The following is a 57,671-nucleotide window of genomic DNA, read 5'->3' on the forward strand; positions in this document are numbered from 1 at the left end:
CCTGCGGCAGCTCCTACAGGGGAAAGCAAAACCTGTAGGAGCCGGCTTGCTGGCGAGGGCGTCAGCGAGATTGCCATCGCGAGCAAGCTTGCTCCTACGAAAATCGGTGTGCCGCTCGATCCGGGCATGACGCAAAACCTGTAGGAGCCGGCTTGCTGGCGATAGCGTCAGCGAGATGCCTTCGCGAGCAAGCTTGCTCCTACGAGACGGTACGCCGCTCGATCCGGGCATGACGCAAAACCTGTAGGAGCCGGCTTGCTGGCGATAGCGGTTTCAAGGACGCCATCGCCAGCAAGCCGGCTCCTGCGAATTAGCGGTCGATCAACCGGCCTAGCCCATCGAGCAAACGCTGCAACGCGCCCTGATTGGCGCGCATCACTTTCAGACCCGCCTCCGCCATCCGCTGCGCATCCCGCGGCAATTCGAACAACCGCTGCACCGCCAACGCCAACCCTTCGGCATCTTCCACTTCCTGCAACGCTCCGGCACCGCGCAACTGCGCGGCGATTTCGAGGAAGTTGAACAGGTGCGGGCCACTCAGCACCGGTTTGGCCAAGGCCGCCGGTTCCAGCAAGTTATGACCGCCGTTCGGTACCAGGCTGCCGCCAACGAACGCACTGTCGGCCAAGGCATAAAGAAACAGCAACTCGCCCATGGTGTCGCCCAACAGCACTGAAGTCGCGGCAGTCACCGGTTCGCCGCTGGAGCGACGGACCGTGGCAAAGCCCTGCTGGCGACACAGGTCGAACATCGGATTGAAGCGCTCCGGATGGCGCGGCACCAGAATCAGCAGGGCATCGGGATGGCCTGCCAGCAACTGACGATGGGCCGCCAGCACCACCTCGTCTTCGCCCTCATGGGTACTGGCGGCGATCCACACCGGGCGCTCCTGCGCCTGCCATTGGCCACGCAGCTCGGCGGCACGCAGCAACAGTTGCGGGTCGATGGTCAGGTCGAACTTGATCGAGCCGGTGACTTCGACGGTTTCCGACCGAGCGCCCAAATCACGAAAACGCTGGGCCTCGGCTTCGGTCTGCACCGCGAACAGGCTCATCTCGGCGAGCATCGGCGCGGTCAGTTTGCGGAAACGGCCATAGCCCCTCGCCGAACGCTCGGACAGTCGCGCATTGGCCAGCGCCACGGGAATCCCGCGTTTGGCACATTGATGGATATGGTTGGGCCAGAGCTCGGTCTCCATGATCACCGCCAGTTTTGGCTGGACCCGGTCAAGAAAGCGCTTGGCAGCGCACGGCAAGTCGTAAGGCAAATAGCAGTGCTGGATGCGCGGTTCGTTGGCGAACAACGCCTGAATGCGCTCCGAACCGGTCGGCGTCATGCACGTCACCGTGATCGGCAGCTGTGGATAACGTTGCAGCAACGCGCGAATCATCGGAGCGGCGGCAATGCTTTCGCCTACGGATACCGCATGCACCCATATTCCACCGGGTTTCATCGTCGGCATGCCGTAGGAGAAACGCTCGCCAATGCGTTTGGCGTAGGCCGGCGCCTTGCGCGCCCGCAGCCACAGCCGAATCGCTACCAATGGCAGCCCCAGGTAAAACAGCGCGGTGTAGAGAGTTCTATTCATGGCGGCGGAGTTTATCGGGTTTTTCACCGATCGCCTGCAGATGCACGGCAAAACGTTCCGCCAGCCAGCGAGCCGCCGGACCGAGCGGTTCATCACGGCGCCAGACCAGTTCCACCACCAGCGCCGGCGGGGTCCATTCGCTGGCCAGTTCGACCATCAAATCCTGATACGCCGGGTACTGCACCACGTGACGCGGCAGCCAGGCCCAGCCGAGGCCGCGCACCAGCCATTCGGCCATCACGTAGAAACTGTCGGCGCGCCAGACCTGCGGGCTGGCCGCTTCGCTTCCGGGGTAGACACTGGACTGCGTGGACATCAGCAACTGACGATGCTGCGCCAGTTCCTGGCAGTTCACTTCAGGATTCGCCGCCAGCGGATGCCCGACGCCGCACACCGTGACCATCTCGACGCTCCCCAGCACACGCCGTTCAAGGGCTTCCGGAATCTGATCGTGATAAAACAGCAAACCCAAATCCGCCCGGCGCTCCACCAGTTTGCGCGCCACATCGCCCTGGGCGGCGCTGGTCAGTTGCACTTCAAGGCTGGGAAATTTTTCCGCCAACGCTTCAAAGCTTTCGATCACGGGTTGGTAAGGCATCGCCTCGTCCTGGGCCAGACGCAGGCGGGCTTCCTGGCCGCGCATCATCGCCAGCGCCCGGCCATTGAGACGCTCGCATTGGCGCAGCACTTCCCGTGCTTCTTCGAGCAAGGCATTGCCAGCCTCAGTGAGTTTCGGCTGGCGTCCGCTGCTGCGATCGAACAGGCTCACACCCAGGTCTTCCTCTAATAGCGCAATCGCACTACTGACCGCCGACTGGGCTTTGCGCTGCTCCCGAGCGACAGCAGAAAACGAACGCTGCTCCGCCACACCGACAAACAAGCGCAGTTGTTCAAGATTCCATTGCATCGGCAAACCCATCTTCAGAGCAGATAGGTAATGACTTTACCGCATCTGGAGAATCCCTAAAATGCCGAACTCAGCAAGCAACACTTCATACGAGGATTGACCCATGACCGCTTACTACTACCTGGCCATCGCCATCTGCGCCGAAGTGATTGCCACTGTTTCGATGAAAGCGGTCAAGGGCTTCAGCACGCCGTTGCCGTTGTTGCTGGTCATCGTCGGGTACGGCATTGCCTTCTGGATGCTCACGCTGGTGGTGCGCAGCGTACCCGTGGGTGTTGCCTACGCGGTGTGGGCCGGCATGGGCATCGTCATGGTCAGCGTGGCGGCGCTGTTTATCTATGGGCAAAAGCTGGATGTGCCGGCGATGTTGGGGATGGCGTTGATTGTGTTGGGTGTCGTGGTGATTCAGCTGTTCTCGAAAACTGCCGGACACTAACTGAAATAACAACATTTTGTGGCGAGGGAGCTTGCTCCCGCTGGGTGGCGAAGCCGCCCTAGGCCCTCAATCCGCATTTATCCTGGCACACCGAGGCAGCCGAATTTGCGACTGCTTCGCAGCCGAGCGGGAGCAAGCTCCCTCGCCACAGTGATCACACACCGCTATCGCTACAGGGGTATGCATTCCAATGTAGTAGCTGCCGAAGGCTGCGATCTTTTTTCCCGTCTCAGCTCTGTATACTGCGCCCTCGTCTTGAACACTGAGGTCGCCGCATGCCATCCGTAATTTCCACCGACGTTCTGATTGTCGGCGCTGGTGTCGCCGGCCTCTGGCTGAATGCGCGCCTGCGTCGCCAGGGTTTTTCGACCGTGCTGGTGGAAAGCGCCAGCCTCGGCGGCGGGCAGAGTGTGAAGTCCCAGGGCATCATCCACGGCGGCGCCAAGTACGCGCTGCATGGCGCCCTGACCGGCGCCTCGGAAGCCATCGCCGACATGCCGCGGCGCTGGCGTGAAGCCCTCGCTGGCGACGGGGAGTTGGACCTGTCCGGCGTACGCCTGTTGTCCGAAGCCCACTACTTGTGGTCCCCGGGCACGATCGCCGGCAACCTCACCAGTTTCTTTGCCAGCAAAGCCGTGCGCGGTCGTGTCGATCAGGTCAAGGGCGATCAACTGCCGCCCGCGCTGCAAGACAAGCGCTTCAAAGGCAAAGTCTATCGCCTCGCGGAACTGGTCATCGATGTGCCGAGCCTGGTTCAGCGCCTGGCCGATCTGGCGGGCGACGGCTTGCTCGCCGGCCAAAAAATCGAACCGTTGCTTGAAGGTGGCGTGTTGGTCGGCCTGAAGGTGGACGAGCGCGAGATCCGCGCTCAACGCATCGTCTTGAGCGCTGGCGCCGGGACAGCGGCGCTGCTCGAAGCGCTGGGCCTGAGCCAGCCCGCCATGCAGCGTCGGCCGCTGCACATGATCATCGCCAAAGGCCCGGGGCTCAAACCGCTGTACGCCCACTGCCTGGGCGGTGGGACCAAACCGCGCATCACCGTGACCACCCACCCGGCCGCTGATGGTCAGTGGGTCTGGTACATGGGCGGCGACATCGCCGAAGCCGAAGGCGTGGCCCGTGAACCTGCCGAGCAAATCGCCACCGCGCAGAAAGAACTCGGCCAGTTGCTGCCCTGGATCGACTTGAGCACGGCGCAATGGGCGACCTTGCGCGTGGACCGCGCCGAGCCGCTGCAATCAGGGCTAACCCGCCCTGACAATGCGTTTGTTGCCGAGGAAGGTCGCCTGCTGGTGGGCTGGCCAACCAAACTGGCGCTGGCACCAGACTTTGCCGACCGCGTAATTGCAAGCCTGGCCCGCGATGGCATTCAACCTGGTCCGCTCACACCGCTACCCGAATTGCCAAAGCCGCCCATGGGCGTCCCGGCCTGGGAGCAACTGCTGCCATGAGCATACCGACCCTGCACGACTTGCATCGCCCGCTGGGCAGCACCGGCCTGCTGGTGTCGCCGCTGGGCCTGGGCACGGTAAAACTCGGCCGCGATCAAGGGGTGAAATACCCCAACGGTTTCCAGATTCCCGATGATGACGAAGCGCGCATGCTGCTCAAACTGGCCCGCGACCTCGGCATCAATCTGATCGACACCGCGCCGGCCTATGGTCGCAGCGAAGAACGCCTCGGCCCGCTGTTGCGCGGTCAGCGCAAGGATTGGGTGATTGTCAGCAAGGTCGGTGAAGAATTTGCCGACGGCCTGTCGCGCCACGATTTCAGCTCCGCCCATACCCGATTCTCGGTGGAACGCAGCCTGCAACGTCTGGAAACGGATTTCATCGACCTGGTGCTGGTGCACTCCGACGGCAACGATTTGGCGATCCTCAACGACTGCGAGGTCTATGCGACGCTCGCCGAACTCAAGGCCGAAGGCAAGATTCGCGGCTTCGGCTTTTCCGGGAAAACCGTCGAAGGCGGTTTGAAGGCTCTGGAGCAAGGCGATTGCGCGATGGTCACCTACAATCTGAACGAGCAAACCGAAAAGGCCGTCATTGACTATGCTGCTGCTCACGGCAAAGCCATTCTGGTCAAAAAAGCCCTCGCCAGCGGTCACGTGTGCCTGAGTCCGGGCGTGGACCCGGTGCGCGCCAGTTTCGAGTTGTTGTTCGAACATCCGGGTGTGGCCAGTGCTATTGTCGGGACCATCAATCCGCTGCACCTCGCCCACAACGTCGCGACCGTTGCCCAGGTCCTACGTAGCAACTGACGCCGCCCACGCGGCCTTAAGCAGGAGCCGACATGCCGCGTACGCTCATAAGAAAGAACCCGAGCAACTTCAAGACCCTGCCGTTATTCGTCGAAGCGACTCCCGAAGGCCTGAGCTATCAGAGCGTCGGGAGACCGCTGAATTTCTCTCAGATCCTGCAACGTCGACGCCCGGTGACCGTCGCCGACTCGAACCGGTTTTCCCTTGAACTGGCCAACCTCGGCGTTTCGGTACGCCTGACGCTGCATTGGCAGAATCGCGATTACTGGGTGCTGGTGCGTCAACGCCGACAAGACCGCGGCGATGTCGTGCTCAAGCTGATTTCCGGCTACGTGCCGGCCCATGAGCTGAACCTGCCGCTGCACACGGCGATCCAGGAGATTGCCGAAGAATGCCTGCTGGAAACCCCGGAAGGCTGGCTCGGCGGGCGCTTCAACGACACTTGGTTGCCGGCGCCCTACTCGTCGGCGCTGCATTACCGCGAGGCGCTGCCGTTTCGCCTGTCCCCGCTGTCCGGCTCAGCACGGCCGGTGCGTTGCGCCAACCTGCAGTTGATCGAGCGCCCGCGCGCCTATGTGCACTTGCCGACCGCCTCGCTGCAATTGATCTACGACTTGCGCCTGGACGTGCCCAAGGAAGCAAAATCCTTGAGCCTGTTCCATGTCGATGAACGGCTGGAAGGTGATCAGCTCGTCGCTCGCCTCGATCGCAAGCGTCCCGACTTGTATCTGATGCCTTTGCAGGACGGCCATCCCATGGCCGAGCTCTACACCTTGAAGAAGGATCAGTTGTACCCGGCGAGCACGCGCGGCTTGTACCTGGCCGAAAGCTTTGCCCGGCAAGAAGGTTGGCTGGTGAGGGATGAGCGGATTCGCTGGAAGGATTGGGTCAGGCAGCAGGGGTTGACGCCGCCGGGGAAAGATTCGGGACTGGCGCGGTTGCGCGGGAAGGCGAAGATGCTGCTGAAGAAGATCGTGCCGCGAAAAGCAGCACGATAAGAATCAGTGGACGTTTGTGGCGAGGGAGCTTGCTCCCGCTCGACTGCGCAGCAGTCGTAAGACCATCGGACACAAACCCACCTGGATAACCGCGGTGTATGGCTTTAGGGCCGCTTCGCGACCCAGCGGGAGCAAGCTCCCTCGCCACAGTGATCGAACGTCACTCGGACTTGCGGATCTTCTCGACGATCGCGGTCGTGGAGCTGTTTTCCACCAACCCCAGGACTTTCACGGTGCCGCCGTAAGCGGTCACGATGTCGGCGCCGACCACTTGGTCGATCCCGTAGTCCCCACCCTTGACCAACACATCCGGCTTGACCTCGCGCAGCAGGTTTTCCGGGGTGCCTTCAGGGAAGCTGATCACCCAATCCACCGCGCCCAGACCCGCCAGCACAGCCATGCGCCGGTCGACGCTGTTGATCGGTCGACCCGGCCCTTTCAGGCGGCTGACCGAGGCATCGTCGTTGACCGCAACGATCAGGCGATCGCCTTGCGCCCGCGCCTGCTCCAGGTACGTCACGTGGCCGGCATGCAGGATGTCGAAGCAGCCGTTGGTGAACACGATCTTCTCTTTATGCGCACGGGCATCGTCGACCGCCAGCAGCAGCTGCTCGAGACCCAACACACCGCGCTCGGAACCCTCTTCACGCTGGATAGCACGACGCAGTTCCGGCGCGCTGATCGCCGCCGTACCGAGCTTGCCGACCACGATGCCCGCCGCCAGGTTGGCCAGGCCGACCGCATGCGGCAGTTCTTCGCCAGCGGCAATCGCCGCCGCCAGGGTGGAAATCACCGTGTCGCCGGCGCCGGTCACGTCGAACACTTCACGGGCGCGGGCCGGCAGGTGCAGCGCCGGATGATCCGGGCGCAGCAGTGTCATGCCGTGCTCGCCACGGGTGACCAGCAAGGCGCCGAGCTCGAGGTCGTGCATCAGCTGCGCGCCCTTGCTCACCAATTCGTGCTCATCGGCGCAACCGCCGACGATGGTTTCGAATTCGCTGAGGTTCGGCGTGATCAGGCTCGCACCACGGTAGATCGAAAAATCCTTGCCCTTGGGGTCGGCCAGCACCGGAATGCCACGGGCACGGGCGGCCTGGATCAACACCTGATGGTTTTTCAGTGCGCCTTTGCCGTAGTCGGACAGGACCAGCACCTTGATGCCTTCGAGCAATTCGTCGACCTGCGCGGACAACGCCAGGGCGTCGGTGGCGAACGGCTCTTCGAAGTCGATGCGCAGCAGTTGCTGGTGACGGCTCATCACCCGCAGCTTGACGATGGTCGGCTGGTGCGCGATGCGCTGGAACAACGCCCGCACGCCTGCACCCTTGAGGCTATTGACCAGGCTGTCGGCGGCTTCATCGTCGCCGGTCACACCGACCAGCGAAGCGGGCGCGCCGAGCGCAGCAATGTTCAACGCAACGTTGGCGGCACCGCCCGGGCGGTCCTCGATGTTCTCGACCTTGACTACCGGTACTGGCGCCTCAGGGGAAATCCGTGAGGTACCACCATGCCAGTAACGGTCGAGCATGACATCGCCGACCACCAAGACAGGGGCTTGATCGAATCGCGGCATGGACAACTTCATGGAGCAACCCACATACAAAATGAACAGGGGCGCGATATTAACACAGGGTGGGCACGGGCTTGTGCGACGGCTGCAACCGGATCGCTGAACAGGGGTTTCTGCTCATTTTTTGAGCAGAAACTCCGACAAACGCCTGCAGGCATCTGACGTTTCCAATACGTGGGTATCAATTTCGTACTCTGCATCAAGGGGTGCCTCGTAGGGACTGTCGATCCCCGTGAAGTCCTTGATACGTCCTTGACGCGCAGCCCGGTATAAACCCTTGGGGTCGCGCTGGGCGCAGACCGCAAACGGCGTACTCACATACACTTCGATGAAGTCGCCCTCGGCGAACAGCCGACGCGCCGCCTCGCGTTCGGCGCGGAACGGCGAGATCGCCGCGACAATCACAATCAGGCCCGCATCGACCATCAGGCGAGCTACCTCGGCCATGCGCCGGATGTTTTCCCGACGACTTTCCGCGTCCATCCCCAAATCGTTACAAAGGCCGGCGCGCAAGTTGTCGCCATCGAGCACAAAGGTGTGCAGGGCGAGTTGGTTGAGCTGCAACTCCAGGCCATTGGCCAACGTTGATTTACCCGCCCCGGACAACCCCGTCAGCCAGATGCAGCGCGGGCGCTGCGATTTGATTGCCGCACGGTCACGGTTCGAGAGCGCTAATGCATAGGGCTTGATTCGGGGAGCCGGGATCGGCAGCGCCTCATTCATAACCGAGCATCTCGTAATCGCGCTGATACACCCGACGAACCAGGCGCCGGGTACGGACCGAGCAGAAATCGCGAGCAAGCCCGAAACGCCGCTGTTGAGAATTATTGATGCGGGGCAACTGTACGCTGTACCCCAGTTGTTCGCATACCCAGCTGAAATCCCGCTCCAGATGCTCCTGATGGCCAATGAAGTCGAGTGCCAGGTGCCCTAGAGAATCGGTGAGGAAGTCTGTCTGTGCAGCGAAATGCAGTTGACGGTGAATGCTCTCGGGGTGCAGCCAACGGGCGACAAAATCGTCGAAGTCGCGGTATTGCTTCACCAGTTTCTGCGCTGAATGATCGCGCGGCCCCAGTTCGTTGCCTCGCAGATACGCGTAAGCCGAGTACGCCCTCTCCAAAGGATCGCGGACAAAGGCAAATTTGAAGCTATTGCCAAACTGTTGCGGGAATTGTTCTTCGTACCAGTACAACGGCAGGTGACCCGGTCTCCAGTTATCAAACAGCGCTTCGCAGACGCTGCTCCCGGCGCATTTGGGTACGTGGATAAACAGACAGGAACGCTGCGCGAAGGGCTGGGGGAAGCCCAGATTGGCCGACATCGACTTGTTCACCACCTGACGGTCCACGACCGACAGACGCCCCAGCAAGAACTGCCGTTGCGACTTGGGCAACAGTTTCCAGAGATAACGCTGCAACATAACCGGCACCCGCGCGAAAGGGATGGCCCTCTCGATTGAAGTCAAAATTCGTTCAGGAACCTTAACAAGCGCGATGCCGAGATTTATTCCGGTTTGGTCAAGAAACGTAAAGGTCTGGATACATATCGCCGGGCGCATTGCGCGCCCGGCGTGTACAAAGGCGAGTCACGCTCCCCCTTGTGCCGTAATCAGGCGATGTCTTGCGCCGGAGCGTCGAGGCCCATCGCATGCAGGCGCGAGTAGTAGCCATTTTGCGCCAGCAGTTGCGAGTGAGTGCCACGCTCGACGATTTGCCCCTGGTCCATCACCAGAATCAGGTCAGCCTTCTCGATGGTCGACAGGCGGTGAGCAATCACCAGAGTGGTACGGCCCTTCATGACGTGATCCAGCGCGGCCTGAATGTGGCGCTCGGATTCGGTATCGAGCGCCGAAGTCGCCTCGTCGAGAATCAGCAGTGGTGCATTCTTCAACAGCGCCCGGGCAATCGCCAGACGCTGGCGCTGTCCGCCGGACAGCAGCACACCGTTTTCACCGACCTGGGTGTCCAGGCCTTCCGGCATCTGCGCGATGAAGTCCATCGCGTAAGCATCCGCGGCAGCCTTTTCAATGTCGGCGCGAGGTGCGCCGGCCAGATCACCGTAGGCAATGTTGTTGGCAATGGTGTCGTTGAACAGGGTCACATGCTGCGTGACCTGAGCAACATGTCGACGCAAATTACGCAGGCGATAGTCTTCGATTTCGACGTCATCGAGCAGGATTTCACCGATGTCATGGTGATAGAAACGCGGAATCAGGCTCGCCAGGGTCGACTTGCCGCTGCCGGAACGGCCAACCAGCGCAATCATTTGCCCCGGCGCCGCACTGAAGCTGATGTTCTTCAACACCTCGCGTTCGGTCCCCGGATACGTGAAACTGAGGTTGCGCACTTCCAGATGACCGTTGACCCGATCACGCTCGACCGTGCCGTTATCCACTTCAGGCTCAACATCCAGTTGCTCGAAGATGCTCTCGGCACCGGCGACACCTTTCTGGATGGTCGAGCTGACTTCCGACAATTGCCGGATCGGCTTGGGCAGCAAGCCTGCGGCAGTGATGTAGGCCACCAGGTCACCGGCCGTGGCGTCGCCACGCAGGAACAGCACCAAGAACATCAGCACCGCCATGGCGGTGTAGATCACCAACTGCAGCATGGGGGTGTAGACCGCACCGGTCTTGGTCATGCGCAATTGTTTGTCGGTGTTGCCCTGGCTGGCGGCGGCAAAGCGCTGCTCTTCGTAACTCTCGCCACCGAAGCTGCGCACCACGCGATAGCCCTGAATGGTTTCGGAAGCCACGTGAGTGACATCGCCCATGGCCACCTGGATTTTCTTGCTCTGCTTGCGGAATTTCTTGCTGGTATTACCCACCATGAATGCAATCAGCGGCAGGATGGCCAGCATCACCAGGGTCAGTTTCCAGTTCATCCACAGCAGATAGGCGAACAGGAAAACCACGGTCAGGCCTTCGCGGATCACCACTTTGATGGCATCCGTGGCGGCACCCGTCACCATGGTCACGTTGAACGTGATGCGCGAAATCAGATGCCCGGAGTTGTGGGTATCGAAGTAGCGGTTGGGCAGCACCAGCAGTTTGTTGAACAACTCGATGCGCAAGTCATGCACCAGCCCCAACGAAACCTTCGCCAGATAATAGTTGCCGAGAAACGAACCCAGCCCCTGCCACGCAGCGATCAGGATGATCAGCAACGGCACGGCCATCAGTAACTGCAGATCCTTCAAATAAGGAACGTTGGGGAAGAGCACCGCTTCCGGGTTACTCAGGCCATCGACGAAATATTTGAGAATTCCCGCAAGCATCGGCTGAGTAGAGGCAAAGATCACGAAGCCCACGATACTCACCAGGAAAAGGCCGATGTAGGGTTTCACATACCCCAACAGCCGAAAATAGATTTTCAGGCTGGAATCCTGTCCCGCTTTGGGCGGTGCGTCACTCATCGTAGAGCTCACTGGTTAGGAAGAACGCGAAATTTTATCACAAGCGTCGGGCTTGGCCCGTGCCCATACCAAAACACTGGCCAGCCCTACGGGCAACCAGCTGATGAACCATTCAGCCCTCGGTGTCCCGGTCAAGCTTGCAGCATCGAATTGCATGGCCAGGGTCGAGAACAACCAGATGCCGATCATTCCCCGGCCATAGAGTGTTTCCCGTACCTTCCAGGCCTCGCGCAGCACCGCGAGCCAAAGCGCACACCACAACAACAACCCTGGCAGCCCGAGCACAATGGTTACATGGGTAAACAGGTTGTGGGCGTGATCAAAATACAATCCCGCTGTGAACACTTTGTAGTCAGCACCGAGACCCAACCCGCGCCACGGGTGTTCAGCGATCATCTGCAAACTGGCCATCAGGATCTGCGGACGGTACGACACCCCACGCGCCACGACCAAAGCCTCGAAAAACCAGAACGCCAACATTGCTACGATCAAAGCGGCCGCCGCGACAATGCGACTGCGTCGGTCACGGCACCAGATCGGCATGGCAAGTATTGTGATGAACATGGCCAGACCGGCACCACGACTCTGACTGAGGAGTACAAACACGCCAAGAAAAGCCAATGCAATCGCACAGACTATCTGCATCCAACCAGTGCGTGGCGCCCAGAGGATCATCCACACTGCTGCCAGACCAATGACATAGCCACCTAAAATCGGATGGGCCAATTCGCCCAGACCCTCAGCGCGCGCGATCAAGGCGTTGCCATCAACTGCATAAAACTTGGTCATGGCCACTACCGCGGTCAACGCCAACCCGATCCCACCCCACTGCATGACGCGAATCACTCGCTCTGGTCGACCGTTGGCAAAAACCGGAAAGAACAGCAGAAACACCAGGATGTATAGCAGGCGCTTGGTTTCGCGACCGATGTCCGGGGCGTTCGTCCATGAAAGGCTGATCAATGCCCAGATCACTAGGCCGAGCATCGGCAGGTAGATCCAGCGCTGCTCCTGGAGCATCACCTTTAGCCGGCTGCGCGTGGCCCAGGAGAATATAATTGCCGGCAACCAGAGCAATACCACCAAACCTTGCTGGTAAACCTTGTTGGAAGGCGCAATGGCGATGGCCAGCAAGAACCACAACAGACCTATCGCCATCCATGCTTGCGCCCAACGTGTTTCCTGCATCAAATTGCTCCTGAGAAAGTTCATCCGCACAACCCGGCGTGGTTAAAGCTGAATTTTTTCGGCATCATTGCCCGCCACAGCGCCCCGTTCTTCCAACAAGGCTTTCTACAATGCAATGTTCACGGCTTCCGCAAGCCGCTCTAAATCAAATGATTGACGGCGCCAAAATACTGGAGGCCGACAGCTACGGGCCGAAAGTCTACCTGTTGCAGGATGGGAATATTCTCAAACTGTTTCGTCGCAAGCGTTTTTTTTCATCCGCATTGATCCGCCCCTATTCGAAACGCTTCATCGACAATGCCTTCAAACTGCAAAAGCTCGGCGTACCTACCTTGCAGGTTCTGCAGTATTACCGACTGGAAGCACCAGGCATGACGGCCGTGCTTTACCAGCCGCTGCCAGGAGAGACCCTGCGTCAGATCTCCAGCAAGGAAGGGTTCAATTGGCCACAGGCGTTGCCAGAACTGGCCGGGTTGATTCGCAGTCTTCATCGATCGGGGATTTATTTTCGGTCGCTGCACCTGGGCAACATCGTGATCACCCCGGACAACCGAATGGGTCTCATTGATGTCGCGGACATGCGCTTCCTGCGCGGGCCGTTGCCGCGGCATTTGATCAAGCGCAATCTGCAGCATTTCGCCCGCTACATTGCCCGCGAGAAGCTGAACGACACCTTTCCGATGCAGGCTCTCGAGCAGGCAGTGCTGCCATCATGAAAGTAATGTTCGGGCGGCCTGGCTGAAGTCCAGCCAGGCTTGATCCGGTGCAAGAGCCTGGTATTGCTCTGCGGCGACCGTCTCGGCAGAAGCGCTGAATGCACGCACGATTGCATCCTTCCAGGCACTGACATCATTGGCCACGGCATACCTGCCAGTATCTGCCAACTGTTCACGAAACACGGGAAGCTCACTGGACAGCACCGGAACACCTGACATGACCGCTTCCTGCATGATCAATCCCAGGCCCTCTTCGAGCGACGGTATCGCAATCCAGTCGAATGCACGGTAGAGCCGCGCCGCGTCATTCAGATGACCCGGCAACAAGACTTTGCCGCGCAAGCCCAGTTCCTCAATCCGCGCTTCCAGGCCAGCACGGTTCGTGCCTTCACCAATAATCACCAATCGCAGATCGGGCCGCTCATGCGTTGCCGCAGAAAACGCGTCGAGCAGGCAGCGAAAACCTTTTTCGGAGACCAGGCGCCCTACTGCACCGAGCACCAGTCCCTCGTCCAGGGGCAGTCCCAATCGGATCCGAGCTTCCTTTCGCGGGAGCAGGGCGGAACGGAACGCGACAGGTTCGAACGCGCTGCGCAACGTCATGACCGGTACTTGCAGGCCCCTGCTCAGCGAGTCTGCGAGGGTGTTCGATACCGCAGCCAATGTCAGCCGGGATGCCGGGATCTGTTGGAAAAGCGATTGATCGCCAGAGTGCAGTCGTGGCGAGCCATGAAAAATCACCACCGCACGGATATGCGGCAATGTTTTAAGTATCGGCAACAACGCTCGCGCTACACCCAATCCATCCAGCATCACCAGATGTGCATCGCTGTCTACAAGCGCGCGCTTGAATCGGGCTCGCATCCAGGGCTTGGTCAGGCGCCAGAAATGTCGCCCTTTCAATCGGGCGGAAGACAGTCCCCACTCCCGCACCTCACCGACGTTCACCCTACATTCGGACGCCACCCCCTGAAGCAACCAGGTTTTGACCGGGGTAGAAGGCTCGGCCTGGGACAAAATCTGCTGATGCACCTTGTGAATGGAGGCAAACGGAGCGCCGCCGGCCCACATGACATTAAGAATATTCATAGGGCGAACAGCCAATGCATGGGTTGAAGATAAGCTGCTGTGTCGTTAGTTGATGAACCAGCCAATGCAGACTCCCAACAACAAAACCAAGGCGAACTTAATCTGTTCGCGCCGACTGCGGCGCGCCTTGCGCTGACGCTCGATAGGTGTTTGCACATGCAAGCCAAAACCGGTGTGCATGACAGCGTCCGCTTCGAGCGTCAGCGCCGTCAAATCCAGCTCTGCGTATCGAAGCGACAGAGCCTTCTCCCCACTGTAGCTGGTAAATGGCGCACACAATCGATAATCCTTGATTCGCCGCAGACCTGGGTTCAGCGAGAAGCCCTGCCATTCCGGTTTGTCAGAGATCAACGGGTAACAGGCCACTCCACCGACGATCTCACGCGCCCCCAGACGAATGTAAGGGCTGTGAACTCGCAGGTCATGATTATAGCTACGCAGCCACACCTGGAGGATTTCCGGGCGCGATTCGAGGATGGTCATGGAGTCTTCGACAAACCCGGGACGATAGAACTCCCAGTCATCCTCACAATGAAAGATGTACGCCGTGTTGACGTGCGAGTAGGCCAGATCAATCGATGCCAACTGGCCCAGTTTTGGCCGGTTGACGAACACCGTGCAGTGATCCTTCCAGCTTTCTGGAATGATCGCGTGCACACCTTCGTCACCCGCATCTTCAGTAATGAAAACTTCGCGAATGGCTGCGGTATTGAATCGATCGAAGCTCTCGAGGGTCATCTTGAGCAGATCGAGCCTGCCGCAGCTGGTGACCACCAATGTGATGTCACTTTCTTTTGAAAATCGCACTGGAATCCCAATCAGGTAAAAGTCGCCAGCAATATCAATGGCCGGCCAACGCTTGTCAAATGCCTAGTTTCAGGCGGATTTTTTCTAATAGTTTCAGAGGCGCACGAGCCCGCAATGGTGGCTCAAGCTCCTCGACGATACGCTGGCCTATGCGTGAAAAACTGAACTGGCTGACGGCCAGCTCGCGGCCATTGCGCGCGATACGCTGCGCCAGCTCCGGGTCGCCTCGCAACAACACCAGTTTTTCCTGAAGCTGCGCAATGCTCTGATAGAACACCACGTTGTGCATATCCTGCAAACCCAGCGCCTGGCTTTCCGCCGCGCCCTGGTCATAGGCCAGCAATACGCAACCGCAGGCCATGGCCTCGAAATTCTTGATCATGAACTCGCCCATGCCAACATCGGCACTGACGAAAAAGCGAATTCGGTTGAGCGTATCGCGGTACTCCTCACCGGACTTGGTGCGCGTCACCACCAGGTTTTCGACTCGCCCCAACTCGTCAAGCAGCGCCTTTCGACCGCTGTACGCGACACTGTTGGTGCTACCGACAAACGCCAGTTCGATATCCCGCTCGCGGCCCTGATCCTCCAGTTGCGTCTGGTCATAGCCCTTGGGAACGAACACCGCATCGAAACCTTCCCCGCGCAAGCGCTCGGTAACGACGAAACCGGAACTGATCACCCGCGCCCACGGCAAACGACGGTAGTGAGCGCTGAACTTTCCGGTGTACTTGCAGGGAATGTAATTCTGGTAAGCGTCGTGCTCGAGAATCACCAGGTTGGGAATCGTGCGAATGAATCCGACTTGACGGATCTCCTGCTTGAAGCGCAGGAAAAACACGATCCGGTCATAGCGCGAGACATCGACTTCACGCCGGAAATAGCGACGCAGGTTGCGCTGTTCATCACTGTTCAGCCAGCGCAAGTCACACTCACAATGCGCCGCCACGCCGTCGTACAAACGGTCAAGAATGGCTCGCTGATCTTTCTGCACCAGAAATAGAACTTTCATCGTCTTCCTTGCCGCAACGGCAAACCGAGCAACACCTGAAACCCTCTGCCTTCAAAGGCAGACGCATTCAGGTCCATGACACCTTACAAACGCCAGAACAATTCATGGCGACGCACAGCCTTGCGAAAAAATTCGTTTTCGCCATAAGGCGATCCGGAACGCCCTGCCAACAGGCGCTGTAACCCACGGCGCAAACGACGTTTGAATGGGGCTGGGGGCTGCAAGTCATGCATCATCCCCAATGCCATGGCCTTGTCACACTGCTGCGCCCGATCAAGCAAGAGGCAGTAGGGGCGGAGTGTCCGGGCCGCATCGAAAACCGGAGGAAGTGCCGTACCGTCTCCTGAGTTGCCCATTGGCCAGCGATCATTGTCGTGCAGGTGGTTGGCGTAACCCAGTAGCGTCGGTTGCCATTCCAGCCCTTTCAATGCTTCGAGTACGGCTTCTTGAGCACAAATATGATCGGGATGAGGATCGAGGGTCGGGTGTGGCAGCACGATCACTTCAGGTTGCGCCCGCAGCAGCAAGGCTCGCAGGTCCGCCAGCAGGTTGTTCCATGTCGGCGCGCCGTCGACATCTCCCGGCAGCGCAAAGGCATTCAACCGGCGAAACAGTCGGGTGTCGCTCAGATCCGCTTCCCGCGAGCCCATTGGCTGAGTCGGCGAGGCCTGCATCGCCGCCAGTTGCAAACAGAAATAACCCAGTTGCACGCAATGGGCTTCGGGTACCCCGGCCCAACGCGGCACGGCAATACTGTCCCAGGCCCGCAACCGGCCCTTCAAACGCGCCGCGTCGACCTTGCTCAGGTTCATCTGCTGATAGTGTTCGGCTTCGATCTCTCCGGCAGTGAGCGTGACGATCCAGGCCTCATCGGCCTGACTGTACAAACCGTAGGCCGCCAACTCCGCGTCATCGGCGTGCGGTGCAATCACCATCACCCGCTGACGGCGATAATCCGGATGTTCAAATGCCCACAACACAGGCTCACCAAGCAACTGGCAGAAGCGCCCGCGCAAGCGCAACTCGCCTCGTGACAACACTTGCGCCTGACCACTCAGATTGAAATACCGCAGCCCGTTCACACCCCGTTCGAAGGTCTGCCGGTCTGGATTCTCGCCACCCAATAATTCAACCACCGGATCGAAAAAGCGCCCCAACCAGGTGCTTTTTACCCGCAGCGCCAGAACAAGGGTAGCGTCATCAACCAGCATGACGCCTTCGTCCAGCCGCAAATGCTCACCGTTCAGATGGACCTTGGGCTGCGGGGTGTACGGCGGGAAGCTGTATTGGTAATCGTCTTGGGGGGAATAGAACAGGTGGTCGGCAAACCAGGCTTCGTGGGCGATCCAGCCTAGGACCGCGAGCATCAGCGGCAACCACCAGGCCACCAGCACGCCCACGACAATCAACAGCACGAGCGCGATCAACAGACCGATACGTTTATTGCGGCGATGGCGCTTGAGCAGTTGTTGTTTGCGACTCATGGGCTGACTCATACGGTGAAGACCGGCACGGGGTTGCACCAGCGATCCTTGTATTCCCGGTCAGCGCGACCAAAGGAAAAACGCAAGGGTTTGTCCAGCGCCCGGGCATGCTCCCAGGCGCTTTGGGTATTGAGAAAACTCAGCACGCTGCCAGGGCTGAATTCGCGGGTTTGCGGGTCGACCCCACCATTGATGTATTCGACGCTGATCCACTTCGGCGTCTCGACGCGGTACACCAGTTGAATCGCAATCGGCGCATCATTGAGGAAAATTACCGAGCCGATCAGCAACTCGCGCAACAACTCGATGACCTCGGCCATACGCTCGGCACCCGTGGCCGGGAAACCCCAGCGGCGCTGGAACAGGTCGCAGTAGATCGCCGCCAGTTCGGCACTGGCAAACTCGACAACCGGTCGCACCACCCCGCCCGCTTCTTCCAGCAACCGCAGTTCGCGGCGCTGGTTGTAACGAAACTTTTTCGAAAGTTCTTCAGGTGTGCGAGCCATGGCCAGTTGCTCGGCTTGCAGCTTGATACCGGTGAAACGGCTTTCATTCAGCGCCGACAGATAGCGGCCACGATGACGAAGCGGCGCCTGTGCATCATCGGCGGCTGGCAGGATGATCTCGGCATTGCCGAGGTCGAACAGGCCTTTTTTGCCGCGGCGTTTGAGCACATCTTTGGACAGTGCGAGATCGCGACCCCAGGTCGGGATCGCCGCTTTGACGTCGCCGCCTTGCTCCCAGGCCAGGTAGCGCACCGGAATGTCGGCCAGATGCGCCAGTCGCTCGACCACCAGCGGATGAGTCGCAACACTGCCGCCAAAACGTTGCCAGGCCTCGGCGTAGGTCGAGGCGTCGGTTACCGACCAGCCACGTTCGCGCCAGCCTTGAAATCGGTTGAGCATCAGCCCCTCGGTGCCAGTTCGATAACGTGTGGCAAATGCCAGAAGGCATCGCGTACCGCGCGGTCGGAGAAGCGTTCATGCAGGCGCTCGAGCATCAGCTCGGCGCATTGCTGACGTTGCTGCTCGTCCATCGCGGCCAGATGCTGCAGCCCTTGAGCCAGGTGCTCGGCATCGCCCAATGGGAACAGAATGCCAACGCCTTCGACCACTTCCTTCGCCCCGCCGCATGCGGTGGCGAGCAACGGCACGCCGGCGGCCATGGCTTCCAGTAGCACCATACCGAACGGTTCGTGATCGGAACTCAGGGCAAACACGTCGAAAGCACGGAAATAACGTCGGGCCTCGGGCACCTGACCAAGGAACAGCACGCGATCGCCGATTCCCAATTCACGGGCCTGGGCCTTGAGGTCTTGCTCAAGACGACCGCTACCCAGAATCACCAGTTGGCTGTTGGCCGGCAACCCAGGCAGCGCCGCAGCAAAACCATCCAGCAACGTCGCCTGATCCTTGTCCGGGTGCAGACGTCCGACGTTGCCGACAATCCAGGCATCCACCGACAGGCCGAGAATCTCCCGAGCCTCACTCGCCGACACCTGACTGTCCTGCAAGGCTTGCACATCGATGCGGTTATAGAGCGTGCGAATGCGTCCCGCCGGCCATTTAGGCAGGCATTGGCGCATGTCGTCGCGCACCGCATCGGACACCCCGAGCAGGCTCAGGCGCTTGCGAAAGATTTGCGCGAAGAGCTTGCGGCTGCCGCGTTTGTAATCGCCAAAGGCGTGATGTACGCCAATCACCGGCAACGAAGTGCCAAGCAAGGCGATGTAGATAGGCTTGAAACGGTGGGCGATACAGAAACTGAAGTTGCGCGAAGCGGCGATCTTGCGCAGATCGCCGATGGCGCCCAGCTTAAGGCCACGAATGGCTCTGGAGCTGTACTCCATGAACAACACTTCATCGGAAGCGCAGGCCGCAGCGACTTCGGCATCGGCAACCCCGGTCAGAAACACCGTGGTCACCCGATAGCCGGTCCCCGCGAACAGGCTGGCGTACTGCCGCGCGCAGTCCAGAAACGGCCCGTCATAGCCGTGGCAGAACTGCAGCACATGGCGTTCAGCCGAGCGTGTCATATGCGTTCGCGCCCTCTTTGACCACCAGAATGTCTTCCATGATCAGGTACTGTAGATCGGAACCGAAGAACATGTTCAGGGCATCGGTCGGCGAGCAGATCATCGGCTCGCCACGACGGTTGAGCGAAGTGTTCAGCGACACGCCGTTACCGGTCAGCACTTCCAGCGCTTTCATCATGTCGTAGTAGCGCGGGTTGTATTCACGCTTGAGCACCTGGGCCCGGGAAGTACCGTCTTCGTGGACGACTTCCGGCACGCGGGTTTTCCACTCTTCAGCCACTTCGAAGGTGAAGGTCATGAACGGCGCCGGGTGATCGATCTTGATCATCTGTGGTGCCACGGTGTCGAGCATCGACGGGCAGAAAGGCCTCCAGCGCTCGCGGAACTTGATCTGGTGGTTGATGCGATCCGCCACACCCGGCACGCTCGGGCAACCGATGATCGAACGACCACCCAGTGCACGCGGACCAAACTCCATGCGCCCCTGGAACCAGGCCACCGGATTGCCGTCGACCATGATCTTGGCGATCTGCTCCGGCATGTTGTCGAGCTTGCGCCACGTCGGCTTGTTCTCGTGACGGGCGCAGGCGGCGATCACGTCTTCGTTGCTGTACGAAGGGCCGAGGTAGACGTGTTCCATCTTCTCGACCGGTACGCCACGGGCGTGGGACACATAGGCTGCGGCGCCGACTGCGGTGCCGGCATCGCCGGACGCCGGCTGTACGAACAGCTCTTTGACGTCGTCGCGGGCGATGATTTTCTGGTTCAGCTTGACGTTCAACGCACAGCCACCGGCGTAGGCCAGTTTGCCGGTTTCCTTGAGCACGTCGCCCAGGTAGTAGTCGATCATCTGCAGCGAAATTTTTTCGAACAGCGCTTGAATGCTGGCAGCGTAGTGGATGTACGGCTCGTCGGCGATGTCGCCTTCGCGCTTCGGACCCAGCCACTCGATCAGCTTCGGCGAGAAGTAGTAACCCTTGCCCTTCTCTTTGTAGCGACGCAGGCCGATGACGTTGGCGTAGTCGGTGTTGATCACCAGTTCGCCGTTTTCAAACGAAGCCAGGCGCGAGAAATCATATTTGCTGGCGTCGCCGTACGGCGCCATGCCCATGACCTTGAACTCACCGTCGAGCATATCGAAACCGAGGAACTCGGTGATCGCGCCGTAGAGGCCGCCGAGGGAGTCGGGATCGAAGAATTCCTTGATCTTGTGAATCTTGCCGTTTTCGCCATAACCGAAGAAGGTCGTGGCGTACTCACCCTTGCCGTCGATCCCGAGGATCGCGGTTTTCTCTTTGAAACCGGAGCAGTGGTAGGCACTGGAGGCGTGAGCCAGGTGGTGTTCGACCGGCTCGATCTTGATCTTCTTCGGATCGAAACCCAGTTGCTCCAGGCACCAGACAATCTTGTTGCGATAGCGCTTGTAGCGACGGTTGCCCATCAGGATCGCGTCGAGTGCGCGGTCCGGGGCGTACCAGTAACGCTTGGCGTACTGCCAGCGGGCCTTGCCGAACAGGCTGATCGGTGCGAATGGAATCGCGACCACATCAACGTCGGAGGGCTTGATACCGGCCTGCTCGAGGCAGAACTTCGCCGATTCGTAGGGCATGCGGTTCTTTGCATGTTTATCGCGTACGAAGCGCTCTTCTTCCGCCGCCGCGACCAGCTTGCCGTCGATATACAGGGCTGCGGAAGGATCATGGCTAAGGGCGCCGGACAGGCCAAGAATCGTCAATGCCACAGGGGTCTAGCCTCTTTAGTCTGCATGCAGGCGCAATGCGCCTCGAAAATTAATGTGCCCTCGCAAGGGGCGAGAGACAGCTAAAGGGCGGGATTATAGCTTAAAAGCAGCTTCAAGCCTCTAGCTGCAAGCGGCAAGAGAAAGCAGTGGTGACGTTGGCATGGGTTATCCGCGCGCGGGCCGCCAGTAAATGCGGATATTGCCATCCACACCCTGCCGGTAAATTGTATAGGGCAAGACCGCGGTATCCAGCGCACCAGACAAGGCCAGATCCAGCAAAACGAGTGGGACGAGCATACCCGTGGGATCGGGCGGTGCATTCAATACGCAAAAATCGTAGGCCAGGCCGCTATAGACCCGAGGGATGGACTGACAATAGGTTTTTTGTCTTCGAAGCCCCTGGGCCGCGTCGGCATCGTCCTGCAAGACCGTCACGGCGGTCCCGCATCCCGTCAAAGCCAGTGAGATAACGCCTGATGCGACTGCCGTCTTGATCGTCAATGTTTGCCCTCCGAGTACGTCAGGCAAACTAGCATCGTGATCATTCAAGCCACAGTTCATGGCTTCCCAAGATTGCGTAGGACGGCTCTTAAGAAACTGTCCCTAATCTTCGCTGGCAGTTCGGGCCTCATCGCGGGCAAGCCCGCTCCCACAGGTTTTGTGGTTGCCAGAGATCGCAGGCATTCTCGGACACAGTGGGAGCGGGCTTGCCCGCGACAGGACCGAAGGTCCGATTCAGGCAGCGCTGGAAATGTCTTTAGGCAAACGCTGATCAATGACCTGATACAGCGCACTACTCTCCGGCCAATTACGCATGAATCGCGCCCGATCCCGCGCATACGCCGGGGCAAAGCTGCCGAGCGAACCGTGCTGACACATCGAATCCAGATCGATCAGCGCCCAGCGATCTTCCTGCCAGAACAGGTTGTGGCCCTTGAAGTCGCCGTGGCTGATGCGCTCTCGTATCAATTCGGCGAACAGGTGATCCAGCGCCAACAGCTCGGCCTCCGGAGCGTCGCCGCTTTCAATATACGGCGCAAAGCGCTCGATGATATCCGGCCCCGGCAGATGCTCGGTGATCAGGTAGGCCCGGCTGCGCAGCCAGAAAAAACGCTTCTCCAACAATGCCAGCGGCTTGGGCGTGGCGATGCCGAGGAACGCCAGCCGATTGCCTTCGCGCCAGGAATGCCAGGCACGGCTCGGGCGCCAGAAGCGCTTGAGCCAGTGGGCGAAACCCTTGATGTTGTAGCGTTTGATCACCAGCGTGCGGCCGTCCACCTCGACCTTGCCAACGCTCGCCGCGCCGCCGGTCTTGTACAGGTGCCCCTGATCTAGCAAGGCATCGGCCTGAGCCAATACCGGCAGCATCGCTGCTTCTTCCTCGCGACGGATCGCGCGCAAACCGAACGCGCCGCGCTGGACGCTGAACAGCGTGCACTCGCGACCCACTTTGATCAGATAGTCCCTGAGACGCCAGCTACGAACCTTGTCGATCTGCTTCTGCAAGGCTTCCATCGGCAAGGCGTGCTCGCCGTTGCTGAGCAGGTAATACACCAGCAACTCTTCAATGAAGGGCTCTATCGACTTCGGCAACTGGGCAAAAAACACCCCGAGGTTTTCCAGGACTTTCTGCAGTGACAGTGGCTGGCCAGGGGTTTCGCTGCGAATCCCGGCACCGTCGATCAAATACAGACGACCACGCTGGCGCAACAAGTTGTCCAGGTGCAGGTCCTCCTGCCACAGCCCTTTGCGGTGCATTTGACCGATGGCACCTAACGCCTCAGCCAATACCGCTCCCTGCCCGTCGGACAACACCGGTAAATTTTCGACCTGCTTCCAGGTATCACCCAGACTTTGCGCGCCCTCCAGAAACTCGAACAGCAGCCAGCCACCCTCGCCTTCCTTCAGGCCATCGGCCAACAGCTGCGGCGTGGTCAGGCCTTGAGCGGCGAGCAAGCGCACGCCATCCAGCTCACGCTGAAAATGCCGAGCGGCCTTGCTGCCAACCAGCAACTTGGCCAGCACCGGACGGCCGCGCCAGACACCGGCTCCGACATAGCGCTGCCCCGGCAACACCCGCAACAGGCTCAACAACTGCAATTCGGCGGGGCCGGCGGCATCGGCCAGGGAAAGACTCAACGGCAGGCTCGGTGTACGGCCGGCGTTTTTCAGTTCAGACAAACGCATCAGCGCTTCTCCTTATGGCCGCGGCGCGCGGTCAGTCGCTGCAGCCAGTTGTCGATCAACGAACTGTCCTGCGCCTGATCCAGATAAGCAGCCAACAAAATACGCAACTGCGCTTCGCTCCACTCCGGCGCTCGACGCAGCAATGGCTCCAGATCCTTCACCCGATCGCGCTGGCCAAGCAGCAATGGCCGGGTCTTTTCCAGGTCGATCAACTGGGCCTGGTAGCCGTCACCGCTGGCCTGGAGAAAAATGTGCTTGGGGTAAAAACAGCCGTGAACCTGACGCTTGCCGTGCAGACACTGCGCCAGTTGCCCGCAGGCCTGGAGAATGGCCGTGTGCTGCGTTTCGCTCAGGTCCGACCAGCGCTGCAACAACGAATCGAGGTCATCCCAACCGTCCAGGGCGCGAGTCAGCAGAATCGCGCGGACTTCACCTTTGACTTTGCGCTCACCGAAGAACACCGCTTTCAGCGCCGGGATGCCAAGCTTTTCATAGCGGCTGATGTTGCGAAACTCACGGGCAAAACTCGGCTCGCCGAAAGGCGCATGCAAGGTGTGCATCTGGTAGTTGCTCTGGCGCTTGAGGTAGTAGCCATGACCTTCCAGATCCAGTCGAAACACACTGCTCCAGCCACCGCGAACGGAGTTGGGCTCGTCCACCGCATCAAGCTCCCGGGCCCAGAGCGCATCGAAAGTGCCGAGGCCGTGGCGCTCAAGCAGCGCACGGTCTTCAGCGGCCAGGAAATCAGTCATTCGCGTCCCTCGAAAAATCTCACCACATGCCGGATCCGTTTTTTATCCGCGGCGTTGAGCCGGGTCCGTTGGCGGTATTGCAGGTAAAAGCGCAGGCGCTGGGTGGCCGACAAGTGATACTTGGCCACTTTATCGAGGCACGCCAGGTCTTTGGTGATGCGATATTTGAGCCAGAAACCACGCCAGAAATCACCGTTGGGGCAATCGATCAGAAAAAGTCGGGCCTGATCGTCGATCAGCAGGTTGCGCCACTTCAAATCATTATGGGTAAAACGATGGTCGTGCATGGTGCGGGTGTAGCCGGCCAATTGGCGACTGACGGTGTCAACCCAGGCGCGGTCCGCGAGCTTGGAGTCATGCCGGTCGGCCAATGCGGACAAGTCTTCGGTGTGCGGCAATTCGCGAGTGATCATCGCCCCGCGATCATACGCAGCGCCGCGTCGCTCCAGGCCCCAGGCGATGACTTCGGCGGTGGGAATGCCCCATTTGGCGAAGCGCTTGAGGTTTTGCCATTCCATTTTCACCCGAGGCTTGCCCAGGTAGCGACGCAAGCCTTTGCCCGCGCCCACATAGCGTTTCACGTAATAATTGACGCCATTGCGCTTCACGCGAATGACTTCGGACAGCGGATCCCGGGTCAGACGTTCGCCTTGAAGTGCAAACACCGCCTCAAGACTGCCGAAGTCTTCGGCCAGATCACGGTAAGCAGGCTCCAGATTCCAACCCGCCATCAGAGCGCGTCCCCGTATCGCTGTTTACGGTCGTAGAGTTTGTTGGCCTTGCCTTCAAGCCAGCTCAGCAGTGCCGCTTCCTCAGCCAGGATCTGGCGCAGCGGTTGCTGGAAGTAACCTTTGAGGAAACGCATTTTGTCGCGCTGGGTGAGGCCGATATCCAGGGCCGAAAAGTACAGCGCCGCCAGATCCTTGTTGCGCCAGCGCTGGGTAATCGCCGGACGGGTCTGGGCGCGGTGCAGGTCGATTACCGAGAGCTTGAAGTCTTCTGCGGTCACCGGTTTATCGGTATGCAGCAGGAAGTGGCAGATATAGCAGTCACGGTGGTTGACCCCGGCGCGGTGCATCATGCCGGTCATGCGCGCGACCTCGGCGATCAGCGCGCGCTTGAGTTTTGGCTCGGGCGGCTGTTTGACCCAATCGATGCTGAAATCTTCAAGACTGATGGTTGGCGCCAGTTCTTCAGTGACGATAAACGAATGCTGGTCGGCCGGGTTGCTGCCCTTTTCGCCGTAAGCGACGGCGGTCATGGTCGGCACACCGACTTCCTGCAAGCGCTGGATCGCCTTCCACTCCTGGCCCGCGCCGAGTACCGGCAGCTTGGCGGTGAGCAGGTTCTTGAAGATCTCGCCCCAGCCGATGCCACGGTGGATCTTCACGAAAAACCCGTTGCCGTTCACTTCAGTGCGCAGGGTGCGGCGAGCTTCAAGTTCGCGGTACACCTCGCCCTGCAAGCTCTCGACTTCGGCGAACGGGTCACGTCCGGCCCAGAGGCTCTTGAACGGTTCAGCCAGCATCAACTTCATTAAGCGTGCTCCGCCAGAATCACATCGGCCGCGTGCTGCGGCATGCTATAGAGGTCGGCCGTCTCGGCAAAGGCCACACCGTTGCGGCTCCAGGCCGCCCGCGCTTGAGCGTCGCTCAACATGCCGGTCAGGTACTGCGTCAGTTGCGCCTGATCGAACGGTTCGTCCAACACCAGACCAGCGTCGGCCTCGGCAATGTAATGGGCGTAACCGCACACCGCGCTCACCAGCACCGGCAACCCGGCTACCAGCGCTTCGAGCAACACGGTGCCGGTGTTTTCGTTGTACGCCGGGTGGATCAACAGATCGGCGCCCAGCAGGAAGCGCGGGATATCGCTGCGACCCTTGAGGAACGTCACGTTGTCGCCGAGCCCCAGCGTGGCGCTCTGCATCTGGAATAACTTGGGGTCATCCTGGCCAATTACAAACAGCCGGGTACGCTTCTTCAGATCAGCGGGCAGCGCGGCCAATGCCTTGAGGCTGCGATCCACACCCTTGGTCTTGAACCCGGAGCCGATCTGCACCAGCAGCAAGTCGTCATCCTTGAGATTGAATTCGGCGCGAAACCCGGCACGAATTTCATCGGCATCCGCCGGGCGGCGACGATCCTGGGCGATGCCCGGCGGCAGCAAGTGGAAGCGCTCCAGCGGCGTGTCGTAATGCTTGATAAATAGCGGTTGCTGGACTTCGGAAATCATCAGCACTTCGGTCTTGGCGTCCTTGGCGAACACCGCGCGCTCGTACTCGGCGAAGTGGCGATAGCGGCCCCAGCGACGGTACAGCGAATTGCGCAGATTCTGCGCCTTGTCTTCGAAGCAGCCGTCGGCGGCGTAGTAGACGTCCAGGCCTGGCATTTTGTTGAAGCCGATCAGGCGATCCACCGGACGCTTGGCCAGGTCCGCTTCCATCCATGCGCTGAGCTTTTCGTTACGACGGTGGTTGAAGAACGCCTTGACCGGCGCCACCAGCACTTCGAAACCGGGTGGCACGTCACCCTCCCAAATCAGCGTGTAGACGCGAATCTGATGGCCACGTTTTTGGCACTCCAGGGCAATGCGCATGAAATCGCGCTGCAAGCCGCCAAAGGGAAAATACTTGTACAGGACAAATGCCAATTGCATCAGCGCAGCTCCTCAGCCAGTAACAACGTGCTCAGTCGGCTCGCGACACGCTCGGGATTCAGACGCGTGAAGCACAGTGGCCACTCGCGTTTCAGGTCGAACCGGCGGGCATCTTCGGCCGTCGGTTGATAGGTGCATTTCTTTTGCATACAGGGCGCGCAAGGGAAGTCGCTGGCCAGGTGAATCTGCGACTTGCCGTAAGCGCCGGTCAGGCCCGGGTTGGTCGGGCCGAACAACGACAAGGTCGGCACGTCCAGCGCGGCAGCCAAGTGACCGAGGCCGGTGTCCACCGCCACGCAGGCTTGCGCGCCGGCCAGCACTTTACCGACGCCGGCCAGGTTCAGCTTGGGCAACACTTCGACATGCTTCATGTCTTTGGCGATGCGCTCGGCGCGTGCCTTCTCGATCGGGTTGCCCCACGGCAGTTTCACCCCGACACCGAGGTAACCGACCCGCTCGGCCAGCTCGCGCCAGTAGGTTTCCGGCCAGTGCTTGGTGTCCCACGTGGTGCCATGCAGGAACAGCACGTAAGGATTCTTGCGCGGCAATTCCACCAGACGCTCGACGCTCAGACCGTAATCGCCCAGGCCTTTGGGCAGGTCATAACCCAAGGCCACGGCAAACAGCTGACGCACTCGCTCTACCGCGTGCTGCCCACGGGCCACGGCCAAACGGCGGGAATAGAAACGTGCGGCAATCGGCTCGCGCGCGGAGTCCTTGTCGAGCCCGGCGACCGGGGCTTTGACATAGCGGGTGAGCAAGGCGCTTTTCAGCAGGCCCTGGGCATCGATGACCAAATCGTATTTCGTGGCGCGAATGCTTTGCTTGAAGCGCTTCCACTCACCGCTCTTGATCGTCTGCCAGATGTTCTTGCGCCAGCGACGGATCGCCACCGGAATCACCTTGCCCACGGCCGGGTGCCAGGTCGGAATTTCGGCGAAGCCCTCTTCCACCACCCAGTCGAATTTGATGCCGGGAATCGCCCGCGCCGCGTCGGTCAGCGCCGGCAACGCGTGAATCACGTCGCCCAGCGATGAAGTCTTGATCAGCAGTACCCGCAAACTATTTGACCTCGACCACAGTGCCCTGCAAACGCTGCAAGGCTTCGTTCACCGCTTGCGGCATGAGCTGGCGCAGGCAGTTGTAATGGCCGAAACGGCAGGTGCGGTCGAAGCATGGGCTGCATTCGATGCCCAGGCGCACGATCTCGACATGCTCGGCCAGCGGCGGCGTGAAACCCGGCGACGTCGAACCGTAGACCGCCACCAGCGGGCGATTCAGCGCGGCGGCGACGTGCATCAGGCCGGAGTCGTTGGAGACCACCGAATCGGCGCAGGACAACAGGTCGATCGCTTCGGCCAGCGAAGTACCGCCACTGAGGTTTACCGATTCCTCACGCAAACCGGGAATCAACCGCGAACGGATGTCTTCGCCCACGGCGTGATCGTTTTTCGAACCGAACAGCCAGACTTGCCAGCCCTCGCGAATCTTCGCTTCGGCGACTTTCGCGTAGTGCTCGGATGGCCAGCGTTTGGACTCGCCAAACTCGGCGCCGGGGCACAGCGCAAGCACCGGACGATCGAGGGTCAGGCCAAACTTGGCCAGCGCTGCCTCGCGGGTGACCGGGTCGATTTGCAGGCTTGGGCGCGGGTACGGCGTCGGCAGTTCAAAACCGGGCTCGTAGGCCAAAGCCATGAAGCGCTCAATCATCAACGGATAACGTTCTTTATCCAGCGTGCGCACGTCATTGAGCAGGCCGTAACGGAACTCGCCGCGCCAGCCGGTGCGCTTGGGAATGCCGGCAAAAAACGGCACCAAGGCTGACTTCAGGGAATTGGGCAGCAGGATCGCCTGGCTGTATTGGCCGGCCAGGGATTTGCCGATGCGCCGACGCGTCGCCAGCTCCAGCGCGCCGTGACCGAGCGGGAAGCTCAAGGCCTGGCGAACTTCGGGCATGCGCTCAAGAATCGGCCGGCTCCACTCGGGGGCCAGCACGTCGATTTCGCATTGCGGGTGGCGTTGTTTGAGACACTGAAACAGTGTCTGCGCCATCACCATGTCACCGACCCAACTGGGCCCAACGATCAGAATTTTCATGTAGTTTCCAAAAACGAACCGGGGAGGCTTATGCCTCCCCGCCTCGAGAATCCATCACCTGCGGGTTGAACCATCAGGTCATTTTGGACGAACCGGTTGGGGCTCGTCGGATCAATTTAATACACATTCATGTCAGTCAGCATAAACCCCTGTGGCGAGGGAGCTTGCTCCCGCTGGGCTGCGAAGCAACCCAAAACCCGCCACCGCACTCTCATCTGACAGACCGCAAAAGCTGATTGGGGAGCGCTTCGCACTCCAGCGGGAGCAAGCTCCCTCGCCACAACAGCCCGCCACACTTCAAGTCAGCTCAGCTTAGCCCCAGCTCACGCCAGATCCGCATGACCTGTCGCCGTTCGTCCGCGAACTGGTCGCCCGTGATTACCCCCGCATCTTTCTGCAAGGCCTGCCGGTGGGCGGCGGAGCGGTAAGCTTTATAGGCTTCACGCAACAGGCTGGCGTCCTCGACGGGCATCAACCCTGCCTTCTCCAGCTCTTCCAGAATGCGGATATTGTCCGTCCAGCGCAGCAGTGGCGGGTGCGTTTGCGACCACGCCAGGGCCGCGTATTGCACCATAAATTCAATATCGACGATACCACCGGCGTCCTGCTTGAGATCGAATGGCGCCGTGGCCTCGAAGGCATTTGCCCCGGTGCCGGCCGCGGTGCTCTTGGTGCCGAGGTTCTCGCGCATCTTGGCGCGCATCTCGCTGACCTCCTGGCGCAGGGTCGGCAAATCACGCGCCTTGCCCAGGATAGAAGCGCGAACCTGCTCGAACGCCTGGCCGACATCCGTGCTGCCCACCAGTACTCGCGCACGCACCAATGCCTGATGCTCCCAGGTCCAGGCTTCGTTCTCTTGATAGCGGGCAAATGCCCCCAGCGAACTCACCAGCAACCCCGACGCACCGGACGGTCGCAGGCGCATGTCCACTTCATAGAGCTGACCGGAGTTGGTCTGCGCCGTGAGCAAGTGAATGATCCGCTGCCCGAGTCGGGTGAAAAATTGCGCACCATCGATAGGTTTCGGCCCGTCGGTTTCCGCCTGCGGATCGCCGTCGTGGATGAACACCAGATCCAGGTCCGAACCATGCCCGAGTTCCAGACCGCCGACTTTCCCATAACCGACAATGATGAAGCCGGGATCGCACAGCGTGCCGTCAGTGCGCAACGGCGTGCCGTACTTGGCCACGGTCTGGCGCCAGGCCAGGGCCAGAACTTGCTCCAGAATCGCTTCGGCAAGCCAGGTCAGGTAATCGCTGACTTTCATCAGCGGCAGGCTGCCGGCGATTTCCGAAGCCGCGACGCGCAAACGGTGCGCCAGTTTGAAATGGCGCAGGGCTTCCATTTGCTGTTCGAGATCATCCTCGGGAATCCGCGTCAGGCGCTCGCGCAATTCGGCGGCCAGTTCCGGCGCCAGGGGCGGCTTGAACAGTCGACCTTCATTGAGCAGTTCGTCGAGCAGCAACGGGAAACGGGTGATTTGCTCGGCGATCCACGGGCTCGCCGCGCACAACGTCAGCAAGCGCCGCAGCGCGCCGGGGTTTTCGGTCAGCAACACCAGATACGCAGAACGGCGCGCCACGGCCTCAACCAGCGGCAGTACTCGTTCCAGCACCAGATCCGGATTGGCGTGCTCCACAGCCTGAGCCAGCAAACGTGGAATAAAGGCATCAAGACGCTCGCGCCCCAGACGTTGCATGGCGCGCAATTGCGGACTACCGCGCAGACCGGCCAAGGCTTTAAGGGCCTTGGTGGCATCGCTGAAACCGCCTTCCTGCAACTGCCGGCAAGCCGCCTCTTCATCCTGAGCCTCTTCCCACAGCGGCAGCCATTCACCGCCGACCACCACTTCGCTTTCGGCACCTTGCTCCTCGTCGGGATCGGCGATCACCTGAGCGAAGTGCCAGGCCACGCGGCCACGCCAGTACATCAGACGCTCATGGAAAGCAGCCCAATCGTCGAAGCCCAGCATAAAGGCAATGCGCGCCTGATCCTGTGCGCCATCCGGCAGCATCTGGGTCTGGCGGTCGGCAATCGCCTGGATCGCATGTTCGGTGTAGCGCAGGAATTCGTAACCTTCACGCAGTTCGCTGATCACCGCTGGTGGCAGGTAACCCTGACCTTCCAGCGTGCTCAGTACTTTCAATAACGGACGTTGTTGCAGGCTGAGGTCGCGACCGCCGTGAATCAGCTGGAACGCCTGGGCAATAAACTCTACTTCGCGGATGCCGCCGGAGCCGAGCTTGATGTTGTCGGCCATGCCCTTGCGCCGGACTTCCTGCTGAATCAGCTGCTTCATGGTGCGCAGCGCTTCGATGGCAGAAAAATCCAGGTAACGCCGGTAAACGAACGGACGCAGCATCTCTTGCAATTGCGCGCCAGCGACCTGATCGCCGGCCACCACCCGCGACTTGATCATCGCGTAGCGTTCCCAGTCGCGACCCTGATCCTGGTAATACTGCTCCAGCGCGTTGAAGCTCAAGACCAACGCGCCCGACGATCCATAGGGCCGCAGGCGCATGTCGACGCGGAACACAAAACCGTCGACGGTCATCGGGTCCAGCGCCTTGATCAAACGCTGGCCAAGACGAATGAAGAATTCCTGGTTATCCAGCGAGCGTTTAACGCCGACGGTTTCGCCGCCCTCGGGGTAGGCGAAAATCAGGTCGATGTCCGACGACAGATTCAGCTCAACGGCACCGAGCTTGCCCATGCCAAGCACAACCATCTGCTGCGGCTCGCCGCTGCGGCGGCCGGTCGGCACGCCGAACTGCTGGCAATGCCGCGCGTACAACCATTGATAGGCCTGATCGATGCTGGCATCGGCCATGTCCGAAAGGTCGCGGCAGGTTTGAACAAGATCGGCCTGGCGGGTCAGGTCGCGCCAGATGATCCGCACTTGGTGGCGAGCGCGTTGGCGGCGCAACGCTCGCCCGAGTTGATCATCGGTTTCGGCCACATTCGAGGCTGCCGCAATCTGCGCGCACAACTCGCCGGGCGCGAAGCTGCGGTCCAGTTCGCCGGACTGCACCAGTTCCAGCAGCATCAGCGGATCACGCACGGATTGTTCGGTTACAAAGTCGCTGGCCGCCGTGACGCGGGCAAATTGTGCCCAGCGTTCAGGCGTCCATGCGGGCAGTCCATGGTCGTCATCCAATGCCTCGACGGCGGTACGGAACGACTGCTCGGCGCGGGTGACAAACGGCAGGAGAATGGCGGGCAGTTCAACAAGCGAAGGGAGGCTCATGGTCTATCCTTGATCGGCGTATAGAAGGCGGCATGTAGTGATTTTGCAAAACTCACTACCTGATCGACTGTCGAACAAAGGTTAGAAATAGCTGAAAATTCTTTTTTATTGGCAGGCCGCATCAAGCTTTCACCTTTCTCGGTTGGAAAAATTCCAACCTTAACGATTATTCTCACAACGTAGTCGGAGGCCACAAGCCGCTCATCTGTAGTTTTACTACTCGTATATACATTCGGATAGCTGAAATGCCCGAAGATTTGTAGTAAAACTACACGCCGCCGGAACAACCTATCGGCAATCCAAGAATTCATAACGTCTGCCCACAAGGCCAGTCGCTAACTCAGGCAACCGATTCTGGTAGCCTTTCCGCCCTGGAGCAAGCCATGCAAGACCTCGATCCCGTCGAAACCCAGGAATGGCTGGACGCCCTGGAATCGGTTCTCGACAAAGAAGGCGAAGACCGTGCTCACTATCTGATGACCCGTATGGGTGAACTCGCAACCCGCAGCGGTTCGCAGTTGCCTTACGCCATCACCACGCCTTACCGCAACACGATCCCCGTAACCCACGAAGCACGCATGCCTGGCGACCTGTTCATGGAACGCCGCATTCGCTCGTTGGTGCGCTGGAACGCGATGGCCATGGTAATGCGTACGAACCTGAAAGATTCTGACCTGGGTGGTCACATCTCCAGCTTCGCTTCCAGTGCGACCCTGTATGACATCGGCTTCAACTACTTCTTCCAGGCCCCGACCGACGAACACGGCGGCGACCTGATCTACTTCCAGGGCCACACCTCGCCAGGCGTTTACGCCCGCGCATTCATGGAAGGCCGCATCACCGAAGACCAGATGAACAACTTCCGCCAGGAAGTCGACGGTCAGGGCCTGTCGTCCTACCCGCACCCTTGGCTGATGCCTGACTTCTGGCAGTTCCCGACGGTATCCATGGGTCTGGGCCCGATCCAGGCGATCTACCAGGCGCGCTTCATGAAGTACCTGGAAGCCCGTGGCTTCATTCCTGCCGGCAAGCAAAAAGTCTGGTGCTTCCTGGGCGACGGCGAGTGCGACGAGCCGGAATCCCTGGGCGCTATCTCCCTGGCTGGCCGCGAGAAGCTCGACAACCTGATCTTCGTCATCAACTGCAACCTGCAGCGCCTCGACGGCCCGGTTCGCGGCAACGGCAAGATCATCCAGGAACTCGAAGGCGTGTTCCGCGGTGCTCAGTGGAACGTGACCAAAGTCATCTGGGGCCGTTTCTGGGACCCACTGCTGGCCAAGGACGTCGACGGCATCCTGCAACGTCGCATGGACGAAGTCATCGACGGCGAGTACCAGAACTACAAAGCCAAAGACGGCGCGTTCGTCCGTGAACACTTCTTCAACTCGCCAGAACTCAAGGCGATGGTTGAAGACCTGTCCGACGACGAGATCTGGAAACTCAACCGTGGCGGCCACGACCCGTACAAGGTCTACGCGGCGTACCACGAAGCGGTCAACCACAAAGAACAACCTACCGTCATCCTGGCCAAGACCATCAAGGGTTATGGCACCGGTGCCGGCGAAGCGAAGAACACCGCGCACAATACCAAGAAAGTTGATGTTGAAAGCCTGAAGCTGTTCCGCGATCGTTTCGACATTCCGGTCAAGGACGAAGAGCTGGAGAACCTGCCGTTCTTCAAGCCAGAGCCAAACAGCGCCGAAGCCCGTTACCTGAGCGAGCGCCGCACTGCACTGGGCGGTTTCGTGCCACAGCGTCGCGCGCAGAGCTTCAGCGTACCGACCCCGGACCTGGACACCCTCAAGGCGATCCTCGACGGTTCCGGCGACCGTGAAATTTCCACCACCATGGCTTTCGTGCGCATCCTGGCGCAACTGGTCAAGGACAAGGAAATCGGCCCGCGCATCGTGCCGATCATTCCGGACGAAGCCCGTACCTTCGGCATGGAAGGCATGTTCCGTCAGTTGGGCATCTACTCGTCCGTCGGCCAGCTCTACGAGCCAGTCGATAAAGACCAGGTGATGTTCTACAAGGAAGACAAGAAGGGCCAGATCCTCGAAGAAGGCATCAACGAAGCAGGCGCCATGAGCTCCTTCATCGCTGCCGGTACTTCCTACTCCAGCCACAACCAGCCAATGCTGCCGTTCTACATCTTCTACTCGATGTTCGGCTTCCAGCGTATCGGTGACTTGGCCTGGGCCGCTGGTGACAGCCGTACCCGTGGCTTCCTGATCGGCGGCACCGCCGGCCGTACCACCCTGAACGGTGAAGGCCTGCAGCACGAAGACGGTCACAGCCACCTGCTGGCCGCCACCATCCCGAACTGCCGCACCTACGATCCAACCTACGGCTACGAGCTGGCGGTGATCATTCAGGACGGCATGAAGAAGATGACCGAAGAGCAACAGGACGTCTTCTACTACATCACCGTGATGAACGAGTCGTACCAGCAGCCAGCCATGCCGGCCGGTGCCGAAGAAGGCATCAAGAAAGGCATGTACCTGCTCGAGGAAGACAACCGCGAAGCGGCGCACCACGTTCAGCTGATGGGCTCCGGCACCATCCTGCGTGAAGTCCGTGAAGCCGCGAAGATCCTGCGTGAAGAGTTCAACGTCGGCGCCGACGTGTGGAGCGTTACCAGCTTCAACGAACTGCGTCGCGACGGCCTGGCCGTTGAGCGCACCAACCGTCTGCACCCTGGCCAGAAGCCTAAGCTGAGCTACGTCGAAGAGTGCCTGAACGGCCGTAAAGGTCCGGTCATCGCTTCTACCGACTACATGAAACTGTTCGCCGAGCAGATCCGTCAGTGGGTACCGTCCAAGGAATTCAAAGTCCTGGGCACCGACGGTTTCGGCCGCAGCGACAGCCGCAAGAAACTGCGTCATTTCTTCGAAGTCGACCGTCATTTCGTGGTGTTGGCAGCCCTGGAAGCACTGGCTGACCGTGGTGACATCGAACCTAAGGTTGTGGCCGAAGCCATCGCCAAGTTCGGTATCAACCCGGAAAAACTCAACCCACTGGACTGCTGAGGAGAGATTCTGTGAGCGAACTCATTCGCGTACCTGACATCGGCAGCGGTGAAGGTGAAGTAATTGAACTGTTTGTGAAGGTCGGCGACCGTATCGAAGCCGACCAGAGCATCCTGACGCTGGAATCGGACAAGGCGAGCATGGAAGTGCCCGCGCCGAAGGCCGGTATCGTCAAGAGCCTGAAAGTGAAGCTGGGCGATCGCCTGAAAGAAGGCGACGAACTGCTGGAGCTGGAAGTCGAAGGTGCCGCTGAGGCGGCCCCTGCGGCTGCCGCTGCGCCAGCTGCAAAAGCAGAAGCCAAACCGGCTGCTGCTCCTGCCGCCGCCGCTCCTGCTGCTGCGCCGGCTGCCGCTTCGGTTCAGCAAGTGCACGTGCCGGACATCGGCTCGTCGGGCAAGGCCCAGATCATCGAGATCCAGGTCAAGGTCGGCGATACCGTCTCGGCTGATCAATCTTTGATCACCCTGGAATCCGACAAGGCCAGCATGGAGATCCCGTCGCCTGCCGCTGGCGTGGTCAAGGCCATCAGCGTCAAGCTCAACGACGAAGTCGGCACTGGCGACCTGATTCTGGATCTGGAAGTGGCGGGTGCTGCGGCACCGGCTGCTGCCGCGGCTCCAGCTCAGGCTGCTGCCCCTGCCGCCGCTGCTCCTGCGCCAGCCGCTGCCGCTCCGGCTGCACCGGTAGCCGACAGCGTCCAGGACATCCACGTTCCGGACATCGGTTCGGCGGGCAAGGCCAAGATCATCGAAGTCCTGGTCAAGGCCGGCGACACCGTTGAAGCCGATCAGTCGCTGATCACCCTGGAATCCGACAAGGCGAGCATGGAAATTCCATCGCCAGCCGCTGGCGTGGTGGAAAGCGTTTCCGTCAAGCTGGATGACGAAGTCGGTACTGGCGACCTGATCCTCAAGCTGAAAGTCAAAGGCGCGGCGCCTGCTGCTGCCCCGGCACCTGCCGCCGCTGCGAGCGCTCCTGCGCCAGCCGCTGCTGCTCCGGCTGCCGCTGCACCTGCTGCCGCCGCCCCGGTTGCCGCTCCAGCCAAGCCTGGCGCCAAAGTTCACGCCGGCCCAGCCGTACGTCAACTGGCCCGTGAATTTGGTGTGGAGCTGAGCGCTGTTGGCGCCAGCGGTCCGCACGGTCGCATCCTGAAAGAAGACGTGCAGGTTTACGTCAAAGCCATGATGCAGAAGGCCAAGGAAGCTCCGGCCGCTGCTGCTGGCGCAACCGGTGGCGCGGGCATCCCGCCGATTCCGGTCGTCGACTTCAGCCGTTTTGGCGAAATCGAAGAAGTACCGATGACCCGCCTGATGCAAATCGGCGCGTCGAGCCTGCACCGCAGCTGGTTGAACATTCCGCACGTGACTCAGTTCGATTCGGCTGATATCACTGAGCTGGAGGCGTTCCGTGTTGCGCAGAAAGCCGTTGCAGAGAAGGCCGGCGTCAAGCTGACCATCCTGCCGCTGCTGCTCAAGTCGTGCGCACACCTGCTCAAGGAGCTGCCGGACTTCAACAGTTCGCTGGCACCAAGCGGCAAGGCGATCATTCGCAAGAAATACGTCAACATCGGCTTCGCCGTCGACACCCCGGATGGCCTGCTGGTACCGGTCATCAAGAACGTCGACCAGAAGAGCCTGCTGCAACTGGCGGCCGAAGCCGCTGCGCTGGCCGCCAAGGCCCGCGACAAGAAGCTCACGGCTGACGACATGCAAGGCGCCTGCTTCACCATTTCCAGCCTCGGCCACATTGGCGGCACCGGCTTCACGCCGATCGTCAACGCGCCGGAAGTGGCGATCCTCGGTGTTTCCAAGGCAACCATCCAGCCAGTCTGGGACGGCAAAGCCTTCCAGCCGAAGCTGATGCTGCCGCTGTCGCTGTCCTACGATCACCGTGTGATCAACGGCGCCGCTGCCGCACGCTTCACCCAGCGTCTGGGCAGCCTGCTGGCGGACATCCGCACCATCCTGCTGTAACACCGGCCGGCCCTCCTTCGCTGGAGGGCCTGTCGCGTTTCACGTTTCCGAGCGCCACGCTCGTACCTCAACCCCGCCAATTTGGCGGGGCTTTTTTTTGCTCTCACACAATCCCGGGAAACCTGTAGGGGCCGGCTTGCTGGCGATGGTCGAAAAAGCACCGCGTCTATCCAGACCCTACGCGTTACCGTTAACGATCATCGCCAGCAAGCCGGCTCCTACGGGAAGCCTTTCCTACATTTGTGGCTGATATCGCCCACAACTTAAATCCATTTCGGCTCGATATTTTTTAAGGCTCAATAACTAGTCTTGAATCTCGTCTACTTTAATAGCAGAAACCGAATGGACTCGAACTTAGTTAAACCCACTGTTGGCCCAATAATCGGTCACAGCACAACTAATCATGTACGCATATTCTTGCGCGGAGATAAACAAAAGGATGCTTCGGTATTCGCCGGCATCCGTTATAGACGACTTGGAGAAGAACGCTGGTCAAAAGGTCTTTTCGCAAAACTCGATAATCTTCGCGACATGTGCGAAGTCTTTACCCTCAATGATCTTGCTGCTGATACTGACCATGAATACCAGGCCGGCTGGTTCAGCCCGATGAATCCGGTACACACGGTGGAAACGGTTGAAGAACTGCCCCTGCAATGGCCGCGGCAGATCCATCGCTTCCGCACCCGCTCCAGTCAGCCCACCCTGCCCCGAGCCTACGTCGTAGGATCTTGCCGCTATCTGCGAATCACCGCCGGCATCGCATCCGCACCTCATCTGGGCGACAGGATTTTCGCCTCGATATCAAAGCTGGTGGAACACGCCAACCCGCCCATCAGTGCAATGTTAATGACCGGCGACCAGATCTATGTCGATGACCTGAACATCGTTGCGCCCGACCGGGAACTCAAGGAAATCCTTCACAAGTATCGCGTGGCTTTTACCCAACCAAACATTGCAAAACTAATGTCCGGACTGCCAACTTACATGATCCTTGACGATCATGAGATTGAAGATAATTGGCCAGCTAAACGAAATAAATCCGATGACCTTCTATATACCAATGCCATAAAGGCCTACGAGTTATATCAAGCCAGCCATAGCCCGGCACAGCAACTGTCCGGCAGCGGCCAAATAAACAAGAAGCTGGACAAGTACTGGTATCAATTTACTGAAGGCGATATTGAATGGTTTATCACTGACAGCAGAACCCGGCGCAATCTTTCGGAAGTCGACCGGCGCATTCTGGATGTCGAGCAGGAACAGGCTTTGTGCCAATGGCTGATCCACAGCCCGGCCCGGGTCAAATTCGTGGTCACCAGTGTCATGTTTTACCCCGACCGTAAACGCCTGGGCGATGACGCGTGGCAAGCTTTTCCTGAGCAACGCCTGCGATTACTGGAGACGATTCGTACACACCGCATCAAGAACGTCTTCTTCGTCTCCGGCGATGTCCACGGCTCCTTGACGAGCCGGCTGACCCACAGCGAAGACCCGGACTTCGAGGTTCACACCATCGTCTCGTCACCGCTGTGCAACAGCAAACTGCTGCCCTATGCCAAAGCGTCCATCTTCATTCTCGATCAACCATTGGCAAGAACCGCCGCGGGCGATTATTGCCACGAATTGACCAGCAACGTGATCAGCCAGGACAACTTTGCGCATCTCATTGTCGATGCAGACCGGATCGATGTGCGCTACCACGACCGGGATGGCCACTTTTTAGAGTCGGCCAGCATTTTGTTGCGTTAAAAGCAAAAGATCGCAGCCTTCGGCAGCTCCTGCATTGGGACGGGAGCTGCCGCAGGCTGCGATCTTTTCGGTTTAATTCAATCTTTTGATCGTTTGCTGGAGAAATCTTCACCGCTGCCGACATATTCTTATAGCACTTGGCCTTCATGTCTCTTGTCAGTCGGTGTCGCAATGATGCAACCTTGCCGCAGCCAACCGTAAAGAGGGCGAGAGCCCGGCGCGTTCAGCATATTCGAAGCGAGTTTCCCTCCATATGAAAAGCCAACCCGATGCCGCCAGCCGTATGGTGGCCGAGGTAGTAACGCAGTTGCCTGTGCCCTCGCGGCTCGGCATGCTGCGTTTCGAACGGCTTAATGAACCCAGCTGGGCCCTGCTGTTTCTCGACCCCAATTGCGAACGCCAATTCGGCCTGCCGGCCATGGAGCTGTGCGCTCTGGTCGGCTCGCCCTATGCGAGCCTGATGGAGCCCGAAGCTCGCTATCAGTTGCATGACGCGATCCAGCAACAATTGAGCGAAGGCTCGCACTACCTGATCCGCTACACCCTGCACACCGCCTCAGGCTCGCTGACCCTGCTGGAAATGGGCGAACCCTTCAAACAACATAATCGACACCTGCTGCGCGGTTACCTGCTGGTGATCGACGGTTTGTTCGAAGATGACCCACTGTTGCCCGCCCTCGATCTGGAAACCCAGAACTCGCGCCTGCAAATCGCCCTCGAACTCAACCAGCGAGCCCAGCAGGAACAATTGCTGCATCTGGACCGGGTGCGCGCCCAGCAGGACTTGATCCTGTTGCTGACCCGTCAACGCTACAGCAGCAACAACTCCCTGCAAGAAGCCGCCGAACTGATCACCCGCAGCGCCTGCGATATCTACCAGATTGACTGCGCCAGCCTGTGGAACCTCGAAGGGCCGATGCTGGTGCCGATCTCGGCCTATCACCGCGTCAGCCAGGAATACCTGCTGCCGCAGCCGATCGACGTCAGTGGCTTTCCGGATTACCTCGACGCCTTGCACACCGGCCGCGCCATCGACGCTCACAACGCCCTGCACGACCCGCGCACCCGGGAAATGGCCGAACACCTGCGCCCGCGCGATGTGAACGCCATGCTCGACGCCAGCATCCGGGTCGACGGCCAAGTGGTCGGGGTGCTGTGCCTGGAACAAATTGGTGCTACCCGCGCCTGGCAGTCGGACGAAATTGCCTTTGCCGGCGAACTGGCCGATCAGTTTGCCCAAGTCATCAGCAACCACAACCGCCGCACCGCCACCAGCGCCCTGCACCTGTTCCAGCGTGCGGTCGAGCAAAGCGCCAACGCCTTTTTGCTGGTCAATTGCGACGGCGTGGTCGAATACGTCAACCCGAGCTTCACCGCGATCACCCAATACAGCACCGAAGAAGTCCACGGCCAACGGCTGTCGGAACTGCCGGCGCTGGAAAACCTCAGCGAACTGTTATTCGACGCGCCTTCTGCGCTGGCCAAGAGCAACAGTTGGCAGGGCGAATTCAAGAGCCGCCGCAAGAACCTCGAACCCTACTGGGGTCAGTTGTCGATTTCCAAGGTCTACGGCGACAACCGTGAACTGACCCACTACATCGGCATTTACGAAGACATTACCCAGAACAAACTCGCGCAACAGCGCATCGAACGCCTGGCCTACACCGATAACCTGACCAACCTGGGCAACCGGCCGGCGTTTATCCGCAACCTCGATGAGCGCTTTGCCCGCGACAGCGATGCGCCGATCAGCCTGTTGCTGGTGGACATCGACAACTTCAAGCGGATCAACGACAGCCTCGGCCACCAGACCGGCGACAAGCTGCTGATCAGTCTGGCCCGCCGCCTGCGCAACAGCCTGATTCCGAGCGGCAGCCTGGCGCGGTTCGCCAGTAACGAATTCGCCGTATTGCTGGACAACAGCGACCTCTCTGTCGGCCAGCAAGTGGCCAATCAATTGCTGGCGACCCTCGACAAACCGATGTTCGTCGACAACCAATTGATCAGCGTCACCGGCTCCGTGGGCCTGGCCTGCGCGCCGCTGCACGGGCGCGACCCGCAAACCCTGATGCGTAACGCCGGGTTGGCGCTGCACAAGGCCAAGGCCAACGGCAAACACCAGGTGCAGGTGTTCACCGAAGCGCTGAATGCCGAGGCCAGTTACAAGCTGTTCGTCGAGAACAACCTGCGCCGCGCCCTGACCCAGAACGAGCTGGACGTGTTCTACCAGCCCAAACTGTGCCTGCGTAGTGGTCGTCTGCTGGGTATGGAAGCGCTGCTGCGCTGGGATCATCCGGAAAAAGGCATGATCCGCCCGGACCAGTTCATCAGCGTCGCCGAAGAAACCGGGCTGATCATTCCGATCGGCAAATGGATCGCCCGCCAGGCCTGCCGCATGAGCAAAGCGCTGACTGCCGCGGGACTGGGCAATCTTCAAGTGGCGATCAACCTGTCGCCCAAACAGTTCTCCGACCCGGACTTGGTGGCGTCCATCGCCAACATCCTCAAGGAAGAAGCACTGCCGGCGAACCTGCTGGAACTGGAGCTGACCGAAGGCCTGCTGCTGGAGGCCACCGAAGACACCCACTTGCAACTCGACCAGCTCAAGCGCCTGGGCCTGACCCTGGCCATGGACGACTTCGGCACCGGTTACTCGTCGCTCAGTTACCTGAAAAAATTCCCCATCGACATCATCAAGATCGATCGAAGCTTTATTCACGAAATCCCGGACAACCAGGACGACATGGAAATCACCTCCGCAGTGATCGCCATGGCCCACAACCTGAAAATCAAGGTCGTGGCTGAAGGCATCGAAACCGCCGATCAATTGGCCTTCCTGCGCCGTCACCGCTGCGATGTCGGCCAGGGTTACCTGTTCGACCGGCCGATCCCGGGTTCCGAGCTGATCGAAAAGCTCAAACGCTACCCGCGCGGTCCAATCGCCTGACAGCGAATCAACACTCAGGCAAACTGCACCTCTAATTATTTCAACCTGACTGAGAGGACTGATGATGGTTCTGCGCTCGGAAATCCTGGTGAACAAAAACGTGCTTCCTACCAAAGAACAAGCTCTGCCTGGCCGCGAAACTCCTATGACCGTGCCGGAAAAACACTTCGTCCACGACGCCCCGCTACTGGGCCCGTTCGCGATGGATGTGGACTTCGCGATCTTCGGCCTTGGCTGTTTCTGGGGCGCGGAACGCCGGTTCTGGCAGCGTGAAGGCGTGGTCAGTACGGCCGTGGGTTACGCTGGCGGTTACACGCCAAACCCGACCTATGAAGAAGTCTGCTCGGGCCTGACCGGCCATAGCGAAGTCGTGCTCGTGGTCTACGAGCCGGCAAAAGTCAGCTACGAAGAGCTGCTGAAGATGTTCTGGGAGCTGCACAACCCGACCCAGGGCATGCGCCAGGGCAACGACATCGGCACTCAGTATCGCTCGGTGATCTACGCCACCAACCCGGCTCAGTTGGCAGCCGCCAAGCACAGCGAGCAAGTGTTCCAGGGTGAGTTGACCAAGGCTGGGAAAGGCACGATCACCACTGAAATCGACGAAGCCCCGACATTCTTCTTTGCCGAGACCTATCACCAGCAATACCTGGCCAAGAATCCTGAAGGTTATTGCGGGATTGGTGGTACAGGCGTGACCTGCCCGATTTAATCGCTAAAAGCAAAAGATCGCAGCCTTCGGCAGCTCCTACAGTGTTTTGCGTACACCTGTAGGAGCTGCCGAAGGCTGCGATCTTTTGATCTTGCTGTTCTTACTTGCCGCTTGCCGCTTAAAACTCGCAGCTGCTATTCAGCAATCAACCAATCCATCCGCCACCCGCCCTGCGTCTGCCCAAGTTTCTCGGACAGCCACGGCAGCAACTCGCGCAATTCTTCCTCAAGCCCCCACGGCGGATTGGCAATCGCCAGACCGGAGCCGTTCAGGCTGTCGGGCGTATCCAGCGGATGCACCAGCAACTCCACACGCAACAGCTTCGGCGCACCGGTGCCGGCCAGATCCTGATAGAAACGACGCAACGCGCGCTGGTCCTTAACCGGGTACCAGATCGCCGCCACGGTTTGGCGCATCCGGCCAATCGCTTCTTTCAACGACGCCGCGCAACGCTGCATCTCATCGAGCTTCTCGAACGGTGGATCGATCAACATCACCGCACGCTTCTCCTGCACCGGCAACATCGCACGCGGCACATGCCAGCCTTCGCCCAAATGCACCTTGACCCGACGATCACCGGCCATGTTGTCCTTGAGCAGCACGCCGTCTTCCGGGTGCTTTTCGTTGAGCATCACGCGATCCTGCGGACGGGTCAGGCGCCGCGCCAACTCCGGCGAGCCCGGGTAGTAGCGCAACTGGCCATCCGGGTTCATCTCGTGCAACACCTGCATGTAATCAGCGGCCAGGATCGGCAGATCCGGCTGATCCCACAAACGCGCAATGCCTTCCAGGTACTCGCCGGTACGGCTAGCCTGATCACCCTGCAGGTCATACAGACCAATGCCAGCGTGGGTATCGAGATAGGCAAACGGCTGCTCCTTGCGCGACATCAGGGCGATGAGGCGGGTCAAGGTCAGGTGTTTGAACACATCGGCGTGATTGCCGGCATGGAAGGCGTGACGATAATTCATGGCTGCTCCTGCGAAGGCCGGGAAGTTTACCTTTTACCGGCCGGCAAGTCAGGGCCTCACAGCCGAGCGGCCACCCACCCACTGTAGGAGCTGCCGAAGGCTGCGATCTTTTGACCTTGCTCCTGTGGCGAGGGAGCTTGCTCCCGCTGGGTTGCGAAGCAGCCCCAAACCCTGCAAACCGGCCTCCGCATGACACACCTCACTCCCCGGTTTACGACTGCTGCGCAGCCGAGCGGGAGCAAGCTCCCTCGCCATAAAAGCGCCTCTGCACTACGCCGAAGGCCGAGCCCGCAATCGCCGGCCAAGCACATCCAGCACATCACAGCCATCGCGCAACGGAATCGCGCAGAGCAAGGCAAAGTCGCTGAGGATGAACGACTCGCACTCAACCGTACCGCGCATGGACAGGTTTTCCAGTACCTGGGTGACGGCTTGAATGCGGTAGCTCGCAGCGTCATACAGGACATCGAGCGGCGCTTGGGTATCGACGAACAGGGTGGGCATGTCGTTGCAGTTGCTGGTGAGGGCCATGAAGCGGTTTTCGGGATGGGGGACTGGTTTTACGTAGGGTGGATCGGGATGGAGCTTTGTCATTTTTCAGCTTCCTAACGTATGGACTGGAGCCGTCACCCTTCACTTCCACGCAATGGGTGGTGGCTGTACGCAGGTGTGGAAGACCGGGACGTTAGGCACCCAGCGCACTCGAAAGCGCCCCGCGCACAACCACCATAAAACACAGACGACGCCGAACTGGTGGCACTTGCGCGCCTAACGATAGAAGGGCTTCCACACCCTGTCACTGAATTTGCAGTGACAGCCAAAGACTATCCCTCCAATCCCTCACCCACCAGTTCACGCAATCCACTACAACTTGAAGGAAATCTCCGAGGACCTTGCCCAGAAATGTCCTAGGACCTACTGCATTTCCTCCACCAAGTACGCTAACAATTCATCTTTAGGCAGCGCCAACTCAGGCTGAGATAGAAAATTCGCAACCTTGCTGCGCAGTACATTTTCAGAAAACGCCTCGAAAACACTCGGCTGCTCTTCACTCAGCCACTGCATCAAATTGCCGATACGGGTTGCAGCATCCTCGGCCCCGAGCTTTTGCAGCAGGGATTCAGACACCTGCCACCATGGAAACGCCTTCGCGCCCGTCTCTGCGCCGCCTTCGATATCAAGGGGCTGACCATTGATCAAACACCGTCCAATCACCGGCAGCAGTTCAGCTGAATCCAACTCGCAACACCGAAGAATCGGCAGTAAATGACGCCCATCCCAGAAACGGAAAAACACCGGATTGCCATCGGGCAGGAGTACTTGCGTGAGGCTGCGCAGATGCTCGGCCAACACTTCAAGGCTCACCGATGACACAGCCAGCCACCCCCAATCGTCAAATTCAGTGGCCGCCACCCACTCCAGAAACTCACTGTCCGCGGCGACAATTGCGACATAGGGCATCACCGGTTTCCACTCGGCGTAAGCCGTACCAGCCCATATCGGGCTCGGCGCTTGCGCGGCAATCGAACACTGCCAGGCCTTGAGCGGTTCAGCGGCGCTCGCACTGCTGAAGACGGCGAAGAGTTGCTCCGATGGTTTCAGTGGCCGGGACGCCAGCCAAGCAAGGGGAGACAAGCGTTCAGGCTGCACAATAACCGTCCTTGCAGCGCTCGCATTGTTCGCAGAACGGCGCGTTGTTTTTCAGGTTGAGAATTTGAGCCGCGCTTAGCAAGGCTATTGGTGACGCCAGCGTTTTCTCCAAAGTGCCCACTGCGCTTGTCACCGTCATGGCCGCCATCGGCGCCCCACCGACCTCGATCGGTACACTGCTGAAAATCCCGCCAGGGCCAATGTTGATCCACTGCCCACCCGCCTGAATGGTCGCGCTCGCCCCGCCGTCGATCACCACTTGCTGGCCGGCGCTGACGTGAAACTGCTGACTGGCGTTGAGCGCCTGACTGGTAACGCGGATATAGCGGTCGCCGCTGACATGCAGATGATCGTTCTGTTTTAGCTCAGCCAGACGATCACCCCGCGTCTCGTTGCGGTCGACGCCACCGACGACCACGCTACGCTGGCTATCCACCTGGACATGCATGTCATGTCGCACCCACTGGTTCCAATTGCGCTGGGCACGCAGGTAGATTTCTTCAGCGCCCCGGCGATCCTCGATGCGCAATTCGTTGTAGCCTCGCACGCCATCAGGCTCAGCCGGGCTGGTCTGGCTGCGTAACACGCTGCTGGTTTTGTTGGCGGGCAAATCCAGTGCTACAGCGTTGGCTCCATTGGGTAAACACCCCACCACCAACGGTTTGTCTGCATCGCCATCAACGAACCCCACCAGCACTTCCATGCCAACGCGCGGCGTCAACACAGCGCCATAGCCGTCGTGAGCCCAACTGCTTGCCACCCGCAACCAGCAACTGGAGCGATCATTGCGTTCGCCGTCGCGGTCCCAGGCCAGCTGAACCTTCACCCGACCGAATTCGTCGCAATGGATTTCGCTGTCTTTCGGCCCGGTGACCACGGCGGATTGATAGCCGGCGACCGGTGGTTTCTTGATGAGCGGTGGACGAAAGAAAACATCCCACGGCGTCGCCAGAAATGTATTGCGATAGCCTTGGAAATTATCCGAGTTATCGCTGCCCGCCGACTCTTCAAGCACTTGCGGTTGTCGGCCATGGTGTTCGATTTCAGTGAGTAGCCACAGGTCATTCCACTCCTGACGGGGGTGTTCCTCGAGTGACAGGAAATGCCCGCAAATCAGCGTCGATTGATCACCCTCACCTTGGGCCTGGCGGTAATCCGCGCGATGGCGCTCCAGTGTGCGCTGAGCCAGGTCCGCACCGATTTCGCGATCATTGAATTGCCCCGGAAATCCGTAGTCCTCCAGTGCCGGCAGCTGCTCGGTGTCGCGACTGCTTTGCATTTGAAGGCGCGGTTTATGGAAGTCGTAGTCACGGCGGGTAACGGCGGTCGTCCTGGTTTCCAGGCGTACGTTAAAGCGCTCAATGACAGGTTCATCTCCAGCCATGCCACTGCCGGGCCGGTAGGAAGTTGGTTCGGGAAGGCGCGGAAAAACCGTCTGGTCATCGCCGAACACTAGCAGGTGCCCATCAAGGCTGTGTTGGAAGTGGTAGTGAATGCCGATCTCGGCACACAACCGCTGAATGAACGCCAGATCGCTTTCCGCGTATTGCACGCAGTACTCGCGTTCCGGGTAGTCGCCGCCCAGCTGAAACGCGAAGGCATCGCCGAGGATGCCGTGGTCCTTGAAGATTTGGGTGATGATCGCCGGCACACTTTTGTGCTGGAAGATGCGCTGGTTCAGACGCTGGGCGAGATAAGCGAGACGCGGCACCAGGCTGATCTGGTAATGCGTCAGACGCTTGCCGGAATCACCCTGACCCACCCGAAAAATCTGACCATGGATTCCGCTACCTTGCGCATCAAAACTCAGAAACGCCTGACGATGCAAAAGGCTTTCGAGCTCGATGTCCGGCCGCTCGCTGACCAGTTGCAGATCAAAACGGTACGGTTGACTGATAGCTTCCTTGCCCTTGAACTCAAGCACTTGGAGCTCACTCTGAACGCCGTCGACGGTCAGCGTGAAACGCGGTTGATTAGCAGAAGCGAACATCCGGTATGTCTCTGCAGAATGGAGTCGGGCGATTCTGCATGAGTGGCAAGAGGTCCAGGCCGATGCACAGGAAATTCAGATTTACCCTACTTCAACTGAAGCAATACCCTTCAGAAAACGGTTTTTCCGGCTACAGACAACCCCACAAGAACACCACGGAACCCTGTAGGAGCGAGCCTGCTCGCGATAGCGTCGGCCCAGTCGACATCAATATTGAAGGGGCTACCGCCATCGCGAGCAGGCTCGCCCCCACAAGGATTGTGAGTTTCGAAGACACAAAAAAACGGCCCGCCTCCAAAAGGAAGCGGGCCGTTTTCATTCAAGCATTGGCTCAGCGCACGCGCTCAACCCATCACTTGTTCAGGCGGAAATCAGCCTCGGCAGCGGCAAAGCGCTGCAACATGCCGGCAGTCGGATTGCCCAGTTTGCTGACGATGTAGATCGCCAGGCTGGCGAAGATGAAACCAGGGATGATTTCGTACAGGCCCAGCAATTCGAAGTGCTTCCACACGATCACGGTGATCGCGCCCACCAGGATCCCGGCCAGTGCGCCGTTTCGGGTCATGTCTTTCCAGATCACGGAGATCAGGACAACCGGACCGAACGCGGCACCGAAACCAGCCCAGGCGTAGCTCACCAGACCCAGTACACGGTTTTCCGGGTTGGCCGCCATCGCGATGGCGATCAGGGCAACCAGCAGCACCATGGCGCGGCCGACCCAGACCAGCTCAACCTGGGAAGCGGATTTACGCAGGAAGGTCTTGTAGAAGTCTTCGGTCAGGGCGCTCGAGCACACCAGCAGTTGGCAGCTCAGGGTGCTCATGACGGCAGCCAGAATGGCCGACAGCAGGACACCGGCGACCCATGGGTTGAACAGGATTTTCGCCAGCTCGATGAACACGCGCTCGTGGTTTTCGGTCACAGCACCGGCTACTTCAGGGTGAGCCGAGAAGTAAGCGATACCGAAGAAGCCTACTGCCACGGTGCCGCCCAGGCACAGAATCATCCAGGTCATGGAGATGCGACGGGCGTTGGCGATCGATTTAACCGAGTCGGCTGCCATGAAACGCGCCAGGATGTGCGGCTGACCGAAGTAGCCCAGACCCCAGCCCATCAGCGAGATGATGCCGATGAAAGTGGTGCCCTTGAGCATGTCGAAGTTGCTTGGATCTTGCGCTTCGATAGCCAGGAACGTGGTGTCGACGCCACCGGTGGCCAGCAGCACGATGATCGGCGTCAGCAACAGGGCGAAGATCATCAGGGTCGCTTGTACGGTGTCCGTCCAGCTCACTGCCAGGAAACCGCCAACAAAGGTGTAGGCAATCGTCGCAGCAGCACCGGCCCACAGCGCAGTCTCGTAGGACATGCCGAAGGTGCTTTCGAACAGACGGGCGCCGGCGACGATGCCGGAAGCGCAGTAGATGGTGAAGAACACCAGGATCACGACGGCGGAAATGATCCGCAGCAGGCCACTTTTGTCTTCGAAACGGCTGGAGAAGTAATCCGGCAGGGTCAGGGCATCACCGTTGTGCTCGGTCTGCACGCGCAGACGGCCGGCGACGAACAGCCAGTTCAGGTAGGCACCGACGATCAGGCCGATGGCGATCCAGCTTTCAGACAGACCAGACATGTAGATGGCGCCCGGCAGGCCCATCAACAACCAGCCACTCATATCGGAAGCACCGGCAGACAGCGCGGTCACGACGCTGCCCAGGCTACGGCCGCCCAGAATATAGTCAGAAAGGTTGTTGGTGGAGCGATAGGCCATGAAGCCGATCAGCACCATTGCTGCGATGTAGATCACGAACGTGATCAGGGTTGGGTTGCTTACGCTCATTTAAGTGACGCCCTGGCTTTGTTTTTATGTAGCGGCGGCTGGTGAACCGCTCGCAAACGATGACGTTTGACAGACGATTCGGGATCCCGCGCATTTATGAATTCCCTGTAGGGGCTGCCGAAGGTTGCGATCTTTTGACGTTGATGTTTGAAAGCAAGATCAAAGGATCGCAGCCTGCGTCAGCTCCTACAGGTATTGCGTGATGCAGCTGGGTTGCACCTTGGGCGCGAATCCTATTCAACAAAGCAAATGAGGTGCAACCCATTTCTTGAGAATTAGTTGCACCCGGTCAGATTTGCAGCGAAACCGGTTGTTTTTGCTCCCTTTTAGCGCAGTCCAACCTCATTTCTAGAAGTAAAAGCACCATGCATGCGCAGGACGTTCGTACCAGAATTTATTTCCTGACGAGCTGCGTAATATTCCGGCAAAAAAAGGGTTGCACCCGGTTGCACCTCTTTCAACGCACGGCTAATCTTGCCGCCAGCTGATGCCACGCGATCGTGGCAAACATGAGGATAAAAACATGGCTACCACCACCCTTGGGGTCAAACTTGACGACCCGACCCGCGAACGCCTCAAGGCTGCCGCGACTTCGATTGATCGCACGCCGCACTGGCTGATCAAGCAGGCAATTTTCAATTACCTGGAAAAACTCGAGGGTGGTGCAACCCTGACCGAGCTGAACGGTTTGACCAAGGATTCCGACGACGCCGTCGATGCGCCTCTGGATCACGCCCACCAGTGCTTCCTCGAATTCGCCGAAAGCATCCTGCCGCAATCGGTACTGCGCGCTTCGATCACCGCCGCTTACCGTCGCCCGGAGCCGGAAGTGGTGCCGATGCTGATCGAGCAAGCGCGTCTGCCCGCCCCGATGGCCGAAGCCACCAACAAGCTCGCTGCCTCGATTGCCGAAAAACTGCGCAATCAGAAGAGTGCCGGCGGTCGTGCAGGCATTGTTCAAGGCCTGTTGCAGGAATTTTCCCTGTCGTCCCAGGAAGGCGTGGCGCTGATGTGCCTGGCCGAAGCGCTGCTGCGCATCCCGGACAAAGGCACCCGTGACGCGCTGATCCGCGACAAGATCAGCACCGGCAACTGGCACCCGCACCTGGGCAACAGCCCTTCGCTGTTCGTCAACGCCGCGACCTGGGGCCTGCTGCTGACCGGCAAACTGGTGTCCACTCATAACGAAGCCGGCCTGACCTCGTCCCTGAGCCGCATCATCGGCAAGAGCGGCGAGCCGATGATCCGCAAGGGCGTCGACATGGCCATGCGCCTGATGGGCGAGCAGTTCGTCACCGGCGAAACCATCGCCGAAGCCCTGGCCAATGCGAGTAAATTCGAAGCCAAGGGCTTCCGCTATTCCTACGACATGCTCGGCGAAGCTGCGCTGACCGAACACGACGCGCAGAAGTACCTCGCTTCGTACGAACAAGCGATCCACTCGATCGGCAAAGCGTCCCACGGTCGTGGGATTTATGAAGGCCCGGGTATCTCCATCAAGCTGTCCGCACTGCACCCGCGCTACAGCCGCGCCCAGTACGAGCGCGTGATGGATGAGCTGTATCCGCGCCTGCTGTCGCTGACCCTGCTGGCCAAGCAATACGACATCGGCCTGAACATCGACGCCGAAGAAGCCGACCGCCTCGAACTGTCGCTGGATCTGCTGGAGCGCCTGTGCTTCGAGCCGCAACTGACCGGCTGGAACGGCATCGGTTTCGTGATCCAGGCTTACCAGAAGCGTTGCCCATACGTGATCGACTACGTGATCGACCTGGCTCGCCGCAGCCGTCATCGCCTGATGATCCGCCTGGTGAAAGGCGCGTACTGGGACAGCGAAATCAAGCGCGCCCAGGTCGAAGGCCTGGAAGGCTACCCGGTCTACACCCGCAAGGTGTACACCGACGTTTCCTACATCGCTTGCGCCCGCAAGCTGCTGTCGGTGCCGGAAGTCATCTACCCGCAGTTCGCCACGCACAACGCCCACACCCTGTCGGCCATTTATCACATCGCCGGTCAGAACTATTACCCGGGCCAGTACGAATTCCAGTGCCTGCACGGCATGGGTGAACCGCTGTACGAGCAAGTTGTAGGTAAAGTTTCCGAAGGCAAGCTGAACCGTCCATGCCGCGTGTACGCACCGGTCGGCACCCATGAAACCCTGCTGGCGTACCTGGTACGTCGCCTGCTGGAAAACGGCGCGAACACCTCGTTCGTCAACCGCATTGCCGACCAGTCGATTTCGATTCAGGAACTGGTAGCCGATCCGGTAGCCAGCATCGAGCAGATGGCGACCGTGGAAGGTGGCTTCGGCCTGCCGCACCCGCGTATTCCGCTGCCGCGTGACCTGTACGGTTCGGAACGCGCCAACTCCAGCGGCATCGACATGGCCAACGAACATCGCCTGGCTTCCCTGTCCTGCGCCTTGCTGGCAACCGCTCACAACCACTGGAAAGCCGCGCCGATGCTCGGCTGCGCTTCCAGCACTGAAACCCCTGCACCTGTGCTGAACCCGTCCGATCTGCGTGACGTGGTCGGCCATGTACAGGAAGCCACCGTCGAAGACGTCGACAATGCCATCCAGTGCGCGCTGAACGCCGCACCGATCTGGCAGGCCACTCCGCCCGCCGAACGCGCCGCGATCCTGGAACGTGCCGCCGATTTGATGGAAGGCGAGATCCAGCCGCTGATGGGCCTGCTGGCCCGCGAAGCCGGCAAGACCTTCGCCAACGCCATCGCCGAAGTGCGTGAAGCCGTGGACTTCCTGCGTTATTACGCGGTGCAGGCACGCAACGATTTCACCAACGACGCCCACCGTCCGCTGGGCCCAGTGGTGTGCATCAGCCCGTGGAACTTCCCGCTGGCAATCTTCAGCGGTCAAGTCGCCGCCGCACTGGCTGCCGGTAACCCGGTACTGGCCAAACCTGCCGAGCAGACTCCACTGGTCGCGGCTCAGGCCGTGCGCCTGCTGCTCGAAGCCGGGATTCCGGAAGGCGTGCTGCAACTGCTGCCGGGCCGTGGCGAAACCGTTGGCGCCGGCCTGGTGGGCGACGATCGCGTCAAAGGCGTGATGTTCACTGGTTCCACCGAAGTCGCTCGCTTGCTGCAACGCAACATCGCCGGTCGCCTGGATGCCCAGGGCCGTCCGATTCCGCTGATCGCCGAAACCGGCGGCCAGAACGCGATGATCGTCGACTCTTCGGCGCTGACTGAACAAGTGGTGATCGACGTGGTTTCGTCGGCGTTCGACAGCGCTGGTCAGCGTTGCTCGGCCCTGCGCGTGCTGTGCTTGCAGGAAGATTCCGCCGACCGTGTCATCGAAATGCTCAAGGGCGCCATGGCTGAAAGCCGTCTCGGCAACCCGGAGCGTTTGTCCGTGGACATCGGCCCGGTCATCGACGCCGAAGCCAAGTCCGGCATCGAGAAGCACATCCAGGCCATGCGCGACAAAGGTCGCAGCGTGTACCAGGTGGCCATCGCCGATGCCGAAGAAGTCAAACGCGGCACCTTCGTGATGCCGACCCTGATTGAACTGGAAAGCTTCGACGAACTGCAACGTGAAATCTTCGGCCCGGTGCTGCACGTGGTTCGCTACAAGCGCAAAGACATCGACCAACTGATCGCTCAGATCAACGCTTCCGGCTACGGCCTGACGCTGGGCGTGCACACCCGTATCGACGAGACAATCGCCAAGGTGATCGACAACGTCAATGCCGGTAACGTCTATGTAAACCGCAACATCGTGGGTGCTGTGGTCGGCGTGCAACCGTTCGGCGGCGAAGGTCTGTCGGGTACTGGCCCGAAGGCCGGTGGTCCGCTGTACCTGTACCGGCTGCTGTCGACACGTCCTACCGATGCAATCGAACAATCCTTCGCTCGCGGCGACGCCATCGCAGCGCCGGACGTTCGTCTGCGTGAAGCCATGAGCAAACCGCTAACCGCCCTGAAAACCTGGGCCGACAGCAACAAGCTCACCGACCTGAGCACCCTGTGTGTGCAGTTCGCCGTGCAATCGCAAAGCGGGATCACCCGCGTACTCGCTGGCCCGACCGGCGAGCGCAACAGCTATGCGATCCTGCCGCGTGAGCACGTGCTGTGCCTGGCGGAAGTCGAAGGCGATTTGCTGACGCAACTGGCGGCGGTATTGGCTGTCGGCGGCTCGGCGGTATGGCCGGAAGCTGACCTGACCAAGGCACTGTTCGCACGTCTGCCGAAGGACATTCAGGGGCGCATCAAGCTGGTTTCCGACTGGAACAAGGACGAAGTGGTGTTTGATGCAGTTCTGCATCACGGCCATTCCGATCAGCTGCGTGCGGTTTGCCAGCAAGTGGCCAAGCGTGCCGGCGCGATTGTTGGGGTTCACGGGCTGTCCCAAGGTGAGACCAACATTGCGCTGGAGCGTTTGGTAATTGAGCGGGCGTTGAGTGTTAACACGGCTGCGGCGGGTGGTAATGCCAGCTTGATGACCATCGGCTAAAACCGATAACCGGGCACTGCATAGGTGCCCGGTTCAGCAAAAAACCTGTGGGAGCTGGCTTGCCAGCGATAGCGATGTGTCAGTCACCCTCGATAGTGACTGATCTGACGCCATCGCTGGCAAGCCAGCTCCCACAGTTGTTTTGGGGTGTTTGCTAAGTCGGCGCCCGGCTCCAACATCACGCTCATCAATCATCCTGTTCAGCCTTTATTCCCACGCCTAGACTCGGCCCATCCCAATAAAAGGTAGGCCGCCATGTCCGAGACGTTGCTCAGTTCCCGCAATCTGGCTTTCGAGCTGTATGAAGTCCTCGATGCCGAGGGCCTGACCCAGCGTGAGCGTTTTGCCGAGCACAACCGCGAAACCTTCGATGCCGCCCTCGGCACCGCCCGTAACATCGCGGAAAAATTCTTCGCCCCGCACAACCGCAAGGGTGACGAGAACGAACCGCGCTATGAAGACGGTCAGGCGATTCTGATTCCGGAAGTGAAACCGGCGGTGGATGCCTTCCTCGAAGCCGGTTTCCTCAACGCGGCGCGCAGTTTCGAAGCCGGCGGCATGCAACTTCCTACACTGCTGTCCCAGGCTTGCTTTGCGCATTTCCAATCGGCCAACGCCGCGTCGACTTCGTACCCGTTCCTGACCATGGGCGCGGCAAACCTGATCGAGAGCTTCGGCACCGACCAGCAGAAACGCCGGTTCCTGCAACCGATGATCGACGGACGCTTCTTCGGCACCATGGCCCTGACCGAGCCGCACGCCGGTTCATCGCTGTCGGATATTCGTACACGCGCCGAGCCGGCGTCTGACGGCACTTATCGCCTCAAGGGCAACAAGATCTTCATCTCCGGCGGCGATCACCCGCTGTCGGAAAACATCGTGCACATGGTGCTGGCCAAGTTGCCAGATGCGCCGGCCGGGGTGAAGGGTATTTCGCTGTTCATCGTGCCCAAATTCCTGGTCAACGATGACGGCAGCCTCGGCAAGCGTAACGACGTATTGCTCGCAGGCCTGTTCCACAAGATGGGTTGGCGCGGCACCACGTCGACAGCGCTTAACTTCGGCGATAACGGTGAGTGTGTCGGCTATTTGGTGGGCAAGCCGCATCATGGCTTGAGCTACATGTTCCAGATGATGAACGAGGCGCGGATCGGCGTCGGCATGGGCGCGGTGATGCTCGGCTACGCCGGTTACTTGTATTCGCTGGAGTACGCCCGCGAACGTCCGCAAGGTCGCGTGCCAGACAGCAAGGACCCGAACACTGCGCCGGTGGCAATCATTCAGCACGCCGACGTCAAACGCATGCTGCTGACCCAGAAAGCTTACGTCGAAGGTTCGTTCGACCTCGGTTTGTACGCCGCACGACTGTTCGATGACACCACCACGCTAGAGACTGAAGCCGAACGCAAGCAGGCTCATGAGCTGCTGGATCTGCTGACGCCCATCGTCAAATCCTGGCCGTCGGAGTTTTGCCTGAAGGCCAACGAACTGGCGATCCAGATTCTCGGCGGTCACGGCTACACCCGCGAATATCCGGTGGAGCAGTACTACCGCGACAACCGCCTGAACCCGATCCACGAAGGCACCCACGGCATTCAATCGCTAGATTTGCTGGGGCGCAAACTGGCGCAGAACGGCGGTGCCGGGCTCAAGCAACTTATCCGCCTGATCGCCGACACTGGCGAGCGAGCACAGGCGTTTGATTCATTGACGCCGCTGCGTGAACCGCTGGAAAAACTGGTCGCCCGCTTGCAAGCCGTGACCATCGGCCTGCTGACCGATCTGGGCCAAGGCAAGGTCAACAGCAGCCTGGCAAACTCGGCGCTGTACTTGAAGGTGTTCGGCCACACCGTCATTGGCTGGCGCTGGCTGGAACAGGCGATTCGCGCCGAGGAAGGTTTGGCCAAGGGCAATGCGGCGGATGTGAGCTTTTATAAAGGCAAGTTGCAGGCGGCGCGGTATTTCCTGACCTGGGAAGTACCGGGTTGTCACCATGAACTGGCGATACTTGAGGCTCGGGATGATGTTTGCCTGGGTATGCAGGATGAGTGGTTCTGACGACTCGCAAGTTTTTGTGGCGAGGGAGCTTGCTCCCGCTCGCCTGCGAAGCAGCCGCAAATACAGGCAACTCGGTGCATCACATATACCCGGGTTGCCGGATTTGGGAGCGCTTCGCACTCCAGCGGGAGCAAGCTCCCTCGCCACAAAGTTGTCTCTTAACTCAGCTTGAACCCACCCATCTGCCGCGCCAGATCATCCGCCAACCGCTGCAACGTCTGGCAATCCTCACGACAAGCCCTGACCTCCCCCGCCGTCGCCCGGGCCAAATCGGAAATCCCCTGCACGTTGCGGTTGATCTCTTCAGTCACCGCCGACTGCTCTTCCGTCGCCGTCGCCACCTGATGGTTCATGTCGCTGATGCGCTCGACCTGTCCGGTAATCGCCGTCAACGAAGCCCCCGTACGCTGGCTCGACTCGACACCGGTGCCGGTCGCCGCTTGCCCGGAATGCATCGATGACACCGCATTTTCCGCGCCTTGCTTGAGACTGCCGATCATTTGCTGAATCTCATCGGTGGACGATTGCGTGCGCCGCGCAAGGGTCCGCACTTCATCAGCCACCACCGCAAAACCGCGCCCCATGTCGCCAGCCCGCGCCGCTTCAATGGCCGCGTTGAGCGCCAGCAAGTTGGTCTGCTCGGAAATCCCGCGAATCACCGCCAACACCTGATCGATGGACGCGACCTGATTCGCCAACTCACCCACCGCGCCCGCCGCGAGGCCGATTTCATCGGACATGCTTTCTATATGGCGGATCGAACCGCCGACCACTTCCCGCGCCTGCATCGCCTCGTCCCGCGCATTTTGCGAAGCGACCGCCGCGTTGCCGGCGTTTTGCGCGATTTCCTGCACGGTCAGGCCCATTTCATGGACAGCCGTGGCAACCATGTCGGTCATTTCCTGCTGGCGTCCCGAGCGTTCGGCGGTGTTGTCCACCACCCGCGCCACTTGACCAACTGCCGTGCGCAAGCGTTCGCTGGTGGTCAGCACTTCACCGATCATGTCGCGCTGACTGTCGAGGAACCGATTGAAACCCCGCGCCAGATCACCCAATTCATCGGCGCGGCTGGCATCCAGACGATGGGTCAAATCCCCACCACCGCTACCGATAGCGACCAGCGCTGCTGTTACCTGCCGAATCGGTCGCACCAGCCCACGGGCCAGCAACACCACCAGCAACAGGCACACCAGCGCCACCGCCAGGCCGATGCCGCTGCTCATCCACATGGCGCGGCGGGCCTCGGCGTAGATTTGCGACTGCGGCACTTCGGCCACCAGGGTCCAGCCGAGATCGCGCAGTGGCAGACTCAACGCGAGAAAGTCTTCGCCGTCACGTTGGAAGCCACTGTTGGTGGCATTTTTTTGACCCATGACCGCTTGTGCCGCCGGGTCACCAATCTGTTCAGCCAAGGTGCGTTTGCCGCTGAATTGCGCCTCAGGATGAACCTGGATCAAACCGTCAGAACGCACGAGATAGACCTTGCCGCGCTCCCCGAAGCTGAAGTTGTGAATCAGCTCCGACAGCTCTTTCATGCTCAGGCCAAGCCCGGCGACGCCCACGACTTTGCCGGCCTTCTCGACTTTAAGGTCGATGAAAAGCGCCAATTCTCCGGTGGCCGTGTCGTTGTCGATATTGAGGGTGCGCGGCTGGTTGCTGTCGAGAAACGCATAGAACCAGGCGTCCTTGGGATTGGAGCGACTGAGGGTGCGGTCCAGACCTTTCTCGGTGTAGTAATGATTGGATGCGGTGCCGACGATCAGCGCGGTAAAGGCTTTGTGTTCGGCGCGGATGCCTTCGAGGTAAGTGGTGAACGTAGCGCTCTGGGCACTGTTTTCACCCTCGGCCAGCCAGTCGCGCACCATGCTGTTGCTGGCGATGTCCTTGGCGGCGGTGAGTGGTTGAACGAGGATGCGCTCGATGTCGTTGCGCATCGCTTCGATGCTCGACGGCAGCGCTTGTTCGACCAGATAGCTCTGGGCGAGGCGGTTGACCACGAGGGTATAAATGCCAACCACGATCAGGATACTGACCAGCAGGGCGGTGCCCATGCTCAGGATCAACTGCCACTGAATACTGCGTCGCCAGAACTGCA

At 59.8% G+C, this 57,671-nt stretch carries 42 protein-coding genes and 1 pseudogene (1 of these 43 running past the window's edge); 12 read left to right on the plus strand and 31 right to left on the minus strand.

Going from position 1 to position 57,671, the window contains the following annotated elements:
• Positions 1-310 precede the first annotated feature (310 nt).
• Positions 311-1,588 carry a lipid IV(A) 3-deoxy-D-manno-octulosonic acid transferase gene (gene waaA / locus KGB21_RS01815; RefSeq protein WP_223503298.1) on the minus strand — a complete coding sequence of 426 codons (1,278 nt, stop codon included), beginning with the start codon at positions 1,586-1,588 and terminating at the stop codon, positions 311-313.
• A complete protein-coding gene (locus KGB21_RS01820) occupies positions 1,581-2,495 on the minus strand; it encodes a LysR family transcriptional regulator (RefSeq protein ID WP_034148753.1) in 915 nt (304 codons plus the stop codon). The genes waaA and KGB21_RS01820 overlap by 8 nt, the downstream gene beginning before the upstream one ends.
• Before the next feature lie 103 nt (positions 2,496-2,598).
• On the opposite strand from KGB21_RS01820, the gene KGB21_RS01825 reads away from it, so the two are divergent.
• The 4 genes from KGB21_RS01825 to KGB21_RS01840 all read left to right on the plus strand — a co-directional run bounded on the left by KGB21_RS01825 (position 2,599) and on the right by KGB21_RS01840 (position 6,189).
• Entirely contained in the window at positions 2,599-2,931 is a 333-nt protein-coding gene (locus KGB21_RS01825) for a DMT family transporter (protein ID WP_008004867.1), read from the plus strand.
• Positions 2,932-3,206: 275 nt separating this feature from the next.
• Positions 3,207-4,382, plus strand: coding sequence for an NAD(P)/FAD-dependent oxidoreductase (locus tag KGB21_RS01830; protein ID WP_034148709.1), 1,176 nt, complete (start codon positions 3,207-3,209; stop codon positions 4,380-4,382).
• Positions 4,379-5,191, plus strand: a complete 813-nt coding sequence (locus tag KGB21_RS01835; protein ID WP_223503300.1) for an aldo/keto reductase — start codon at positions 4,379-4,381, stop codon at positions 5,189-5,191. Before KGB21_RS01830 ends, KGB21_RS01835 begins: the two co-directional genes overlap by 4 nt.
• A 32-nt stretch (positions 5,192-5,223) precedes the next feature.
• Positions 5,224-6,189, plus strand: a complete 966-nt coding sequence (locus tag KGB21_RS01840) for a hypothetical protein (RefSeq protein WP_034148707.1) — start codon at positions 5,224-5,226, stop codon at positions 6,187-6,189.
• A gap of 160 nt (positions 6,190-6,349) precedes the next feature.
• Here KGB21_RS01840 and hldE read toward each other — a convergent pair whose 3' ends face one another.
• The 5 genes from hldE to KGB21_RS01865 form a co-directional block, all read right to left on the minus strand.
• Positions 6,350-7,774, minus strand: coding sequence for a bifunctional D-glycero-beta-D-manno-heptose-7-phosphate kinase/D-glycero-beta-D-manno-heptose 1-phosphate adenylyltransferase HldE (gene hldE / locus KGB21_RS01845; RefSeq protein WP_034148706.1), 1,425 nt, complete (start codon positions 7,772-7,774; stop codon positions 6,350-6,352).
• 102 nt (positions 7,775-7,876) lie between these two features.
• On the minus strand, positions 7,877-8,482 hold the full coding sequence (gene cysC, locus KGB21_RS01850) for an adenylyl-sulfate kinase (protein WP_223503301.1): 606 nt from the start codon (positions 8,480-8,482) through the stop codon (positions 7,877-7,879).
• Positions 8,475-9,179, minus strand: coding sequence for a sulfotransferase family 2 domain-containing protein (locus KGB21_RS01855; RefSeq protein WP_034148704.1), 705 nt, complete (start codon positions 9,177-9,179; stop codon positions 8,475-8,477). The genes cysC and KGB21_RS01855 overlap by 8 nt, the downstream gene beginning before the upstream one ends.
• A 188-nt stretch (positions 9,180-9,367) precedes the next feature.
• Positions 9,368-11,173 carry a lipid A export permease/ATP-binding protein MsbA gene (gene msbA, locus KGB21_RS01860; protein ID WP_034148703.1) on the minus strand — a complete coding sequence of 602 codons (1,806 nt, stop codon included), beginning with the start codon at positions 11,171-11,173 and terminating at the stop codon, positions 9,368-9,370.
• Between the two features lie 15 nt (positions 11,174-11,188).
• On the minus strand, positions 11,189-12,361 hold the full coding sequence (locus KGB21_RS01865) for an O-antigen ligase family protein (protein WP_034148702.1): 1,173 nt from the start codon (positions 12,359-12,361) through the stop codon (positions 11,189-11,191).
• A 110-nt stretch (positions 12,362-12,471) separates the two neighbouring features.
• Here KGB21_RS01865 and KGB21_RS01870 point away from each other — a divergent pair, with 110 nt between their 5' ends.
• On the plus strand, positions 12,472-13,077 hold the full coding sequence (locus KGB21_RS01870) for a serine/threonine-protein kinase (protein WP_034148701.1): 606 nt from the start codon (positions 12,472-12,474) through the stop codon (positions 13,075-13,077).
• Here the strand turns inward: KGB21_RS01870 and KGB21_RS01875 are convergent.
• From KGB21_RS01875 to KGB21_RS01955, 17 genes are all read right to left on the minus strand, one after another.
• Positions 13,072-14,166: a glycosyltransferase gene (locus KGB21_RS01875; RefSeq protein ID WP_223503303.1), complete on the minus strand. Its 1,095-nt coding sequence runs from the start codon at positions 14,164-14,166 to the stop codon at positions 13,072-13,074. The two genes, KGB21_RS01870 and KGB21_RS01875, sit on opposite strands and share 6 nt — an antisense overlap.
• A 45-nt stretch (positions 14,167-14,211) precedes the next feature.
• Entirely contained in the window at positions 14,212-14,973 is a 762-nt protein-coding gene (locus KGB21_RS01880; protein WP_034148699.1) for a hypothetical protein, read from the minus strand.
• A 55-nt stretch (positions 14,974-15,028) separates the two neighbouring features.
• Positions 15,029-15,985 carry a glycosyltransferase gene (locus tag KGB21_RS01885; RefSeq protein WP_034148698.1) on the minus strand — a complete coding sequence of 319 codons (957 nt, stop codon included), beginning with the start codon at positions 15,983-15,985 and terminating at the stop codon, positions 15,029-15,031.
• Between the two features lie 83 nt (positions 15,986-16,068).
• Complete coding sequence (locus tag KGB21_RS01890; RefSeq protein WP_223503305.1) at positions 16,069-17,469, minus strand: PIG-L deacetylase family protein; 1,401 nt, start codon at positions 17,467-17,469, stop codon at positions 16,069-16,071.
• An 8-nt stretch (positions 17,470-17,477) separates the two neighbouring features.
• Entirely contained in the window at positions 17,478-18,374 is an 897-nt protein-coding gene (locus tag KGB21_RS01895; RefSeq protein WP_223503307.1) for an antimicrobial resistance protein Mig-14, read from the minus strand.
• Complete coding sequence (locus KGB21_RS01900) at positions 18,374-19,504, minus strand: glycosyltransferase (RefSeq protein ID WP_034148695.1); 1,131 nt, start codon at positions 19,502-19,504, stop codon at positions 18,374-18,376. Before KGB21_RS01900 ends, KGB21_RS01895 begins: the two co-directional genes overlap by 1 nt.
• The gene (locus tag KGB21_RS01905; protein WP_034148694.1) at positions 19,488-21,245 is read right to left on the minus strand and encodes a carbamoyltransferase; all 1,758 of its coding nucleotides are present in this window, start codon (positions 21,243-21,245) and stop codon (positions 19,488-19,490) included. Before KGB21_RS01905 ends, KGB21_RS01900 begins: the two co-directional genes overlap by 17 nt.
• A gap of 165 nt (positions 21,246-21,410) precedes the next feature.
• Positions 21,411-21,746: a YceK/YidQ family lipoprotein gene (locus tag KGB21_RS01910; protein WP_080757975.1), complete on the minus strand. Its 336-nt coding sequence runs from the start codon at positions 21,744-21,746 to the stop codon at positions 21,411-21,413.
• Positions 21,747-21,980: 234 nt separating this feature from the next.
• A complete protein-coding gene (locus KGB21_RS01915; RefSeq protein WP_223503309.1) occupies positions 21,981-23,432 on the minus strand; it encodes a lipopolysaccharide kinase InaA family protein in 1,452 nt (483 codons plus the stop codon).
• Complete coding sequence (locus tag KGB21_RS01920; RefSeq protein WP_034148691.1) at positions 23,432-24,184, minus strand: lipopolysaccharide kinase InaA family protein; 753 nt, start codon at positions 24,182-24,184, stop codon at positions 23,432-23,434. Before KGB21_RS01920 ends, KGB21_RS01915 begins: the two co-directional genes overlap by 1 nt.
• Positions 24,181-24,915, minus strand: a complete 735-nt coding sequence (locus tag KGB21_RS01925) for a lipopolysaccharide kinase InaA family protein (protein WP_223503311.1) — start codon at positions 24,913-24,915, stop codon at positions 24,181-24,183. The genes KGB21_RS01920 and KGB21_RS01925 overlap by 4 nt, the downstream gene beginning before the upstream one ends.
• Positions 24,915-25,721: a lipopolysaccharide core heptose(I) kinase RfaP gene (gene rfaP / locus KGB21_RS01930; RefSeq protein ID WP_034148689.1), complete on the minus strand. Its 807-nt coding sequence runs from the start codon at positions 25,719-25,721 to the stop codon at positions 24,915-24,917. The genes KGB21_RS01925 and rfaP overlap by 1 nt, the downstream gene beginning before the upstream one ends.
• A complete protein-coding gene (locus KGB21_RS01935) occupies positions 25,721-26,842 on the minus strand; it encodes a glycosyltransferase family 4 protein (protein WP_034148688.1) in 1,122 nt (373 codons plus the stop codon). The genes rfaP and KGB21_RS01935 overlap by 1 nt, the downstream gene beginning before the upstream one ends.
• The gene (gene waaC / locus KGB21_RS01940) at positions 26,842-27,903 is read right to left on the minus strand and encodes a lipopolysaccharide heptosyltransferase I (RefSeq protein WP_223503312.1); all 1,062 of its coding nucleotides are present in this window, start codon (positions 27,901-27,903) and stop codon (positions 26,842-26,844) included. Before waaC ends, KGB21_RS01935 begins: the two co-directional genes overlap by 1 nt.
• 1 nt (position 27,904) lies before the next feature.
• Complete coding sequence (waaF, locus tag KGB21_RS01945) at positions 27,905-28,939, minus strand: lipopolysaccharide heptosyltransferase II (RefSeq protein WP_223503314.1); 1,035 nt, start codon at positions 28,937-28,939, stop codon at positions 27,905-27,907.
• 307 nt (positions 28,940-29,246) lie between these two features.
• A complete protein-coding gene (gene glnE / locus KGB21_RS01950) occupies positions 29,247-32,186 on the minus strand; it encodes a bifunctional [glutamate--ammonia ligase]-adenylyl-L-tyrosine phosphorylase/[glutamate--ammonia-ligase] adenylyltransferase (protein WP_223503316.1) in 2,940 nt (979 codons plus the stop codon).
• Positions 32,183-32,497, minus strand: coding sequence for a hypothetical protein (locus tag KGB21_RS01955; RefSeq protein ID WP_223503318.1), 315 nt, complete (start codon positions 32,495-32,497; stop codon positions 32,183-32,185). Before KGB21_RS01955 ends, glnE begins: the two co-directional genes overlap by 4 nt.
• Before the next feature lie 72 nt (positions 32,498-32,569).
• Between KGB21_RS01955 and aceE the strand changes: the two genes are divergently transcribed.
• The 5 genes from aceE (at position 32,570) to msrA (ending at position 42,596) form a co-directional block, all read left to right on the plus strand.
• Positions 32,570-35,215, plus strand: a complete 2,646-nt coding sequence (gene aceE, locus KGB21_RS01960; protein WP_034148684.1) for a pyruvate dehydrogenase (acetyl-transferring), homodimeric type — start codon at positions 32,570-32,572, stop codon at positions 35,213-35,215.
• Positions 35,216-35,226: 11 nt separating this feature from the next.
• The gene (gene aceF / locus KGB21_RS01965; protein ID WP_034148683.1) at positions 35,227-37,188 is read left to right on the plus strand and encodes a dihydrolipoyllysine-residue acetyltransferase; all 1,962 of its coding nucleotides are present in this window, start codon (positions 35,227-35,229) and stop codon (positions 37,186-37,188) included.
• A gap of 342 nt (positions 37,189-37,530) precedes the next feature.
• On the plus strand, positions 37,531-38,937 hold the full coding sequence (locus tag KGB21_RS01970) for an alkaline phosphatase D family protein (protein ID WP_223503319.1): 1,407 nt from the start codon (positions 37,531-37,533) through the stop codon (positions 38,935-38,937).
• A gap of 253 nt (positions 38,938-39,190) precedes the next feature.
• Positions 39,191-41,884, plus strand: coding sequence for a GGDEF and EAL domain-containing protein (locus tag KGB21_RS01975; RefSeq protein ID WP_034148681.1), 2,694 nt, complete (start codon positions 39,191-39,193; stop codon positions 41,882-41,884).
• 64 nt (positions 41,885-41,948) lie between these two features.
• Positions 41,949-42,596: a peptide-methionine (S)-S-oxide reductase MsrA gene (gene msrA, locus KGB21_RS01980; protein ID WP_034148752.1), complete on the plus strand. Its 648-nt coding sequence runs from the start codon at positions 41,949-41,951 to the stop codon at positions 42,594-42,596.
• A gap of 134 nt (positions 42,597-42,730) precedes the next feature.
• On the opposite strand, the gene KGB21_RS01985 is transcribed toward msrA, so the two are convergent.
• The 5 genes from KGB21_RS01985 to putP all read right to left on the minus strand — a co-directional run bounded on the left by KGB21_RS01985 (position 42,731) and on the right by putP (position 49,044).
• The gene (locus KGB21_RS01985; RefSeq protein WP_223503321.1) at positions 42,731-43,567 is read right to left on the minus strand and encodes a 23S rRNA (adenine(2030)-N(6))-methyltransferase RlmJ; all 837 of its coding nucleotides are present in this window, start codon (positions 43,565-43,567) and stop codon (positions 42,731-42,733) included.
• A gap of 270 nt (positions 43,568-43,837) precedes the next feature.
• Positions 43,838-44,161 carry a hypothetical protein gene (locus KGB21_RS01990; protein ID WP_223503323.1) on the minus strand — a complete coding sequence of 108 codons (324 nt, stop codon included), beginning with the start codon at positions 44,159-44,161 and terminating at the stop codon, positions 43,838-43,840.
• A gap of 321 nt (positions 44,162-44,482) precedes the next feature.
• Entirely contained in the window at positions 44,483-45,217 is a 735-nt protein-coding gene (locus tag KGB21_RS01995; protein WP_223503325.1) for a DUF4123 domain-containing protein, read from the minus strand.
• Complete coding sequence (locus KGB21_RS02000) at positions 45,207-47,207, minus strand: type VI secretion system tip protein VgrG (RefSeq protein WP_223503326.1); 2,001 nt, start codon at positions 47,205-47,207, stop codon at positions 45,207-45,209. The genes KGB21_RS01995 and KGB21_RS02000 overlap by 11 nt, the downstream gene beginning before the upstream one ends.
• 352 nt (positions 47,208-47,559) lie before the next feature.
• Entirely contained in the window at positions 47,560-49,044 is a 1,485-nt protein-coding gene (gene putP / locus KGB21_RS02005; RefSeq protein WP_034148676.1) for a sodium/proline symporter PutP, read from the minus strand.
• A gap of 523 nt (positions 49,045-49,567) precedes the next feature.
• On the opposite strand from putP, the gene putA reads away from it, so the two are divergent.
• Entirely contained in the window at positions 49,568-53,518 is a 3,951-nt protein-coding gene (gene putA, locus KGB21_RS02010) for a trifunctional transcriptional regulator/proline dehydrogenase/L-glutamate gamma-semialdehyde dehydrogenase (protein WP_223503328.1), read from the plus strand.
• Positions 53,519-53,773: 255 nt separating this feature from the next.
• Positions 53,774-55,576, plus strand: a complete 1,803-nt coding sequence (locus tag KGB21_RS02015; protein ID WP_223503330.1) for an acyl-CoA dehydrogenase — start codon at positions 53,774-53,776, stop codon at positions 55,574-55,576.
• A 158-nt stretch (positions 55,577-55,734) separates the two neighbouring features.
• Here KGB21_RS02015 and KGB21_RS29500 read toward each other — a convergent pair whose 3' ends face one another.
• Positions 55,735-56,580: a methyl-accepting chemotaxis protein gene (locus tag KGB21_RS29500; protein WP_411741307.1), complete on the minus strand. Its 846-nt coding sequence runs from the start codon at positions 56,578-56,580 to the stop codon at positions 55,735-55,737.
• An 18-nt stretch (positions 56,581-56,598) separates the two neighbouring features.
• Positions 56,599-57,671: pseudogene (locus KGB21_RS29505) on the minus strand (cache domain-containing protein); its annotated part runs 1 nt beyond the window's last position; the annotation flags it as partial.

The organism is Pseudomonas sp. GL-RE-29 (genome assembly GCF_019947275.1).
In the GTDB taxonomy this organism is placed as follows: Bacteria; Pseudomonadota; Gammaproteobacteria; order Pseudomonadales; family Pseudomonadaceae; genus Aquipseudomonas; species Aquipseudomonas fluorescens_A.

What these genes read in the sequence shown, in the direction of transcription:
- KGB21_RS01975 (WP_034148681.1), top strand. Translation starts at nt 39,191, where the DNA reads ATGAAAAGCCAACCCGATGCCGCCAGCCGTATGGTGGCCGAGGTAGTA.
- KGB21_RS01855 (WP_034148704.1), bottom strand. Translation starts at nt 9,179, where the DNA reads ATGTTGCAGCGTTATCTCTGGAAACTGTTGCCCAAGTCGCAACGGCAG.
- KGB21_RS01870 (WP_034148701.1), top strand. Translation starts at nt 12,472, where the DNA reads ATGCAATGTTCACGGCTTCCGCAAGCCGCTCTAAATCAAATGATTGAC.
- KGB21_RS01830 (WP_034148709.1), top strand. Translation starts at nt 3,207, where the DNA reads ATGCCATCCGTAATTTCCACCGACGTTCTGATTGTCGGCGCTGGTGTC.
- msbA (WP_034148703.1), bottom strand. Translation starts at nt 11,173, where the DNA reads ATGAGTGACGCACCGCCCAAAGCGGGACAGGATTCCAGCCTGAAAATC.
- KGB21_RS01985 (WP_223503321.1), bottom strand. Translation starts at nt 43,567, where the DNA reads ATGAATTATCGTCACGCCTTCCATGCCGGCAATCACGCCGATGTGTTC.
- KGB21_RS01840 (WP_034148707.1), top strand. Translation starts at nt 5,224, where the DNA reads ATGCCGCGTACGCTCATAAGAAAGAACCCGAGCAACTTCAAGACCCTG.
- KGB21_RS01990 (WP_223503323.1), bottom strand. Translation starts at nt 44,161, where the DNA reads ATGACAAAGCTCCATCCCGATCCACCCTACGTAAAACCAGTCCCCCAT.
- KGB21_RS01970 (WP_223503319.1), top strand. Translation starts at nt 37,531, where the DNA reads ATGGACTCGAACTTAGTTAAACCCACTGTTGGCCCAATAATCGGTCAC.
- putP (WP_034148676.1), bottom strand. Translation starts at nt 49,044, where the DNA reads ATGAGCGTAAGCAACCCAACCCTGATCACGTTCGTGATCTACATCGCA.
- KGB21_RS29500 (WP_411741307.1), bottom strand. Translation starts at nt 56,580, where the DNA reads ATGATCGGTGAAGTGCTGACCACCAGCGAACGCTTGCGCACGGCAGTT.
- KGB21_RS01890 (WP_223503305.1), bottom strand. Translation starts at nt 17,469, where the DNA reads ATGAGTCGCAAACAACAACTGCTCAAGCGCCATCGCCGCAATAAACGT.
- KGB21_RS01935 (WP_034148688.1), bottom strand. Translation starts at nt 26,842, where the DNA reads ATGCAATTGGCATTTGTCCTGTACAAGTATTTTCCCTTTGGCGGCTTG.
- KGB21_RS01925 (WP_223503311.1), bottom strand. Translation starts at nt 24,915, where the DNA reads ATGGCGGGTTGGAATCTGGAGCCTGCTTACCGTGATCTGGCCGAAGAC.
- aceE (WP_034148684.1), top strand. Translation starts at nt 32,570, where the DNA reads ATGCAAGACCTCGATCCCGTCGAAACCCAGGAATGGCTGGACGCCCTG.
- hldE (WP_034148706.1), bottom strand. Translation starts at nt 7,774, where the DNA reads ATGAAGTTGTCCATGCCGCGATTCGATCAAGCCCCTGTCTTGGTGGTC.
- rfaP (WP_034148689.1), bottom strand. Translation starts at nt 25,721, where the DNA reads ATGAAGTTGATGCTGGCTGAACCGTTCAAGAGCCTCTGGGCCGGACGT.
- KGB21_RS01900 (WP_034148695.1), bottom strand. Translation starts at nt 19,504, where the DNA reads ATGACACGCTCGGCTGAACGCCATGTGCTGCAGTTCTGCCACGGCTAT.
- waaA (WP_223503298.1), bottom strand. Translation starts at nt 1,588, where the DNA reads ATGAATAGAACTCTCTACACCGCGCTGTTTTACCTGGGGCTGCCATTG.
- putA (WP_223503328.1), top strand. Translation starts at nt 49,568, where the DNA reads ATGGCTACCACCACCCTTGGGGTCAAACTTGACGACCCGACCCGCGAA.
- KGB21_RS02015 (WP_223503330.1), top strand. Translation starts at nt 53,774, where the DNA reads ATGTCCGAGACGTTGCTCAGTTCCCGCAATCTGGCTTTCGAGCTGTAT.
- cysC (WP_223503301.1), bottom strand. Translation starts at nt 8,482, where the DNA reads ATGAATGAGGCGCTGCCGATCCCGGCTCCCCGAATCAAGCCCTATGCA.
- glnE (WP_223503316.1), bottom strand. Translation starts at nt 32,186, where the DNA reads ATGAGCCTCCCTTCGCTTGTTGAACTGCCCGCCATTCTCCTGCCGTTT.
- KGB21_RS01955 (WP_223503318.1), bottom strand. Translation starts at nt 32,497, where the DNA reads ATGAATTCTTGGATTGCCGATAGGTTGTTCCGGCGGCGTGTAGTTTTA.
- waaF (WP_223503314.1), bottom strand. Translation starts at nt 28,939, where the DNA reads ATGAAAATTCTGATCGTTGGGCCCAGTTGGGTCGGTGACATGGTGATG.
- KGB21_RS01835 (WP_223503300.1), top strand. Translation starts at nt 4,379, where the DNA reads ATGAGCATACCGACCCTGCACGACTTGCATCGCCCGCTGGGCAGCACC.
- KGB21_RS01920 (WP_034148691.1), bottom strand. Translation starts at nt 24,184, where the DNA reads ATGACTGATTTCCTGGCCGCTGAAGACCGTGCGCTGCTTGAGCGCCAC.
- KGB21_RS01875 (WP_223503303.1), bottom strand. Translation starts at nt 14,166, where the DNA reads ATGAATATTCTTAATGTCATGTGGGCCGGCGGCGCTCCGTTTGCCTCC.
- KGB21_RS01885 (WP_034148698.1), bottom strand. Translation starts at nt 15,985, where the DNA reads ATGAAAGTTCTATTTCTGGTGCAGAAAGATCAGCGAGCCATTCTTGAC.
- msrA (WP_034148752.1), top strand. Translation starts at nt 41,949, where the DNA reads ATGGTTCTGCGCTCGGAAATCCTGGTGAACAAAAACGTGCTTCCTACC.
- KGB21_RS01895 (WP_223503307.1), bottom strand. Translation starts at nt 18,374, where the DNA reads ATGCTCAACCGATTTCAAGGCTGGCGCGAACGTGGCTGGTCGGTAACC.
- KGB21_RS01825 (WP_008004867.1), top strand. Translation starts at nt 2,599, where the DNA reads ATGACCGCTTACTACTACCTGGCCATCGCCATCTGCGCCGAAGTGATT.
- KGB21_RS01915 (WP_223503309.1), bottom strand. Translation starts at nt 23,432, where the DNA reads ATGCGTTTGTCTGAACTGAAAAACGCCGGCCGTACACCGAGCCTGCCG.
- KGB21_RS01820 (WP_034148753.1), bottom strand. Translation starts at nt 2,495, where the DNA reads ATGCAATGGAATCTTGAACAACTGCGCTTGTTTGTCGGTGTGGCGGAG.
- KGB21_RS01865 (WP_034148702.1), bottom strand. Translation starts at nt 12,361, where the DNA reads ATGCAGGAAACACGTTGGGCGCAAGCATGGATGGCGATAGGTCTGTTG.
- KGB21_RS02000 (WP_223503326.1), bottom strand. Translation starts at nt 47,207, where the DNA reads ATGTTCGCTTCTGCTAATCAACCGCGTTTCACGCTGACCGTCGACGGC.